Annotated in this window: 56 protein-coding genes; 41 read left to right on the top strand and 15 right to left on the bottom strand. The window is 52.0% G+C overall.

Annotation, left to right across the window (positions count from 1 at the left end; translation table 11 throughout):
• Positions 1-171 precede the first annotated feature (171 nt).
• Genes AC5JMP_RS05565 through AC5JMP_RS05550 form a run of 4 tightly spaced genes read right to left on the bottom strand, consistent with a single transcriptional unit; the run spans position 172 to position 2,704 of the window.
• On the bottom strand, positions 172-372 hold the full coding sequence (locus AC5JMP_RS05565) for a hypothetical protein (RefSeq protein ID WP_495850450.1): 201 nt from the start codon (positions 370-372) through the stop codon (positions 172-174).
• 33 nt (positions 373-405) lie between these two features.
• The gene (locus AC5JMP_RS05560; RefSeq protein WP_495850449.1) at positions 406-1,965 is read right to left on the bottom strand and encodes a hypothetical protein; all 1,560 of its coding nucleotides are present in this window, start codon (positions 1,963-1,965) and stop codon (positions 406-408) included.
• Between the two features lie 2 nt (positions 1,966-1,967).
• The gene (locus tag AC5JMP_RS05555; protein ID WP_495850448.1) at positions 1,968-2,192 is read right to left on the bottom strand and encodes a hypothetical protein; all 225 of its coding nucleotides are present in this window, start codon (positions 2,190-2,192) and stop codon (positions 1,968-1,970) included.
• The gene (locus AC5JMP_RS05550; protein WP_495850447.1) at positions 2,192-2,704 is read right to left on the bottom strand and encodes a hypothetical protein; all 513 of its coding nucleotides are present in this window, start codon (positions 2,702-2,704) and stop codon (positions 2,192-2,194) included. The genes AC5JMP_RS05555 and AC5JMP_RS05550 overlap by 1 nt, the downstream gene beginning before the upstream one ends.
• A 129-nt stretch (positions 2,705-2,833) precedes the next feature.
• Between AC5JMP_RS05550 and AC5JMP_RS05545 the strand changes: the two genes are divergently transcribed.
• The 10 genes from AC5JMP_RS05545 to AC5JMP_RS05500 all read left to right on the top strand — a co-directional run bounded on the left by AC5JMP_RS05545 (position 2,834) and on the right by AC5JMP_RS05500 (position 9,320).
• Positions 2,834-3,649, top strand: coding sequence for a hypothetical protein (locus AC5JMP_RS05545; RefSeq protein ID WP_495850446.1), 816 nt, complete (start codon positions 2,834-2,836; stop codon positions 3,647-3,649).
• Between the two features lie 95 nt (positions 3,650-3,744).
• On the top strand, positions 3,745-5,082 hold the full coding sequence (locus tag AC5JMP_RS05540) for a hypothetical protein (RefSeq protein WP_495850445.1): 1,338 nt from the start codon (positions 3,745-3,747) through the stop codon (positions 5,080-5,082).
• 4 nt (positions 5,083-5,086) lie between these two features.
• Positions 5,087-5,467 (top strand): ComEA family DNA-binding protein, encoded by a 381-nt coding sequence (locus AC5JMP_RS05535; RefSeq protein ID WP_495850444.1) that lies wholly within the window; start codon positions 5,087-5,089, stop codon positions 5,465-5,467.
• The gene (locus tag AC5JMP_RS05530) at positions 5,464-6,198 is read left to right on the top strand and encodes a lysozyme (protein WP_495850443.1); all 735 of its coding nucleotides are present in this window, start codon (positions 5,464-5,466) and stop codon (positions 6,196-6,198) included. The genes AC5JMP_RS05535 and AC5JMP_RS05530 overlap by 4 nt, the downstream gene beginning before the upstream one ends.
• Before the next feature lie 4 nt (positions 6,199-6,202).
• On the top strand, positions 6,203-6,568 hold the full coding sequence (locus AC5JMP_RS05525) for a hypothetical protein (RefSeq protein WP_495850442.1): 366 nt from the start codon (positions 6,203-6,205) through the stop codon (positions 6,566-6,568).
• Positions 6,565-6,903, top strand: a complete 339-nt coding sequence (locus AC5JMP_RS05520; RefSeq protein WP_495850441.1) for a hypothetical protein — start codon at positions 6,565-6,567, stop codon at positions 6,901-6,903. Before AC5JMP_RS05525 ends, AC5JMP_RS05520 begins: the two co-directional genes overlap by 4 nt.
• Entirely contained in the window at positions 6,900-7,448 is a 549-nt protein-coding gene (locus tag AC5JMP_RS05515) for a hypothetical protein (protein WP_495850440.1), read from the top strand. The genes AC5JMP_RS05520 and AC5JMP_RS05515 overlap by 4 nt, the downstream gene beginning before the upstream one ends.
• Positions 7,445-7,966, top strand: coding sequence for a hypothetical protein (locus tag AC5JMP_RS05510; RefSeq protein ID WP_495850439.1), 522 nt, complete (start codon positions 7,445-7,447; stop codon positions 7,964-7,966). Before AC5JMP_RS05515 ends, AC5JMP_RS05510 begins: the two co-directional genes overlap by 4 nt.
• Positions 7,966-8,871 (top strand): hypothetical protein, encoded by a 906-nt coding sequence (locus AC5JMP_RS05505; protein ID WP_495850438.1) that lies wholly within the window; start codon positions 7,966-7,968, stop codon positions 8,869-8,871. The genes AC5JMP_RS05510 and AC5JMP_RS05505 overlap by 1 nt, the downstream gene beginning before the upstream one ends.
• The gene (locus AC5JMP_RS05500) at positions 8,871-9,320 is read left to right on the top strand and encodes a hypothetical protein (protein ID WP_495850437.1); all 450 of its coding nucleotides are present in this window, start codon (positions 8,871-8,873) and stop codon (positions 9,318-9,320) included. Before AC5JMP_RS05505 ends, AC5JMP_RS05500 begins: the two co-directional genes overlap by 1 nt.
• Here AC5JMP_RS05500 and AC5JMP_RS05495 read toward each other — a convergent pair whose 3' ends face one another.
• On the bottom strand, positions 9,321-9,494 hold the full coding sequence (locus AC5JMP_RS05495; RefSeq protein ID WP_495850436.1) for a hypothetical protein: 174 nt from the start codon (positions 9,492-9,494) through the stop codon (positions 9,321-9,323).
• 279 nt (positions 9,495-9,773) lie between these two features.
• Here AC5JMP_RS05495 and AC5JMP_RS05490 point away from each other — a divergent pair, with 279 nt between their 5' ends.
• The 21 genes from AC5JMP_RS05490 to AC5JMP_RS05390 all read left to right on the top strand — a co-directional run bounded on the left by AC5JMP_RS05490 (position 9,774) and on the right by AC5JMP_RS05390 (position 30,834).
• Positions 9,774-9,941, top strand: a complete 168-nt coding sequence (locus AC5JMP_RS05490; protein WP_495850435.1) for a hypothetical protein — start codon at positions 9,774-9,776, stop codon at positions 9,939-9,941.
• Positions 9,942-10,062: 121 nt separating this feature from the next.
• Positions 10,063-10,446 (top strand): response regulator transcription factor, encoded by a 384-nt coding sequence (locus tag AC5JMP_RS05485; RefSeq protein ID WP_495850434.1) that lies wholly within the window; start codon positions 10,063-10,065, stop codon positions 10,444-10,446.
• Positions 10,447-10,561: 115 nt separating this feature from the next.
• Complete coding sequence (locus AC5JMP_RS05480) at positions 10,562-10,933, top strand: response regulator (protein WP_495850433.1); 372 nt, start codon at positions 10,562-10,564, stop codon at positions 10,931-10,933.
• A gap of 482 nt (positions 10,934-11,415) precedes the next feature.
• Entirely contained in the window at positions 11,416-14,232 is a 2,817-nt protein-coding gene (locus AC5JMP_RS05475; RefSeq protein ID WP_495850432.1) for a hypothetical protein, read from the top strand.
• Positions 14,232-14,420, top strand: a complete 189-nt coding sequence (locus AC5JMP_RS05470; RefSeq protein ID WP_495850431.1) for a hypothetical protein — start codon at positions 14,232-14,234, stop codon at positions 14,418-14,420. The genes AC5JMP_RS05475 and AC5JMP_RS05470 overlap by 1 nt, the downstream gene beginning before the upstream one ends.
• Entirely contained in the window at positions 14,417-15,076 is a 660-nt protein-coding gene (locus tag AC5JMP_RS05465; RefSeq protein WP_495850430.1) for a DUF5662 family protein, read from the top strand. Before AC5JMP_RS05470 ends, AC5JMP_RS05465 begins: the two co-directional genes overlap by 4 nt.
• A gap of 183 nt (positions 15,077-15,259) precedes the next feature.
• The gene (locus AC5JMP_RS05460; protein ID WP_495850429.1) at positions 15,260-18,832 is read left to right on the top strand and encodes a hypothetical protein; all 3,573 of its coding nucleotides are present in this window, start codon (positions 15,260-15,262) and stop codon (positions 18,830-18,832) included.
• A gap of 2 nt (positions 18,833-18,834) precedes the next feature.
• Positions 18,835-19,020, top strand: a complete 186-nt coding sequence (locus AC5JMP_RS05455; RefSeq protein ID WP_495850428.1) for a hypothetical protein — start codon at positions 18,835-18,837, stop codon at positions 19,018-19,020.
• Entirely contained in the window at positions 19,020-20,084 is a 1,065-nt protein-coding gene (locus tag AC5JMP_RS05450; RefSeq protein WP_495850427.1) for a hypothetical protein, read from the top strand. The genes AC5JMP_RS05455 and AC5JMP_RS05450 overlap by 1 nt, the downstream gene beginning before the upstream one ends.
• 121 nt (positions 20,085-20,205) lie before the next feature.
• Positions 20,206-20,577, top strand: a complete 372-nt coding sequence (locus AC5JMP_RS05445) for a hypothetical protein (RefSeq protein WP_495850426.1) — start codon at positions 20,206-20,208, stop codon at positions 20,575-20,577.
• 59 nt (positions 20,578-20,636) lie between these two features.
• Positions 20,637-21,455 carry a hypothetical protein gene (locus AC5JMP_RS05440; RefSeq protein ID WP_495850425.1) on the top strand — a complete coding sequence of 273 codons (819 nt, stop codon included), beginning with the start codon at positions 20,637-20,639 and terminating at the stop codon, positions 21,453-21,455.
• Between the two features lie 44 nt (positions 21,456-21,499).
• Complete coding sequence (locus AC5JMP_RS05435; RefSeq protein WP_495850424.1) at positions 21,500-22,249, top strand: hypothetical protein; 750 nt, start codon at positions 21,500-21,502, stop codon at positions 22,247-22,249.
• A gap of 1 nt (position 22,250) precedes the next feature.
• Positions 22,251-22,505: a hypothetical protein gene (locus AC5JMP_RS05430; RefSeq protein ID WP_495850423.1), complete on the top strand. Its 255-nt coding sequence runs from the start codon at positions 22,251-22,253 to the stop codon at positions 22,503-22,505.
• A 19-nt stretch (positions 22,506-22,524) separates the two neighbouring features.
• On the top strand, positions 22,525-23,049 hold the full coding sequence (locus AC5JMP_RS05425; RefSeq protein ID WP_495850422.1) for a hypothetical protein: 525 nt from the start codon (positions 22,525-22,527) through the stop codon (positions 23,047-23,049).
• 101 nt (positions 23,050-23,150) lie between these two features.
• Entirely contained in the window at positions 23,151-27,410 is a 4,260-nt protein-coding gene (locus tag AC5JMP_RS05420) for a tape measure protein (protein ID WP_495850421.1), read from the top strand.
• Between the two features lie 3 nt (positions 27,411-27,413).
• The gene (locus AC5JMP_RS05415) at positions 27,414-27,941 is read left to right on the top strand and encodes a hypothetical protein (RefSeq protein WP_495850420.1); all 528 of its coding nucleotides are present in this window, start codon (positions 27,414-27,416) and stop codon (positions 27,939-27,941) included.
• Between the two features lie 117 nt (positions 27,942-28,058).
• On the top strand, positions 28,059-28,358 hold the full coding sequence (locus AC5JMP_RS05410; protein WP_495850419.1) for a hypothetical protein: 300 nt from the start codon (positions 28,059-28,061) through the stop codon (positions 28,356-28,358).
• Entirely contained in the window at positions 28,355-28,702 is a 348-nt protein-coding gene (locus AC5JMP_RS05405; RefSeq protein ID WP_495850418.1) for a hypothetical protein, read from the top strand. Before AC5JMP_RS05410 ends, AC5JMP_RS05405 begins: the two co-directional genes overlap by 4 nt.
• Before the next feature lie 63 nt (positions 28,703-28,765).
• Positions 28,766-29,047 carry a hypothetical protein gene (locus AC5JMP_RS05400; RefSeq protein WP_495850417.1) on the top strand — a complete coding sequence of 94 codons (282 nt, stop codon included), beginning with the start codon at positions 28,766-28,768 and terminating at the stop codon, positions 29,045-29,047.
• Positions 29,048-29,053: 6 nt separating this feature from the next.
• Positions 29,054-29,764, top strand: a complete 711-nt coding sequence (locus AC5JMP_RS05395) for a hypothetical protein (RefSeq protein ID WP_495850416.1) — start codon at positions 29,054-29,056, stop codon at positions 29,762-29,764.
• Positions 29,765-29,967: 203 nt separating this feature from the next.
• Positions 29,968-30,834 carry a tyrosine-type recombinase/integrase gene (locus tag AC5JMP_RS05390; protein ID WP_495850415.1) on the top strand — a complete coding sequence of 289 codons (867 nt, stop codon included), beginning with the start codon at positions 29,968-29,970 and terminating at the stop codon, positions 30,832-30,834.
• Here AC5JMP_RS05390 and AC5JMP_RS05385 read toward each other — a convergent pair.
• The 5 genes from AC5JMP_RS05385 to AC5JMP_RS05365 all read right to left on the bottom strand — a co-directional run bounded on the left by AC5JMP_RS05385 (position 30,823) and on the right by AC5JMP_RS05365 (position 33,111).
• Positions 30,823-31,047, bottom strand: coding sequence for a hypothetical protein (locus AC5JMP_RS05385; RefSeq protein ID WP_495850414.1), 225 nt, complete (start codon positions 31,045-31,047; stop codon positions 30,823-30,825). The two genes, AC5JMP_RS05390 and AC5JMP_RS05385, sit on opposite strands and share 12 nt — an antisense overlap.
• Positions 31,044-31,514, bottom strand: a complete 471-nt coding sequence (locus tag AC5JMP_RS05380) for a hypothetical protein (RefSeq protein ID WP_495850413.1) — start codon at positions 31,512-31,514, stop codon at positions 31,044-31,046. The genes AC5JMP_RS05385 and AC5JMP_RS05380 overlap by 4 nt, the downstream gene beginning before the upstream one ends.
• Positions 31,507-31,932: a hypothetical protein gene (locus tag AC5JMP_RS05375; RefSeq protein ID WP_495850412.1), complete on the bottom strand. Its 426-nt coding sequence runs from the start codon at positions 31,930-31,932 to the stop codon at positions 31,507-31,509. Before AC5JMP_RS05375 ends, AC5JMP_RS05380 begins: the two co-directional genes overlap by 8 nt.
• Before the next feature lie 96 nt (positions 31,933-32,028).
• Positions 32,029-32,766, bottom strand: coding sequence for a hypothetical protein (locus tag AC5JMP_RS05370; protein ID WP_495850411.1), 738 nt, complete (start codon positions 32,764-32,766; stop codon positions 32,029-32,031).
• Between the two features lie 3 nt (positions 32,767-32,769).
• Positions 32,770-33,111: an HK97 gp10 family phage protein gene (locus AC5JMP_RS05365; protein ID WP_495850410.1), complete on the bottom strand. Its 342-nt coding sequence runs from the start codon at positions 33,109-33,111 to the stop codon at positions 32,770-32,772.
• Positions 33,112-33,380: 269 nt separating this feature from the next.
• Here AC5JMP_RS05365 and AC5JMP_RS05360 point away from each other — a divergent pair, with 269 nt between their 5' ends.
• The 6 genes from AC5JMP_RS05360 to AC5JMP_RS05335 all read left to right on the top strand — a co-directional run bounded on the left by AC5JMP_RS05360 (position 33,381) and on the right by AC5JMP_RS05335 (position 37,753).
• Positions 33,381-34,145, top strand: coding sequence for a hypothetical protein (locus AC5JMP_RS05360; protein ID WP_495850409.1), 765 nt, complete (start codon positions 33,381-33,383; stop codon positions 34,143-34,145).
• Between the two features lie 50 nt (positions 34,146-34,195).
• Entirely contained in the window at positions 34,196-34,471 is a 276-nt protein-coding gene (locus tag AC5JMP_RS05355; protein ID WP_495850408.1) for an HU family DNA-binding protein, read from the top strand.
• A gap of 111 nt (positions 34,472-34,582) precedes the next feature.
• A complete protein-coding gene (locus AC5JMP_RS05350; RefSeq protein ID WP_495850407.1) occupies positions 34,583-35,449 on the top strand; it encodes a ParB N-terminal domain-containing protein in 867 nt (288 codons plus the stop codon).
• Positions 35,442-35,618 (top strand): NblA/ycf18 family protein, encoded by a 177-nt coding sequence (locus AC5JMP_RS05345; protein WP_495850406.1) that lies wholly within the window; start codon positions 35,442-35,444, stop codon positions 35,616-35,618. The genes AC5JMP_RS05350 and AC5JMP_RS05345 overlap by 8 nt, the downstream gene beginning before the upstream one ends.
• Positions 35,611-36,528 (top strand): hypothetical protein, encoded by a 918-nt coding sequence (locus AC5JMP_RS05340; protein WP_495850405.1) that lies wholly within the window; start codon positions 35,611-35,613, stop codon positions 36,526-36,528. The genes AC5JMP_RS05345 and AC5JMP_RS05340 overlap by 8 nt, the downstream gene beginning before the upstream one ends.
• A complete protein-coding gene (locus AC5JMP_RS05335; RefSeq protein WP_495850404.1) occupies positions 36,521-37,753 on the top strand; it encodes a radical SAM protein in 1,233 nt (410 codons plus the stop codon). The genes AC5JMP_RS05340 and AC5JMP_RS05335 overlap by 8 nt, the downstream gene beginning before the upstream one ends.
• Positions 37,754-37,873: 120 nt before the next feature.
• On the opposite strand, the gene AC5JMP_RS05330 is transcribed toward AC5JMP_RS05335, so the two are convergent.
• Positions 37,874-39,199, bottom strand: a complete 1,326-nt coding sequence (locus AC5JMP_RS05330) for an AlbA family DNA-binding domain-containing protein (RefSeq protein WP_495850403.1) — start codon at positions 39,197-39,199, stop codon at positions 37,874-37,876.
• A 295-nt stretch (positions 39,200-39,494) separates the two neighbouring features.
• On the opposite strand from AC5JMP_RS05330, the gene AC5JMP_RS05325 reads away from it, so the two are divergent.
• Entirely contained in the window at positions 39,495-39,929 is a 435-nt protein-coding gene (locus AC5JMP_RS05325) for a hypothetical protein (RefSeq protein ID WP_495850402.1), read from the top strand.
• A gap of 238 nt (positions 39,930-40,167) precedes the next feature.
• On the opposite strand, the gene AC5JMP_RS05320 is transcribed toward AC5JMP_RS05325, so the two are convergent.
• The 4 genes from AC5JMP_RS05320 to AC5JMP_RS05305 form a co-directional block, all read right to left on the bottom strand.
• Positions 40,168-41,262 (bottom strand): hypothetical protein, encoded by a 1,095-nt coding sequence (locus tag AC5JMP_RS05320; RefSeq protein WP_495850401.1) that lies wholly within the window; start codon positions 41,260-41,262, stop codon positions 40,168-40,170.
• Positions 41,263-41,329: 67 nt separating this feature from the next.
• Positions 41,330-42,235 carry an ArdC family protein gene (locus AC5JMP_RS05315; RefSeq protein WP_495850400.1) on the bottom strand — a complete coding sequence of 302 codons (906 nt, stop codon included), beginning with the start codon at positions 42,233-42,235 and terminating at the stop codon, positions 41,330-41,332.
• Positions 42,236-42,316: 81 nt separating this feature from the next.
• Positions 42,317-42,805 (bottom strand): hypothetical protein, encoded by a 489-nt coding sequence (locus tag AC5JMP_RS05310; RefSeq protein WP_495850399.1) that lies wholly within the window; start codon positions 42,803-42,805, stop codon positions 42,317-42,319.
• A gap of 15 nt (positions 42,806-42,820) precedes the next feature.
• Positions 42,821-43,033 (bottom strand): hypothetical protein, encoded by a 213-nt coding sequence (locus tag AC5JMP_RS05305; protein WP_495850398.1) that lies wholly within the window; start codon positions 43,031-43,033, stop codon positions 42,821-42,823.
• Between the two features lie 143 nt (positions 43,034-43,176).
• On the opposite strand from AC5JMP_RS05305, the gene AC5JMP_RS05300 reads away from it, so the two are divergent.
• The 3 genes from AC5JMP_RS05300 to AC5JMP_RS05290 form a co-directional block, all read left to right on the top strand.
• Positions 43,177-43,413, top strand: a complete 237-nt coding sequence (locus AC5JMP_RS05300; RefSeq protein ID WP_495850397.1) for a hypothetical protein — start codon at positions 43,177-43,179, stop codon at positions 43,411-43,413.
• 133 nt (positions 43,414-43,546) lie between these two features.
• Positions 43,547-45,034: a terminase large subunit domain-containing protein gene (locus AC5JMP_RS05295; protein WP_495850396.1), complete on the top strand. Its 1,488-nt coding sequence runs from the start codon at positions 43,547-43,549 to the stop codon at positions 45,032-45,034.
• Between the two features lie 173 nt (positions 45,035-45,207).
• The coding region (locus AC5JMP_RS05290; protein ID WP_495850395.1) for a PIN-like domain-containing protein at positions 45,208-46,365 on the top strand (1,158 nt) is incomplete at its 3' end.

The raw sequence follows: 46,365 nt of genomic DNA, 5'->3' as shown, positions 1-46,365 counted from the left end.
CCCAACAAGCCATTCATCTAATAGAAAAAACCCTGTAAATCAAGGCCTTTAAGATTAGCTTAGTAAAGCTGTGACTAACTTTATGCCTAAATCTTGAGTCCAGGCGGCGGGAATCCTGCGGCATCTTGGGAGCTTTGTAGGACTGAAAAACCCGCACCTGAATTTGAAGGGCTATTTTATGCCGCCTTGTGGTTGTGCTTTACTCTCTAAAACCCAGCCCAAGCTTTCTAGAACTGACTGTTTGCCGACGACAATATTACCCGCCGCAATCTGGATCAAGACGCTGACCTCTACCTGATAAACCGTGCCTGTTCTGCCCGTTGCCTTGTTTACAAGCCGATCGCCCACCTTCCACGCGCCAAGCTTTTCCATCAAAACCTTTCGCCCAGCCTAGCGAGGATTCGGCTATTCGGGTGGCTGTCTCGGCTCTGGCTGTGGCGGCTCAAACGCTGCGGCATCCGCCTGGTCAATTTCCTCGATCGCCTTGGTCATCGCCTTAGCATCCAGCCCATAGGACTTGCCTACCCGCCGCACCAAGAATTTTGTTGTCTCACGCTTAAAGGTTGGAGAGGGGATGGTCACTGTCTGGAGTTGCTGCATGTCTGTGACCTCTTCTAGAACCCCCTCCCCAAGGAAGTCGTCGAAGCCATCTACCGTCCAGCGCACGTCCTCAGCATGGGCGATCGAGGCTACCCTCAAAATCTGTACGGCATATTCTCGAATGAGCTGCCCATAGGTTTCCAGCAAGATTTGCTCTGGTCGCCTATCTTCGCGCTTACTTGCTCCGCTTCGTGCCATGATTGCCGTGCCGTCCGCTGCACTCAGGGCAATTTGCTGGAGCTGGTCATAGATATCGCGCTTGATTTCGCCCCGATAGGTAATAGCTGTCGTGATAGTTCTGCCCGGTCGCTCGAAGGCGCTAATGGTTTGCCCCGGCTTCAAAGTCAGGTAATAGCCCTCGCCGATTTTCTGGGTTTTTAGCGGGTCATCGTCGGCATCTTCCACGCCGCTGACTACCGGGATACTGAAGTTATTGGTGTAGAGGGCATATTCCAGCGCCGCCGTCTGAGCAAAAAAGGACTTCTGGGGCTCAAAAAGCTGATCGGCAATGTGCAATCCAGGCGAAACCGTCAGCGTGACGATCGGGAACTCAAACACGCCCCGATAGTTGAAAATCGGCACATTCTCCAGCGGCTGCCCGTTCGGCATCTGCATAGGGATGATATCTACATCCTTCTCTTGCAGCTGGTCGAGATCGAATGGCTCCACAGGCGGCTTCTCGTTTTCCTTCGGTCGCCTGCGAATCGAATAGCGGCTGGCGACGATCGCCCCTTCTTCGGTGCGCTGGTAGATCGTAAAGTCATGCTCTCCAACGGGCGGCATATCCCACCGATCGCGCTTCACCACCCAACGATGCAGCTTGGCAAAGCAGAAGCCCTTTGCGTCCGACTCCCAATCCCAGAGCGACGATCGCGGGTGCAGCAACACATAGGGCTGTAGCTCGCCCGTACTGTCCTGATCTACCAGGGATAAAGCTTCCCCACTGGCAATGCGGGTGTCTATCTGAGCGATCGCTTTACCCGTCACCAGGCACTTGAACATGGACTCCCTTAAGAAGGTGCTGAAGCTGGCTCTAGCATCATCGTCACCGTCGAGTAGCGCTCCATAAGGGAGAAAGCGATCGTCCCAAAAGGGAGCTTTCGAGCCGCTAAAGCTGGCAGGCTCTGAGAAAAGCTGAGAATTGAAGCGGGTAAGGATGGGGCTGATCTTATTGGTATAGGTGGCAAGCTTGATTCGCTCCTGTACTACCGCATCGGGTCTACCGTCCGGGTTGGGCAGAATCTTCCGCTTCATCGCGTCAGTCATCGCCGCGCCCCCGGCTACCATTGCCTCAAGCAGCGCCCAGCGATCACACTGGGCGCGATGTTCAGGATGGCGATGTCTGAGGCTTTCAAGGAGATTCATGGTTAGTCCTGAGCTTGGAAGAGCTGAAGTTCGCCCTCAGATTTGATAAAGGTGTAAATATTGCCGTCCGTGCCTTTAAAGCGTCCGCCGATCGTCTTGCCTTCTTTCTGCCAGAGCGGATCGTAGACAAACTCAGCGACCTGGATACCCTCTTCTTCATAGACGGATTCAATCAGAGTCTTCAGGCTGTCTTCAAGCTTTTGCTTCAATTCGTCGGGTGTAGGCATCAAGCTGTCCTCGGCTGTAGTGATGGTTGCTGGATTTTACCCTTGAGGGATTTTGCGGCTTTCACGAGATGTGGTGTCAGCGCAGCCGAAGCCGCCATGCCGATCGCCTGTCCTCCGTGGGGAAGCACTGCATCGGCGGCAGCTCCTACGCTATGCTTTACCGCTCCAGCTATAAGATGCCCAAAAATATCGCCCATGCCTTTAGCTTCAACCGCATCAGCCGAATCATCGACCGCCTGTTCAAACTTGGCATGATGCCCTTCAATTAATTTCTTGCCCACTTCGATCGCCGTCCTGGCTCCCAGCATTGCCGCCATTGCCCCAGCTTCCCCACCGATGTGATGTCCTAATGCTCCAGCACCCGCGATCGCCCCTTTTTCGGCAACGGTTTGAGCTAGCGCCTTAGCCTGATTGCCCATAGCGGCAAAGCGCCCATCCCCGTCTCTAGGCTGGTTTGGATTGCCGCCTGAATGTTGAGCGGCAGCGTTTTTAAGAGCCTGAAGTTTTGACATAGGAGTGGCGCGGGTGCAGTACCCCCAAAGTGCCCAACGGCGATCGGTGGTTTGCAAACGACTAGCAGCCCTTGGGCACAGTAAGCCTGGAAATCCTATTTCAAGCCTGCGCTTGCAGGAAGGCGATCGATGTTTACTCCAGAGCAAGAGAAGTTTTTAAACAACCTGCTAGCCGAAAACAGCAAGCTAGTGGCGGATCAGTTCAACAATGCCCTTTCAGGATTAGCGAAGCGGCTAACGGTGGATGAGATTCCCAAAGCCATTAACGCCCAGCTCAGCCCCATCTCAGATCAGCTCAAAGGACTGAGCAAAGACGAATTAGGCGGCGTGGTCAAGGCTCAATTTGACGCGCTGTTAGAGGAATTAGCGAAGCAGGGAGAGGACAGCCCGATCGCGCCTGTTGCTAACCAAGAGAGTGGGGCGATCGCTGCCCTACAGAAGCAGCTTGACGATATGGGCAAAATGCTCGACTCCACCCGCAAGATTGCCGAAACCGAGCGCAAGACCCGCGAAAAGCTGTCTGAAGAGGCGCGGTTGCAAGGTCTAGATGACACCGTTCTCGACTCCCTACGCGGCAAGGTAAAGCCCGGAACCGAGCGGGAACTGTTGACCTTAATCAAGAGCGCCGGACTGCTGGTGGAGAACAAAGAAGCCAATCGGTTTGAGGTAGAGCTACCCGATGAGTTTGGACTTCCCACCCGGAAACCTGCCGTGGAAGCGATCGGCAATATTGTGACTCAGCGCTGGGCGCACTATCAGGATTCTCGCCCTGGTACGGGTACGGGCGCGGCTCCATCGGCGGGTCAGTCGGGCGGCGGATCAACTCAGCTCAAGCACTTCCGCAATCAGGGCAATGGTTTGACCCTAGACGATGCCACTTTAGAAGAGGCAGCATCTAGCGGCAAACTGGATGAGTTGATCAAAGAGCTTGCCTCTGCAAGTTGACGATCGACTGAGGGAACGATAGAAGCATCACGGCTTGCCCTTGCCTTAGTAGGGATGTCCAAACCGGAAAGCACACCACTTTAAAGGACATCCCTATGACTATTAATTTTGCGCCTGATGCGCTGATCACCGAGAAGCTTGTTGCCCGTCGCACTCTCACCCAGCTCAACCGCCTGAGCGTTTTTACCACTGCTGGCATGGGCGACTTTGAACCCCAAGGCACTTGGGAAGTGGGCAACACCGTTAAGTTCCGTCGCCCTCGCATTTCTGAAGCCGTTGAGTACGATCCTCGCACTGGATCAGGCTTAACCCTGACCCAACCGGGCTATATCACTGGAGAGCTGGCACTAGAGAGCCTGCTTGCTAACGGTTTTCCCGTCTACAGCTCTGACTATCGAGTTGATCAGTACATCCAAGATTTCTCTAATCAGATGTCGCTGTCGATCGGCGTGAAGTTCGACACCAATCTCTACAACAAATTCCGCACTCCCATTCATGCCTCTACGGGTGAAGTGGGCTATGCGGCGAACCCCCCGATCGCCTGTGTTGCAGCAGAAAGCAGCAGCGGTCAGCTCACCGACTTCAACCGTCAGGTTTTGGTCAATGCTGGCACGGTCCTCGACCGAGAGAACACACCTCCTACCGAGCGCTATGCACTGCTGTCCTCGACTGCTAAAGGTGCCTACATCGGTGAATCCATTCCGGTTGAAGCTGGCTATGTCGAGGCTTTAGCGGGTGGCGCTGGAATGCTGACCAACGGAATGCCTGTTGGTCAGTTCACAATGCGGCACGGCTTCATGGTGGGATCGGGCAACGTCATCGGCTCTCAAACTGCCGTAGACGACTTAGATGCAAACGCTGGCAGCTCAGCATCTGTGGCAATCTCCGCTTCGGTGGTTGATACGGCAAACGGCGGCAATCCGTTCTTTGTCAAATCTGACTACGCGACTGCTACCCCATTGGGCACGATCGTCCTCACCTTGACCACCACGGGCGCTTTGCAAAATGTCGCAGTGGGTCAAATCGCTCGGATTGGCGCGGCAAATGCCACGGCTAAAGCCTACGGCGTGATCCTGCGGGTTGACGTGGCTAACAAGAAGGTCTGGCTTGTACCTTTCTCAGTTAAGGGCTTGCAGCTCACAGCTCCTCAAATCAACACCAGCACCGACCTGTTCAGCGTTCCTGAGATTCCTTCGATCTCAATCTCACTGCACAAAGAGGCGTTGGTCTACGCCACCCGCCTAATGCGCCCTCCTTCAGAAGGTTCTGGCGCAATTTGTGTGACCCAAGTTGATCAGCAAGCTAATCTGGCCCTGCAAGTTTGGCGCGGCAGCTTCGACGTGACCCGCTTCCGTGAGTCGCTGGTTGCCACGGTGCTGATGGGTTCCAAGATCACTGATTACCGCAAGGCTGTTTTGATCCTCTCTCTCTAACCCTATGTCCTTTGTCATTCTTCACACGTCTGACGGGCAACCCTGGCAGGTGCCGCTCTCTGAAGTAGGGCGGTTCCTGGCTCTGGGCTACCGTCGCCCCGAAGTGCAACCTGTGCAGCCGCCTAATGAGCAAAGCAGCGAAACCCTTTCGTTCGAGCTGCCTTCGGTTCCTAAAGTGTCCTTGCCAACCGCGATCGTCCAGATCAACCGCGATTCCCTCGCCAAGTTGATTAAGTTGCCGCTCGTGGGCACGGCGATCGCTAAGGAAGTGATTAAAAACCGCCCCTATCAATCCATTGAAGACCTGATTGGGCGGGTGGCACTTCCGGCAGGGCAAAGCTGGGTTGCTCTAGAACACCTGATTTCTTTTGAGGCAAATCTATGAGCTATTCACTTAAAATCCTTAATCCCACCTGGTTCAAGCAGGATACCGAGCAGTCCGTTGTCTTGTCGATCGCACAGAAGGTTCTAGTGGACGCTGGACAGATTTTCCCAATCTCCAGCTTTGCCCCTTCTCAGTCTCAACACGTCAAGTTTTCTCTGGGCAAGAATGACCAGGGCAAGCAAATAGCGCTGCAAAGTAAAAACACCTGGTACGCTTACAGCCCTCACGTTCAAATGCTCAAAGATGGCAAGCCTTTCTCGGCGGCTGATGTGCCTCGCTCAGGTGCGATCGGCGCGGCGGGTCTGGAGCTAATAAAAAGCTTTGAAGGCTGTGTTCTGGACGCTTATCAAGACGTGGTAGGGGTTTGGACGATCGGCTATGGCAGCACCGGAGCGCATGTCTATCCGGGGCAATCCATTACTCAGGAGCAGGCAGAGGCGTTGCTTAAGAAGGACTTAGAGCGCTTTGAAGCGGCGATCGGCTGGATGGTAACAGCGCCAATTAACGGCAATCAGAGAGACAGCTTGATCTCATTTGCTTTTAATTTGGGCGAAGGCGCTCTACAGGGTTCAACCCTGCTGTGGCGGCTAAATCAGGGCGACTATGCAGGCGCTGCGGATCAGTTTCCCCGCTGGGCGAACGCTGGAGGAGAGCAGCTCGCGGGGTTGGTTCGTCGCCGGAAAGCAGAGCGATCGCTTTTCCTCAGCCAAAACTATACCCAATATCTGTAGCGTCATGCCCTTAAGCGATCGTCAAGAACACCTGTTGTTTGAGCTGTACGGCATTCCTTACAGCTCAAAAACGATCAGCCTGGGATCTAACGGCTTGGCTTCAATGCCTCCATTGACCGAGCTGCACCAATCCGCAAAAGATCGGCTGCAAGAGGCGATTCTAGAAATCAACATCGATCCGTTCAAAACCGAACGGGTGGGTGAAATTTTGGCAGAGTATGAGGGCATTAGCCTTGACCCCTCCACGATCGAGCGTGAGGGCTACTCGTTTCGCTTCGGGCGCAGTATTTCCAATCTCAAAGATCGCCTCTATGCCTACACCGGGATTCGGGTCGCAGGTTCCTTTTCAAATCGGATGCCTTTAGGATGACCACTATTGAAAGCCAGGTCGCAGTAATCAACTTCACGGTTTATCGTGGGGCTGATTTTGTGCTGCCACTAGACTTTCAGCAAGACAGCGGGGCACCCATTGACTTCACCGGGTCAATGGTCAGCGCCAAACTGCGGCGGCATTTTATTCAAGATGTCGCGGTGTTTGGAGTGACGATCGCCCAACCTACAACTGGGAAAGTTGTTTTATCTCTTGACCAGGCAGTGATCGACACGCTTAAACCTGCGAGCTATTCATGGGCGCTATTCATTACCGATGCGGCTGGGGTGACCCAGTTGAAGTGTCAGGGAACTGTTGAGGTTGTCCAGCCATGACATCCCCGATCGTCGTTCGTCCACAAACTACGATCGTTCAAGTTAGCTCCAATTCAGCGATTGTAAAATCGCCGATTGTAGAAACCCAAACGATTGCGGCGATCGATCAGACGACTGTTTTGAAACCTATTGTTGAAACCCAGACCGTACAGGCAGGGATTCAGGGACAGGCAGGGCGTAACGGTTCTGATAGTACAGCCACACCGATTATTTACTCCACAGCAACAGCGCTAAGCGCTCTACGAGTGCTGAGGCTAAACGAGCTAGAGCAACTGGAATACGCCAGTTGTGACGATCCGACAGAAGCCTTTAATATCGCTGGTTTTTTATCGATCGCCGTTGGCTCTGGAGTGCTGGCAACGGTTGATCAACGGGGAATCTTCAGCGATTCAAGCTGGAGTTGGACACCCAAACGACCGCTGTATTTAGGGCTAAACGGGTTCCTAACTGAAACCCCTCCACAGAGCGGCTTTCTGATCCAACTCGCCACAACGATCACCGCTCAAAAAATCACCTTTGAAATCCAAGACGCAACGCTGCTATGACTAACAAATTTTACACCTTCGATTTTGTCAGCAAAGCAAAACGGCTTGTTGCTGCGATCGCTGCCAGTACAGGCGCTACAGATGCCTCAAAAATCATCTCAACTAATTCCGCTGGCGTTTTGGATGTCTCGTTTTTGCCGCCTGGGGTTGATATCCAAGTCGAGACGATCAACACCTCTGAAGCCCTTGCTGCTGGGGATTTCATAAACATCTACGATGCAGCGGGAACAAGAACCTGTCGTAAAGCCGACGCTTCTAATAGCCGCATGGCACACGGTTACGTGCTGGCAGCGGTCAGCTCAGGGCAACCTGCCACGGTCTATAAAACGGGCAAGAATTCGGGGCTGAGCGGTCGAACGCTTGGAACACCTTACTTTCTGAGCGCTGTAACAGCAGGAACCTCAACGGCTTCACCTTCTGCTTACCCAACGGCTCAGATCTTGCAAGTGCTAGGCTATGCCGACTCTACAACTTCAATTTTGTTTGAATTCGATCAGCCTGATTATCTTGATGCCTGATGACCTACTACCCGACGCTAGTTAATGGATTGACACGGTGGCGAAAAGCGATCGCCGCTTCGTTGGGTGTAGCCGATGCTGACAAGCTGATCAAGACTAATTCCAGCGGGATTCTAGATGAAACCCTGTTGCCCATTTATCCTCTCAGCTTGATTGAGGGATTAGATCTGAGGATGGATGATAGCGGCAATCCGACCTATCTCAAGTTTGGGGCAGGTGTCGCTACTGTTTTGTCGGGCACAACCCGATACTTGGCAAGATCATCTGGCATCTTTTACAAAAATCTGGCTGCAACTTGGAGTGCAGGAAGCAACAATGGTGGTAGGTTTGTGGCGACAGCCGTTGCTGCAAACCAGACATGGCACTGCTTCATTATTCGCAATCAGACAACCAAGGCGATCGACTTTGGCTTTGATTCTTCGTTGACTGGCGCTAACGTACCGAGCGGCTGGAATGCGCGGATTATTGGCTCAATCATGACAGATGGATCGGCGGCGATCCGCGCTTTCACTCAGGTTTGGGATACGGTCTACTGGAAAGACGAAGTTCAGGATTATCGTGCCTCCCTCGGAACAACCGCGACGGCGATTACCCTAACCGTTCCTAGTGGCATGGCTCTAGAGGCGATCGTTAGACTTGCCTCTGGTTTGCCCACTTCGCCAAATACTAATGCAATTCTCTTATCTTCTTATTCCATGACCGATGTAGCTCCAACCAGATTGGGTGGTGGAGCTGCATCGGTGGAGTCTGCTTACGTGGCGGGTGGGGTTGAGTTTGAGGCTTCAGTAGTGGAAAGAATTCTCACATCTGGACAAAGCATTAGAGCCAGGGCATCCTTCGGTTCCTATATTCATTTTCCGAGAATTGCGACAATCGGCTTTGTTCATCCAAGGGGGCAAGTCTAATGGTCTGGGTACAAATTGTTGATAACGTATCGATCGGTTTTGCTAGAAACTACCCACCATCAGAGCTTGATGGATCTTATGAAGCTAACTGGATGGAGGTAGCCGAAACTGATCCTAGAGTTGAGGAAGCGCTGAATTATAGAGCGCCCGAACCGCCTCAGCCTAAATGGGACTTGTTTCGACAAACGCTCGCTCTTGATCCGGGCGTGAAGCGGGTTGTCACCACGAACAGCCTCACCATGTATCACTTCAATCAGATCACCGCTTTACTCTGGCAGGTAGGGAATAATCCGGGAGTGCTGACCGAAATTGGAACACAGTGGCATTTCATCATGGAGATTGAACCCTTGACTGAGGCAGAACGAATAACCATTAACAATGGACTCGCTCAATGTCTCATGCCGTTTCGATTATCGGGAAAAAATGAGTTTGTGTTGGAGTTAGCCTAGCTACTTGTGATCTTTCGATTTACCCATGCTCACGCCCAGGCACCGCAATAGATTCAACGTTTCTGTATAGGGGCGATTTTCTTTGATCTGCCGCTCAACCGTCTCGATCCGCTGCTGATTACGAGGACTGGCGATCGCCTGACATGGAACACGCTGAGCGACTTTATGGCTCAAGAATTGGACTATCTCAAAGCCGCTCTAGTCGGGACTGGATTCGATCCGGCGATCGTTGATTTGCCTTGATCTAGTTCAGCGTGAAAAGCTCCGATCAGTTGCTTCAGACTGCAACTACTCAAACTAAAAACGGCTGAAACTCCTGATATTTCGTCACTGTACCAGTTCGCTTAGTCTAGTGAGTTAGTCCAAGCTTTTGGGCATTTTCAGAGGACGGCGATCGTATTTGTCATCGGAGTTAATGTACCCTGAAAACTTGATCGCCTTTCCTGAATTTTTATGGATGCACCGCAAAACACATTTGAAGCGATCGGCATTGGCAGCACGGCTCAGCTCACACAGAGGCAACGGGCAGCGGCGGGGATGTTTGTGTTTATAGGTGCTGCTCCTGTCCCTTTACCTAGCCATAGAGGAAGTGATAAATTAAGGATGAGACATACAGGATGATCAAAAAAAGGATAGAGCCGCTCGCCCCCATCCTTCAAGGCTTCTTGGCTAAATAGAGAGCCTTCCCGGCTGCACGTCGTACAGAGATTTCCTAATTGAAGCTTTGTTTCTGGAGGTTCATATGTCTAGAATTCTGATTGTTGATGATTTTTTAGATAGCCTCTTATTTGTAAAAGCACTTTTAGAAAGCGAAGAATATACCGTAGATATTGCCACTAGCGGTTTTGCAGCGCTCGACCTACTTGAGGAGTTACGTCCTGATGTTGCCCTATTAGACATTTTTCTGTCCGACATGATTGGCTATACCGTCGTTGAACGCATTCGCCAAAATCCGGAGCTGTCTGAAACCCGTGTCGTGCTAGCAACTGCCTCATCTGTTCTAGATAAGTCCGAGGCAATGGCATCGGGCGCTGATGCTTTTTTGCGGAAACCATTTGACTCAGACCAGCTCTTAGCGATCATCAAAAAGCTGTGTAACCAAAAGGCTAAGGGGGTAGAGACATAGGGAAAAATCTCTTCACTCTAGCTCTGCAGCCTGCACCAATGTGATGACGTGAGAAGATACCTCAAAGTCATAGTATGTGAATAATTACCCATAAGCCATCAGTAGGTCTTTTGCTATGGAAAATTCACATCCTTGCTACATCTTGGTTGTAGATGATTTAGCAGACAATTTGGTATTGATAAAAACTCTTCTAGAGGCAGAAGGGCACAGAGTAGATGTTGCAGATAGTGGCGCTCTGGCTCTGGCAAAAATTGAAGCTTCGCCCCCAGATCTAATTTTGCTTGACCTGATGATGCCAGACATAGACGGCTTTGAAGTAACTCGGCGGCTTCGGCAAAATGACCAGTTCTCCTCTGTTCCAATCTTGATAGTTACGGCTGATCGGATTGTAGAAGAGGAACAAGGGTTGGAGATTGGAGCCAATGGCTTTATCCGTAAACCTGTTGATTTTGATGAGCTACTAAAGAAGGTTGAAGCGTTTTGTTAGGCAAGACTTCTCCTCAAGTATTACTACAGGTCAGAGTGCGATCGCCCCTCTCCTAAGAGAAACCCCTTAGAACTTGATGTTCTAAGGGGTTTAGTGTGTTGTGCTCAGACTGTCATGGGGTCGAGCTGAGATACGTTTAAAATAGTGCCACGGATCTTGAAAATGCTCACTATGCTTGCATTCTAGCCGTCAACTTCCCTAGTAGTTAATATCTTGAGTAGTTGCTTTAAAAGGCAACTACTCAAGCCTGAACCCTATATTTTCGGTTGGGGTGTGTGCCAGTTGGCTAACGAGAGATGTAGTGTTTCAGGTTTTGTAGTGAGCATACTACAGTCCAATCCTAGTCCAGTGATGTAGTACGCCTTGCACTGTGACAGTTTGCAGTTGACAGCGACGCTTGATTTGCGCTAGTCGATCGCGCCCTTAAAATCCGCAGAGGGTTGGGGATTTGGGAACTCTGAAAAAAAGAGCTTTGAACTTCCATGTGGACGATCGCTAATCCTCAGCTGACCACTTTGACCCGCCCTGGCACCGGAGCAATTTGCAGCGTGGCCCTCAATCAATCGCTGGTACTCACCGAAGTTGATTTTGATGCAGACTGGCGATCGGCTGGCGTGGTTGCCAATCATGATCCGGTTAGTGTGCTGCTGGCAGTGGATGGAGATGTGATCGAGATTGCAGCTGAGTCTGAGCTGGTGGGTGCAACTGCTGTGATTGTCGAGGGCAGGGTTTTCACGATCGCCGCTGATTTGGACAATCCCCAAGAAGGCGAGTTCACGCCCATTTTTGCCGACTCTGCTGATACCGGAAAGCTCGGCATTCAGCCTTTAAAACAAATTAGGTTGCATACGACCCAACCGATCGCGGGTAAACCTGCGGCGATCGTGGCTCAAAAGAAGCGCCCATCCATCCCAACCAACCTGGCAGCGCCTAATATTCTGGACGCGCTCAAAGGGTTACCGATCACGGGCAAGTTTAATTGGAGCCTCAGCATCGAACAGCATCCTAGCGGCAGCTTGCAGCTTGCCGTCGATCGCCCTCACGTCAACCAAGTGCGCGATCGGCTCAAGAAGGGCACCGAGCTAGAGGTTTTAGGGATTGGTTTCAGCGTTTCCAATATTCAAGAAAAGCTAGAAGTCGAAGGCTATTACACGGTTTCCGTTTCGCTCACAGGCAAGTGGGCGAAGCCCCAGTACAATGATCCGGCGTTTCTCCATACCCCTCGTCGCCGCAACTCACAGCAGCTCAACAATGAGCCACAAATTGATTCAGAGTGTGGAGTTGCGCCAAACTCTATTCCACCCTTGAGGCAGCGCCCTCGCTGGGTTTCAATCCCAGAATTAGCCTCTAGAGTCGGCGTGATGTTTCAGCCGACCCGTGGAGCAACCAATGTTGGAACGACTACCAGCCTTCGCAATCTGTCAGGCGCTTGGGTTGTTGAAGTTCCACCGGACACCCCTCGCGATGCGGCACGGGCCTGGAGCGCTGATGTTGTTCAAATTGCTAGGCTGCACGGCTCGATCTTGGATTGGAGTCATGCGGGTAAAGTAACCACTCAGGCGATCGAAGCAGGACGGCTTTGGAATTATCAGGTCGAATCGCTCAACACCACCTATCAGGGCGATACGCTTCACTCGCCTAACCATAAAGGCTATGCCGCTGAATTCAAAAATGCTCAGCTAACGGGCACATTTGTTGCTGAGAACCTGATCATCAATTCCGATAGGCGGAAGGGTTTGCCTCAAGCCAAATGGAAGCCGCGCACTCCCAAAAAGGTAACACTGCGATCGGGCGATCTGACCTATGCCTCACCTCCTAGCACGGTCAAGTTCATCCGCACGATGAGCCAGAATTTTGACGCATCGGGTGACACAAAAACGCTGCATATCACTACGACGATCGACGGTCAGCCGTTTGAGGAGATTGAGTACATCTATGGCTTCAGATTCCAGGCTGAAGATGTGTTTACATTCGATCTGATCGTTAATGCTGGGGTCTACTACACCGAACCAAAAGATTTTTGGGGCGTGGTTTCCTACAAAAAGAAGGTTTACCGCTACGACAAGAGATATGGGTTTCCGCTGGGCCATGTCACGAAAGGATGGAAATATCTACGGTTCAAGCAGGAAAGCGATGAGCTGGAGACGCTAAAGCTGTTTGACCCCAACGACCCGATCGACCAGCTCAGCCGCGATCTGTATGTGTTTGAGAAAGTCCCCATTGTGGAGCGTAGCCTAATCAATAACGTTGCCTTCCGGGACTATTATGCTGACGCTGAAGAACAGTCGGCATGGGTGCCCTACAAGCATTGCAACCCGGACGGCACAAGTGAAACTCGCTACGTGATTGATCCAACCTGGGCACCGACCTGTTTTGCGATCGGCGATCTGACCTACAGCTCATGCTTCAATGTGAAGCCCAACCCAGACCTGATACCGGGTGAGATTTATGAGTATGCTATCAACGACATCCCACCCAAACCGTTTGTGATTGCTGGAGATGAATCGATTACCAAGAAATCAATCCGGCTGCGACCTGCCCGACCTGCCGGAATCAACATCCCGCCACTGACTGCGGATCAGTCGGCTATTCTGTTCGATCGCTTCACTGAGCGCAATCTGCAGGATTCAGCCACCAACAACTACAACAACAAAGCTGTGATTGAAAGCTTTGCTGAAAACGAAGGACGACCTAGCCCAGTGAGCCGCAAACCGTCACTGCTGGAGAAAGTTGATCCATCTCAGGATCAGGCGAACAAAACCAGTACACTCAATTCGACCACGCATCAAAGCATCCGCTTCACCGTTTGCACTCCCGGCTATACCTGGAGCGATCCGGTAAATGGCAGCGTGAGCAACGGGCAAGCTCACACTCTAGACTTTGCCTTTACAGCGGTGAAAACTGACTTGAGGCTGCAAGATATGCAGCAGTCGGTTCAGCATTCGTTTGACGTGCCTTTCAATGGAGCGCTGCGACCGCTCGATCGCATTTCCCTAACCGCTCAGGGTGAAAATCATTCGGTGATCGTCACCAGCGTTTCCAATAACCTGACGATCGAAGGACGCTACGGCAAAATCCCAATCATCACCTGGGAGCCAACGCAGGTTCAGGCAGGAATCGATCGGGAAATCCCGGTAGTGCTTTATAAAACGCTGCTACCTGCCCCTCCCCAAGGTCGTCCTCAGCCTCAGCCTCCAGCAGAGCAAGACCCCAAAGCTCCTAACAACCCTTATCCGTGGGACATCACGCACCAACAGCTTTTAGGCAAAATCTCCCCTCGTTCAAGAGGTAATTTCTGATGGACTTCACCCGCCGCACCTTAGATGAACTGGTAGCCTTGCAAGAGGCAATCTATCAAGCCCAACAGACCTTGATTGAGGTACAGAACGCTGGCGCTCAGATCAGCATCACACCACCGAAGCAGAACACGATTATTCTGAGGGTAGGCGGATCAACAACGAACGGGCGATCGGTGAGGTTCCAATGATGACTGATTTAACTGACAAGCAAAAAGCTGTGAACTGGGAAACTCTAAAGCACATCGAAATGGTGATGCAGCTTTTAGCGACGATGCAGAATGAGATTGCTCGTCGGATGTTCAGTCACGATCGCTCAAAGCTTACCTCTCCAGAATTGGAGATGTTTGAGCAGTTTACAGATAAATTGGCTGGGCTAACTTACGGCAGCGAAGAATATGAAGCCTGTCGTCAAGAGATGCTGAAAACGGCTCTAGGTCATCACTATGAAAACAATAGGCACCATCCAGAGTTTTTTGTAGACGGCGTTGAAGGTATGAACCTAATCGATTTGATCGAAATGGTTTGTGATTGGAAAGCTGCTACACTTCGACACAATGATGGCAATATTTTCAAAAGCATTGAATACAATGCCAATCGGTTCGGACTCTCTCCACAGTTAGTCAAGATCATTTCCAATACCGTGCCTCTTCTACATAGTGTTTACGGCAGAAAAACGCAAAAACATCTAAATGACTACTGGCACTGTCTAGCTTGCGGGGCAGGAGACATGGAAGGAAACTTCTGTTGTATGTGTGGAGCAGGAAAGCATGATTTTGATGCCGTGCTAGAACCCTTGCCTTCGATCGATGAAATGGCTGGGATATTGAAGGAGAACAAAGGGTAATAAGCAGGTTATTACCCTTCGCCCCTCTGGGTATACTACGTTTAGTCGTTCTTCCTCCTTTGGGGTGACTAGGTTAAGTTGCAAAAAGCCTGCCGAGATTGATACCGATGGCAGGCTTTTTGCTGAGCTTCAAACGCCGATCGCCCATTGGGAACTGTAGGGACGTAGCTCAACAGCGCCCCAATGAGAATCCAGTTTGCTTCCGGCTTACCTCAACTCCCTTTTAGTTCAGACAATCTCAGCGTGATCAGCGGCTCTACAACCACCGCCCGATCGCTCTACTTTGCCATTCTGGGAGAGAACCCGGCAGGATTCAACCTGCTCAGCTCTATCATTCCGGCGACTATTGGCGTGGGTGCAGGAGTAACAATCACCATCCCCACCACAGCGCACCCGGCAGGTTCGTTTTGGCAAAACTACATCATTGCGGCATCCACCACGAACACCCCTAGCAGTCTCGTTCAACTTGCCAAAATCAGCGCGATCGACATCGATGGCAACCCCCGCACCCTGCCCTTGAGCATCACCCTGGATGAAGAGGAGATGTTTGCCTTATCCAGCACGATTGCCACTCCAGACCCACTCCCAGAATTGCCCCTCAACGGAATGCTGAGAGCGATCGCCTCTCTCAGCGGCAACGTGTTTGAGTACGATGAGAACTCATCGCTGCCTCCCAATGACCTGACGGTGATTGCGGCGATCGCGGGTAACTGGGTCTACAAACCCGGCAACTTTTCCAGCTATGTTGAGCTAACAACCGATGGCGGCGGCTGCGATCGACCCTTAGCCGACATCCCTAGCACCCTGCAACGTGCCCCCCGCTACAGCCCTTCCGGCGCGGCTGGCACGAAGCGAACGTTTTGGATCGTCAATACGGCTGAGGAGGATATTCCGGCTGGCTTGCGAGTTAAGGTCATCGTCTCAGTTGATGGTGCAGCTCAGGACTCTGAATTTGATGGGCTGTTGGCAGTGCGCTTCAAGGGTTACGCCAACACGGTTACAGGTGCATTAAGGACGCTCGACGGCGACGGCATCGAATTCCCAAACCTAAACATAGAGCGGGATTACCAAAGCGGCAAATCAGACCTTATCCTGCCTGACGACCTGGCAACCAACGAAGCTTACACGCTGGAAATCTACCCAAAATTCAGCCTGATTGCTGCACAAAATAAGGTTGCAGACGGCTCCCTCATCTCGATTGCTCTTGACCTGTTTGAAGAGGCTGGTGTTTACAGTGAGCTGGGTCAAGCGCTGGGTGACTGGCTCTACCCTACCGACGATCGCGGCTACATCGTTCCTGATGATGGGCTTGCTGCCATTGCCCTAAAGCGATCGGGCATCGTTGCCTCGACTAGCTTCCTCAAGGTGGGCGCATCCCCGCTCTATGAACTGGATATCAACACAGCCAACCAGAAAGCGGCAATCAACGGCGATGGAGCAATCTATCTAAGAGATGGCGACCTGCAACCCGCCGAAGCACTCAGAGCGATTCTAGGCACCGTTGCCGGGGACAGCTATGCCTCTGCCTGGAGTCTGCCTGTCACGGTTAGCGGCACCCAAGCGGTTCAAATTACCTGCACCTATCCGAGCAACGGCACCACTGCCACGATCCGAGCGGATTACCCCGATGCAATCGCCGGAGTTACAGGCAAGGCTAAATTCAACCCCCCGCTGGTGACTCTGTTCTTGACGGACGGCACGGAGATCCGCCGCTTTGAAGGGTTCAGCGTGGTAGATGGCGCGACACAAAACTTTTTAATAGACAATTGGAACTCTGGGGTTCTAATTGAAGATTTGCCTGATCCGGCTGCAAACTTTAGCCTGTTTCGCCCAGAGGGAGCGACCGCGATCGCCACTGCAACAGGCAATATTCCGGTAGGCGAAATTCAGGCGGCATTCTGTTTTACCTACACAGGCGAATCCCTCACCAGCATCTCTCATGCTGAAGCTGACGGCTGCATTCACGAAGCCAAGCTTACCCTGGCAGAAATGGAAGCGGCTGCCCAGAGCTGGAGTACACCCGTTGCTGAGAGTGGTATTGTCGATATCCCACAAGGGGCGATCGTCGCATGGCAAACCCGGCGCACCACCAGCGGCAAGCCGATTGTCTATAGTCCCGTGTCAACAGCAGAGCATGATGGGGTGAGCGTATGGAAACCCGCCTACAAGCTGGATTCCGACCCTGGCAGGTGGCTCGTCGATAACACTCAAAAAGTGTTGCTCACGGGCGAGAATCCCCCGACCAGCGGCGACGGCAGCGAAGGAGACATCTATCTCCAGATCGCTTCACCCGACCTGTTGATCTGGCATAAGGATACGGCTTTGGATTGGGCGCTCGTCCAAACCATCACCGCACCCACGGGCGCACCAGGGCAAGCCTATACCAACACTACGGCAGCATTCATTCAGCCAGCAGTCAACGCAACCGTCACAGTCTCGCTCGCGGCTGGGCAGTGGATCGCGACAGGTGCAACGGTATTTGTGGAATCGGCTGGATATTATCAAGTCGTTACCCCCGGCTCAACCAGCGTCGTGCTACGAAATCTAGGATACAGCGCCAATGCTGCCCCCTCAACCAACATCTTGACCAATCGTAAGATCAGCGCATCCGGCACCGCTGGGGCAACCGGATCGATCTCAGATGCCGATCGCCTCATTCTCAACCTGATCAGCACACCTCCAACCGTTGCCGTCGATCAAATGGCAGTGTTCAATCAGGGCGAAAAACTGAAGCTGCGTAAGGCTTCTGATGGGGTGATCCAGACGATCGCAGTTCTAGAAGCCCCTCAGACCTTCACCAAAGCTCAGTCAGTTCGGGCTGTCTCGCTGACACCTGGATCAACAGTGGCGATCGATGCCACGTTGGGCAATACTTTCGCTCTTAATGTCAGTCAAACAACCTTAATTAGTAATCCCACGGGCTTGATTGATGGCGGCGTTTATTATCTGCGGCTGAGGCAGTCGGGAGCGGGTAGCTATGCAATCACGTTTGAGGATGCCTGGGTATGGGAGCTAGACACCCCTCCTAATCTGGTTACGGCTGCTGATCGCCTTTGGGTGATTGAAGCCAACTCAGACGGCTCTAACCTCTACGCCAGGGCGCGAGGATGGTTCACAGCTCCACCACTGCCGATCGCTTACTGGACGTTGGATGACAGCAGCTATGCCGATTCGATCAACGGCTATGATCTCTTGGCTGAAAGTGGAGCGCTGATCGATATCGTTGATGGCGCGGCAGTGTTCACGGCTGCGACTGGAATTAACAGCATTCTCTACACATCTGAAACTGAGCTGAAATTCACAACTAATCACGCTGATGATGAGCAGTATCCACCACAGAGGGATTGGCGGCTTGAGTTCAAACTAAGCTATAGCAACGCAGGTAGCGAAGATCTGCTGATCGCTCATACTGGCGATCTGTTTGGTAACGATGATGATTGGCGGGTGTATTTAGACGCTGGCGGAATTTTGAATTTTGGAATTGTGACTACTGGAGGGGAGGGGAGCAACTTTGAATATTTAGTAAGCACAGTTGCGATCGCCCCTAATACCACGTCCAGCATTGTGCTGGCTCTAGATGCCACTCTTGGAAAAACCAGCCTAAGCATTGATGGCGTTTTAGTAGAGCTAACGCTGACTAATGTAGCCGTTGCGCCAAGCCTTGAAATCTTCAAATTAGCGTTCGGTCTAGACTACACCGCCACGGCTGGCAGTACCCTAACCCTGGACGATATCAAACTGTTCTTCCCCTCTTAACCATGAAACGCCTTATCGATCCGTTCCTCTCTCGTTTCCGCTGGTATCGCCGCGCCCGTGGCGGCGTTTGGGCGTGGGTACACAATCTGAATACAGGGAAGCGATCGGGCTGGGTTCGGCTCGCTGATCACCTTCCTCTCTTCCCCTATCCAACTCCCGGCATTCGCGAAGTGGAGCGGCATCACTAATGCGTAGCTTTGAGGAACTGGAAGCCAAGCTCAAGGAAGTCCAGGCGCATTACGAGAATCTGGCGATCGGCGTTGGGGGTGGTGCAGTAGGCTCTACGGCATCATTCACTCTAGAGCAGCCGTTGAATGGGGTGAATACCGTTCGAGCAACCTGCTTCACGCCATGCCCACCAGGGCGATCGCAGTTGTTCAAAGATGCAAACGGCTCTTGGTATGCGATCGGTTCAAACGCTGCGGTTCTGCAAAGCATTGAGATCGCCCAGAATCGAAGGCGTACGGCTCAAGAACCGACTCAGCCTATACGGTTTGCAATGTCAGTATCGGTTTATTCCGGATCGCCTTTCGATGCAGGTCAAGGCGTTGTTTCTCTGTTGGGCGCTAAAAATGATTCGTATGTAATCGTTGAGGGCAGACCTTACCTAGTGATGTCTCGAACTCAAACAAGCGTGGTTATTGATTCCGAGGGTGTTCCTGTCATAGTTGATGATCAGGGGGAGCAGGGCTTTAGTTCTCCGATTCTCTCTGCTGATAAAAACGGTACAGTATACGTCGATTATCAAACGTTCGACAGTCAGCGATCGCAGGGTGGCTATGCCCGGTATAACTATCATTTTCGGATCAATGGAGGGGTCGTTAGCGCTCTGAGCGAGTCCCCTTCATGGCGTGGTAGCTTGGTCAATGGCTTGCTATCGAGCGATCTTGAGATTGATCCTGATTCAAACGCTTGCGTGAACTATTTTCGGACAATCCTGTACTCCAATATTCAAGATCGCAACGTTTGGACTCTCTTCGGATTTGACACCGATCGCGGCAGACTTGCGGGTGAACTAGGGTTTCCTGGAGGATCAAACCGACTGAATGACAACGCAGTTTTGAACCATCTCAAAACTAATACGCTCCGCACAACAGCAACGATCTCAAGACTCCAAACAGAGGGCGATCGCTGTTTGACGGCTAGTGGTGGCACCCAAACTGAGCTGAGGAAATTTGACCTGCCAAGAATTCGATGGGATGTGCCGGAAGGAGCTAACGCAATCATCACTTTTGCGGCGATCGCTTATTAACAGAGGGCGAGCTTTGCAATCGATCGCCCTTCGGTTGGGCACACTGAAAGCAACGCCTGCCCCTGCGACTTGGGGATGTCCATTTGGAATGCTAAACATCCTTTGAGGCAGGTAAAGTTTTATGCCCACTAACATCAATTGGTCACGTCCGTTTTCTGAAGCGGCTGAAGTCAAAACCAGCGCCGTGACTCACGCCCTAACCGTTTCGGGTGGCAAGGCAATTATCGACGTGACGGCTACGGTCAACGCAGCTACCAAGATTCTTGAGCGGATCATTCTCACTCCTAAAGCCAGTAATACAGGCACAACCCACACCGTTAAGCACCTGATCTTTTCGGGCGGCTCGGATTCTGTTTATGTCAGCGCCACCAACCCAGCCGACTCAGTTGCCACCAACGCTGCAACGGCTGTAGAAACCGTGCTACCTGACACGCTCAACCTTGACAGCTTCTACACGGCTGCTGGCGTAGGACGCACCGACCCAACTCCTTAAGCCCGATCGCTCGGCTATTCACCAAGCCATTCATTAAGCTTTTTATCCAATAGAACACTATGGCTAACGCAATTCTCGGATTCCGCACAATTAACAAGTGCTTTTTGCACCGCTACGTTTTTGAAGGCTCTCCAGCCGTTCTCACGCCCAAACCCATCTCCCTACTGATTCCGCCCAGCATGGCTGAAATCGATCCAGGGATTACGATCGTTGACATCGATGGTCGCACCGCAAACGGAGCCATGCAATCAGCTCTGACCTACAAAGACAAGATCATGCCGAAGTTGAAGCTTAGCTTTGACGTGGGTGGCCCCGAACTTGAGCAGATGATCCACGGTCAGGTGGTGAAGTCTTACACCAACGTTGTCTCTGCCGTCTTGTTTGAATTTGAAGCCACGACCCAAACCTTTGCCGCACGGGAACCGGGCGAGCATGGCTATCAGGTCACAGCTCAAACCGATGGGGCAAACTCAATGGTTTACTACACCGATCCGCTGACTAAGCTATCGGTCGCTTTGACAGTCGTTGCCGCCAATCCTATCGGCAATCAGATCGTCATCGGCGAACACCTGGCGCTAACCGTTTCCCCAGAGCTGGCAGCAACAGGTTATCCGATCTCTGGTCGGGTCAATGCAGTGGTTCCTTCTGCTACGGCAATGAGCAATAAGCAAATGGGGCTTGTAGGCGTGTTCCTAACGGGCATCTACCATGACCAGACCGTGAAAACCTTCAGCGCTCGCTACTGCTCCCTCGACTTCGGCTCTCAGCTCAGTGCTGACGGTAAGCGATCGGTCAACCTCCGAATCCTGCCTGATGCCAACTGCCGATCGGGTCTGGGTTGGGATGTTGAGGATGTGCCACTGCAACTGGTTGCTTAGAAGGCGATTGGGGAATACTCTGTGTATGGTGGGTTATACGAAATGTGAATGTTTTTCCCGTTGGAGCGGCAGAGCAATCCAGCGGGATTTTTAATGCAAACGAACATGGGCGATCGGGCACTAATAAGCTGTTCGAGTTAGATTCATGCCCCATGTACGAGCGCGTTGACTTCTTAGACGGCACATTCCTAATGGTTTGCCTTCCGCTGGCACGTCATGCCCTGATTAGCGCTTATAGACAAGAGTTGCGATCGAACCTGGAAGGGATCGGCTATTGGGTACCCTCAATGGATTCAACTTTGTTCGCCACATGGGGCATTTACTACACCCAAATATCGAAGCTCATGGAACCCGCTTTTGATGCGGCTGCCATGACTCCCGATTCCCGGCACAGGTTTTTCATTTGCTCTACCCCAGTCGAGCGTAATGGGGAAATGTTTGTCGGCTTACCACAGCTCGATCTGCTGCTGGGCATGGGCTACCCTGAACCTGTCACAGTCGATCGCCCCAATCAGAATAAGGGCATCGTTCATATCACATCAGGCGATCCAGCCCGTGACCTGCTGGCAGACTTGCTGATTATGTTTAAGGATCAGGCATTGCCACTGAGCGATCGCTATTCCTTCGATTACCTCAACAAGCTTGTTCTACAAACTGCACAGCGTAAAGATCCTGAGCTACAGAAGAAGCTGCAAGCCGAAGCCGATAAAAAGCGGTTCGAGCAACTGAACGCCGGAGCCGCTGTGAGGGAACACTATCGGAGAATGAATATCGTAGTCCCAGACGATTTTTAATATGCCTCAGTTCAGAAAGAAGCCCGTTGTAGTTGAAGCAATGCAGTTTACGGAAGATTCAAAGAATCAAGTATTCAACTTTGTAAGGTGCAGTTGTCATGCTGACTTTATAGACGGAAAGCCAGTTCTAAAGATCGAGACTCTTGAAGGTAGCATGACCGCAAGTTTAGGCGACTGGGTTATCAAAGGAATAAAAAACGAGTTCTATCCATGTAAGCCCGATATCTTTGAAGCAACTTACGAGCCAGTCTCATAGACTCATCAACGCTAAAACCATGCAACCCTTTTCAGTCACGCTTCGCGATAAAACCTATACTGCCTCTGACCCCACCTCTCGCGAGATGCGGGTGCTGGCATCCGTCTTTTTTAAGGGTGAATCAGAGCGCGATCGCATTCAGTCGCTGATGGATTCGATCAGCGGTAGCAATCCGTTTGAGTTTGACCTGAACGACCCCAACGACCTGCAACGGGCAACGGTTGTACTAATCGTGCGGATGGACAGCCCAGCTGTTCAGGCAAGCCTAGCTCATGTGCTGCGATCGCTCTTTCCCGACCTGCCTGAGTCTCTGGTGAACCATCGGCTCATCTACGCGCCCAACGGCGAGCAAGAGGTTAAAACCGTTTGGAAGTTGGACGATGATGAGGCTCCCGCCCTGGTTTTAGAGGCATTGAAGCATCTTCAGGCTGAACATGACTTGCAAAATGAGCAAGATGCAAAGCTGTGGACTGAGAAGGCTGAACCTCAAGGCTTTGCCGTAGCCGCCAAACCCAAGCGCACCCGCAAGCTGAAAGCCGCATAAACAAGTTTCCTCCCTGTTGTCTGTTGGAGCTGGAGCGTTTCTCGCCTCAGCTCTTTTTTTGGGCAAACTGAATTCATAAGCCTGCCCTGGCTCAAACTGGGATGCCCGTTCGGGATGCGATCGCTTCACTCATCCCACGGGCAATCATGGCACTTAACCCGATTAAGCTTGTTGTTCAAGCCGTCAATCAAACACAGCCGATCGTCAGTGAGATCGGCAAAAATCTGGACGGGCTGAAAGCTCAGGCAGCGGCAGTTGGAGAGAGATTTGAGCTGATTCGCAAGCAGGCGGGCTTCGGCTCATTGGATAAAGAGATTTCCTTGCTGGCAAAGTCGCTAGGGAAAACCTACAAGGAGGCTGAGCAGCTCTCCAAAGGGCTGGGTCTGAGCAGTGACCAGATTCAGAAAAATATCAAGGCAATCAAGGAACTCTCAGCCCTCAAGCTTGACCCTAAGCAGATTTTTGAAAAGCTCAACAAAGAGCTGGGGACAACTGAGGAGCAATTTAATAAGCTCCATGCCGCTGCCAATGGCGACGGCGGCGGTGGAAGGAAGGGCGGCTTTGGCGGTTTAGGAGGGGCGATTAGCAGTGCCGCTGGCGCAATGGGCACGTTTGGGCTTGCCGTCCAGGGCGCTCAGGCAGCGATGGCAATCCTGTCGAAGAACTTTGATCAGGTGATTGGGCAGAATATTCGCCTCAGAGAGCAGATTCAGTCCACCGCGATTACCCTTGCCTCTAAGCAGGATGTGCTGATCAACGGCAAGATCGAAACCGATCCTAGAAAGGCGATCGATGCTCTGCGCCCGATGATCAAGGAGCAGATCGACAAGCTTGCCGTTGATGCAACCAGCCTCAGCGGGGTGACTAGCACTGATCTGATTCCCAGTTTTCAGGCGGCATTAGCGGCTAGCGGTCGGCTGAAGCTTGGTAATCAGCAGGGCGCGGGCAAGGATTCAGCCGATAATGCCCGACAGCTCACGACGCAGCTCACGGCTCAAGGGTTGATGCTAGGGCGCGATGCAGGGCAAATCACCAACGATATTTCCCAAATCACGGGCGGTAACATTGACCCTCAATACAACGCCCTTGCTAAGTTCCTCAACCTAAATAACGCCAGAGTTGCCCAACTTTCCTCAGAAGGGAAGCTGATGAAGTACATCGAAGAGCGGACTCAGGCGGCGGTTGCAGGTCAGGCACAGCTAGCAGAACAGTGGAAAGGCGCGACCTCCAATATTCAGGAGTATGTCCAGCTCATTACCCGTGATTTTGGCGGACCACTGTTAGACGTGATGCTGAAGCCGATCGTCAAACTTGAGCAATCCCTCAAAGGGCAGCTTGAGAATATGCGCACCTTTGCCAAGGGTGCAGGTGAGGCGATCGGCGGTGGCTTAATGCAGGTCTGGAGCCTGATTGACCAGGCAATTGATGGGGTGGGCGCTGTCTACAACAAAAACCTGAAGCAGATCAGCGGCTTTATCAATGATGCGGTTCAAGCGGGTTCAGGTGCATGGGAATGGCTTAAACAGGCGGCTACAGATGTCTGGGATTACCTCACTGAGCAGGTCAAGAGCCTAGCGCCCGATCTGCAATCAATGGGCGCTGAACTGCAAAAAAACTTTATGCCCGTCTGGGAATATCTAGTGCAGGTTCTGCCACCCGCACTGGAGAAGATCGGCAACTTTCTGAAGGCTGGAATCATTGGGCTGATTGCCTACATCGTTCAAGGGCTTCGCAACTTTACAACAACAGTGAAAATCATTGCCCCACTGTTGAGTGGGATAACGACCACGCTGGTAATGGCTATCGACGGTTTCAATATTTCCGTAGAGAAGGCACAGCAAACCGTCGCATCCTTTATCTCGATCGCTTCTAAAATCCCCGGCGTTAGCGCCCTCATCGGTGATCCAATCAAGGATGCCGCTGAAGCATTGGACTCTCTCAGTCGGGCAAGCACACAGCTTGATACCCAATCCCTGAAAACCCTGGATCAGGTGAATGCGGCAAAGGCTCAAGGGACTAACCTCAGTGCTGAGCAGCTTAAGAAAAACACTCAAATTGCTGAACTTGCCAAGCAGCAGATTGAAGCAATCGATCAGCAGATTGCCTCAGAGAAAGAACTTGCCGTCTTCACTCCAGAGCAGAAGGCTAAGCAGCAAGCCGATATTGCGTTTCAAGAGAACCGCAAAAAAGCGCTTGAGGAAGCGTTAAAGGGATTAAAGATTCAATCTGAAGAGGAAGCCAAGGGAACCGCTAACGTTACCACCCAAAACAGGAAGCTGGATGATAGGGGAACGATTATCAAGCAGCTTGCTGATAAGGCGAAAGCCTTTCAGGAAGCACTAGACAATCCAATTGACCAGGCAGCGGCGATCGAATCTGCTAAACAGTTGATGGCGGTGACTCAGCAGCAGATTGACGCGGGAGCCATCACCGCGCAACAGGGTGAGGATAGGCTGAAGGCGATCGCCAAAAACGCCGGACTCGACATTGAAACCCGGCAAGCTGCTGAGAAGGCGATCACCGGGATTCGTAAGGGTGAATTAGAAGTCCAGAAGCAGAACATCGCTACTCAAATCGCTGAGGTTGAAGCGAAAGTTAAATCGGGTAATTTGGGTGAGGTTGAAGGGGCAAAGCAGCTCACGGCTTTGAAGAAGAAGGAGTTAGATCTACAGCTCAAAGATGTAGACGACGCGATTAAAACTGAGCAAGACCTGATCGCTAAAGGTGGCGGCAGTAAAAAGGTTCTGGCTAAGTTGCAGAACGATCGTAAGGGCATTGTCGCTCAGCAGGTTAAACAGGAAACCGAAGGCGAGGAATCGATCCAAGCCGCAAGAATGGCTGTGCTAGAACGCGCCCAGAGGAAGGCGATCGATACAGCTAAACAGTCCGAGATTGAGCGTAACAACGCCAATCAGGAGTTGCTGAATAAGCATGAGATCCGGCAGGTTGAATTCGATCGCCGCCGCATCATTAACCAGCGCTCAACCATTGAAACCGAGCTGCAAAACGAGAAAGACAAGCTTGCCGCCCTGGAAGCCGCGCCCAAGTACGATGACCCGGCAAAGGAAGCCGAACGGCAAGCGAAGATCCGCGCCTCTAAGATTCAGCTCTCTCAACTCACCGGGCAGCTCCTACAAAACGAATACGAACAGCAGCAAGCCAACCTACGGGCACTGGCTGAAAAGCTCGATCGCGAAGTTCAAGGCTTGCAGAACCGCACCCATGAACAGACTTTAGGCTTAGAAAAACAGCAGCAGGTTTACGACGCGATCACCCGATCGATCGAGCAGCAGAAAAAGCTGATGGAGGAACAGCAGAACCTTCGCAAAGCCCAGACTGATGCCGTGCTGGGTGAGTTGAACGTTATGGAACAGATTGCCCAAACGGAATCGGAGAAACGCCGCTATGCTCGCGCTGAGGAAGCGATTAAGCTGCGAGCGCTGAAACTTCAGCATGAGGCAGAGCTAACTAACCTGAAGATCCAGCAGCAACAGACCGAGCTTGCCCGTGAGCGCGAACAGATTGAGCTGCGGATGAAGAAGCTTCAGAATGAGGCTGACATCGCCCAGAAGGAAGCTAACTTGCAAAAAGCTAAGGCTGATCCCACATCAACCCCTGAAGTCATCCGAGCGGCTGAACTCGATCTCAAGTCATCTCAACAGCAAGGCGGCTTTTTGGTGCAGCAGGAAACCCTGCTGGCGCGTCAAGCTGGATTCGATCGCCAATCCTATGCCCTTCAGGAAAACGCCCTACGCACCCGGCAGGGCAGTGAAGACCTACAGCAGCAGTATGCCTTTGCCAACACGCTTCAGGGCAGCCAGAGGGCTAACGCAATGCGGCAGCTCCGTAATCAAATTGCCGGAAACTTTGGCGCAACGGGGGATAACAGCCGTCTTGATTTCCAAGCAGGTCTAGAATCCCTGGTTAATCAGACGGCTAATGATGCCTTCGGCACCCAGAAGCGCAACTTAGGCGGCAATAGTGCGACGATCGCCCAAAGTCTGCTTAGTGAGGCGGGTTTGAGCAATCCGAAGGGTAAGGCAATTGCCTCTAGGATCGGGCAACTTCAGCAGCTCGATCTATCCGGCAGCCTGAAAAGCGAGCTGAACTACACCCCACCCCAACCGGGGGCGATCGAAGCCAGTTCGGACTCACTAGGGCAAATCCTGACGGCAGTAACAGAGATCGCCAACAAGTTTGGGGATTTAGACGCGCTGGTGCAGATCGATCAATCCAATCAAATCATCAACCAATTCCAGGGCGGCGGCTCTCCGTCTCGCTCAGATATGAACCGCGTTGACGAGCAAATGCTCAGCATTCAATACGACCTGCTTCAAAAAATACGGCAACGCCAAGGCTAAATCATGGAAGACTACGCTTTCTATAAACGGATTTTGATTGAGTGCAGCACGACTATCAAAAATCAGCATCCAGCCGTTGCCGCTGAGATGTTTGAGGTGATCGGCTCTAAGACCTACCTGCGGTTGTTGGTCGATCGCCGTAAGTACACCCCCATTGAAGACGAACTAAAAACCGACTACATTTTTACAGGCACCGGGACGATCGCACCTGTGGGAGTCTCCAAGCGTGGCTTTGATGCCGTTTGTGATTATCCTGATGCTGAAGTTCTAGGGCTAGTTCGACATCTAGCGAAGGCTTGCACCTCTGCCAATCTGCGGCAGTTTACCCCGATCGAAGTGCTGGATTTCTTGGCAGAACTTGACCCGATTCCGGCTAATCGGCGCGTCCTCAATGGCGAGTTCTACACCCGCTGGCTAGGGCGGATCATGTCGATTCAGCCGAAAGGGTTTGGGGTGGGCTTTGGATCAGCGCTCTATGGAGAGGGGTTCTCGCTGAAATTCAAGCAGGGCGATCGCTCTTTGAGCCTGTAAGTACGTACGTTCCCTGAAAGCTTTGTGTGAAGTGGCACTTAAACAGAGTAGAAATACTTGAGGGGTTCGGCATGTCGCTTTAATAGAATGAAGCCACCGCCTCACTTTCAAGCTTCTATGCATATCATCTCCGGTTCGGCTTACGCACATCCTCAGAGAGAGATTGGCATCTGCGGCGTAGCGCTGTTGGTTGCCATTCGCAGTTTACGGGTCGATCGGGCGCTGGGCATTGCGCGGCTCAATCGTGAAATTGACGGCTTATCACGCTACCCTGAACCCGAAATGCGACGGATCGCTCAACTGGCAATGTCGTTTCTTTCCCCTGCGGATCTTGCCATGCTGCGAGAGGTGCAGAGCGAGGTTGAGTTCGGCGTGCTGTCCGGCGCAGCAGACGATAACCGGGTGTTGGCGGCATGACAGATCTTCATCAGCTACCCCAAGCGATCGCCCAAATCCAGCGTCAGGCATTGGCTCAAGAGGGTGAGATCCGATACCTCAAAGCCACGCTGACCACCTTTGATCGGGAAATTGAAGGGACGATCGCCTTCGATCCTGAGCTGAAGAACGAGTCTCAGCGCAAGGCAAAGAAAGCTGAATTGCAGGCTGAAGAGGACTATCAAGCGTTATCAATTAAGCTGCAACGCGCTCAGGATGGGCTAATTGAGCTACAAATCGAATCAGAGCTGTTGAGATCTCAGCTCTCTATTTTAAAGCTGGAGATGCGTGGGGCGATCGCTCGACTGGAAGCTGAAGCCGCGTAGCCAGACGCAAACGGACTGAGGCGATCGGGCATCTTAGGGGCATCGCGCTTCATCCCCTATCCAATGAATCAGCCTACAGAATTTCCTTGTCCAGAAACCTGCCCTAATCGCAAAGCCACCGGGCTAGATCTGTTTGGCTGGCACGTTGACCCGCTAGAGCTAGTGCTACATGGCATGATCCTAATCTGCCTGGGCATCCCAGCCGCCAGGGCATCAGTAAAAGAAGACTTCGGCATAGAGCAAGGGCTGAAGTGGCTAACCGCGATCGCTGGGGCCAGCACCCTGATCCGCATGAGTCCGACCGATCGCATTGATGCTTACCTGAAGCTCAGTGGCAAGGGTTAGGCTAATGTGGAGCATCCTAACTGGCTCGATAGCCTCATCAAATGGATTAAGAAAAGTCTGGGATTCAAGTCAAGCGATCGTCCAACGGTGGAAATCCTTGACGAGTATCACGCAGACGGAATCAGCGTATTTCAAATTAAAGACGGCAGCATACCCGGATGCTGCGACCTCTGGCGAATTGATAGACACCATGAACGAATCCGATTTTTCATCTGCTGCATCAATCTCCGATCTCTACGAGCCGACCTTGCTCTCATGGGAGGCAGCAGCACTATCGCAAAGTCTGGGGGCGGGGGATTGGTTGGAAATCTCAACCAGCAGATGCAGCAGCAGAGCGCCATTGCCGCTTCACATTATTGGGTGTCCGGTTGGAGCAAGACTGTTAGCAGTGTGGATAGTAAAGGTAGACCCTATCAAACTCAACGCACTAGCGGCGTTCAGCTTGTGGCTGTTGATCTTCAAGGTGCTGCTGACCAGTTTGCAGGAGACAAGTATATCAAGCGCTTTGCTTGGAAGATTATCAAACAACTTGCCGCCAATGATTTCAGAGAACTGGAACACCACCGCACCTGGCAAGGCGCGGTAAAAGCGATCGATTGGGTGCAGTGGTTGACGGGTTTGGCTCAAAGTAAAGGCGGCATTGATCCGAACCACAATTTGCAGCCCTTGAAGCCCGATTGCAGGAAAATAGGTGATCGGCATCGGATGGGCAGCTAACGGAGCAAAACCCGGCAGGGCAAAACTCCTGAACCTGAACCCTAAAATCTAAGGTCTGACAACATCTATTTTGCGACATTCAGTTTTGAGACATTCACAAAACAAGGCATAGCCAGTTATCGGCAAAAGTTTTACGACATTGGGGCGCTGCAATCGCCCCATAGCCACCGGGCACTCTGGGAGAATCCTAACCCTTGTTTCCCGTGTCCTCACTTGCCCTTGCATCCCAAATCAGTCCAGCCGACCTTGAAGCCGATCGCCGTCTGATTGAGATGTGGCTGCACGGGCGACCGCTTTCAACCCAGCGCACCTATCGAGCCACCATCAAGCCGTTTCTGGGAGCGATCGCTACTCTCAAGACGGTGACACTAGAAGAGGCGCAAGCCTATACTTCCAGCCTTTCGGACAAGTCCAGCGCGACTCAGGCGCACGCAATCCGGGTCCTCAAGTCGCTGTTTCGCTATGCCCATGAAACGGGCTACCTGCCTTTCAACGTCGCAATCCCGCTGAAATCTCCCAAGATTAAGGACACTTTGGCAGAGCGCATCCTAGAGCCTGTAGAGGTATTGCGCCTGATTGATGCAGTCAAGCAAAGCCCACGCAACCACTTGATGCTTTACCTCACCTATGCGTCTGGCTGTCGGGTAGATGAGCTGGTGGGTTTGAAATGGCGCGATGCCAAACGGCGATCGGACGGTGGGCAAATCACGATCTTCGGCAAAGGCGGCAAAACCCGCACGGTTAACCTGCCCGCAAAGGTTTGGCGATCGCTCTCTCAGCATCAGCCTGACCCATGCAGCCTGGATGATCCGATCTTCGTTAGCCGCAAGGGTGGGCACATTACGCCGCGTCAGGTGCAGCGCATCGTCAAGCAAGCGGCTGAGAAGGCGGGGCTGTCTCCAGAGATTTCGCCTCACTGGTTGCGCCATGCCCACGCCTCTCACGCAATGGACGCGGGTTCACCCATGCATGTTGTCCAGAAAACCTTGGGGCATACCAGCCCAGCCACGACCGGGCGCTATCTGCATGTGCGTCCAACTGAATCATCTTCCAAGTATCTACCGCTTTAGCAGCATCGGATACCAGAGTCGCGATCGCCGCCCAGCGCTATAGGTATAGTAGACCTTGCCATCAGCTCGGAGCAGGTTGAGATGGCGTAGCAAAATAGTCCTGGTGATACCCATTTCTTTATGCAGCGCCGGGATATTGCTTCCCGGTTTGCTGATAACAGCATCTAGAATTTGCCGCGATCGCTCTGACGTGGCACAGCCTCTAGGTTTCATCGATGCCCAAGTACAGGATCTCTAAACACCAGCAGCTTGATCCGGCAAGGACAGACCACATCGACAATCCAGATATGGGACTGCTGACCTTGGGGCTGCTGAAGCGGGGCGCGAGGGTTGCCCGTGCTAATATTGCCGCTGCGTTCGATCCCAGAAAAGATGCTGCGACGGTTGATATGCCGACCGACTTGAGGCAGCAAGCTATCTAAATTCATGCCCATGCCGATCGCCCATTGGCAAGCTTGCCAGTAGTCGGAGAAGCCGCCGCTGGCAAAGAAAGTGCAGTTCAAGTACAGCTCTGATGGCATCTCGCCGCTGCTCAAATCTTGAGGGGTAAGGATGGCATAGCGCTCACCGCTGAGCGGGTCAGTGCTGCGGAAAGGGGTGGGCAGGTCAAGCGATCGCACCAAGTGAGCATGAACCTCTAAAGCAATCTGGTGAGCAGCTTCGGCGTATTTGCTAGACATAGGGGAATGGCGGCGGGATAGTGACGGGTGGAATGGGCGGAAACTCAACAGTGATGGCTTGGGCAATGCGGAAGTCGAGCGTTCCGAAGGTGTCCGCGTCTTTGATGCTTTGGCCCTCTAGTTCGCAGTCCAGCTTATTGATGCCATCAGGCGCGATCGCCCAACCTCCCTCGGTCGCTGAATAGAGATCGAGCCAGCGACGATTCACCTGGCAAGAGTAACGATGGGCGCTGACCTCTTCGCCTGACTTGAGGTTCCGAGGTGTCACGCCCAAATCCACAGCACTATTGATTTGCACCTCGATCCAATCCTGCCCAATTGGGCGGAAGTAGAGCCGGGTCTGAAGGAATCCGAGGCGGCGATCGATCCGAGAGAGGCGATCGTCTACCTTGCGAAGCCGCTGATTCACGTTGGGCATAAGAAAGGGGCTGAACAGCCCCCAGGAACCATCAGCCCTAATATGCCCAATAAAAAACCCGCGCAGTCGGCGGGCTTCGGGTGGGTGGTGAACGATTTATGCTGCGGGCTTCTTAGCAGCAGTTTTTGTGGCTGGCTTCCGAGCCGTCTTGGTTGCCATTCTCTTAGCGACTGGCTTTGCGGCTGGAGCTTCTGCACCATTGACCTCTGGGGTAACTTCTGCGATCGCCTCAGTTGTCCCCATCCCAGCGATCGCCATTTCCAGCTTTTGCCGCATCAAATTTAGAGAATCTTTGATGGCAGACTCAGGCAAAACGAACCGCCCCTGGCTATAGCGCCATGCGGATTGGGGTACCGCTTCCAAGATCAAAGAGCCGATCGCATCGTCTGATTGCTGCGTCACTTTCTGAACCTGCCTTAGCACCTCTTCAAAGGTTCCTTGTGTCGATCGCCCACTCTTTGCTGCGCTAGGTGCCTTAGTCTCTGTCTTGGTTTCTGTGCGCTCCAGGGTTGCCGTTGCCATAAGATCTTCTCCAATCGCATTTAGATCCGATTCTAGGTCAATATTCGGCAGAACGCATAAGAGTGAAGACTCCCACACTTTTTCATCGCAGAACCAGATCGAAATTTGGGATGTGCCCGTAATGCAGTAGACCTGCTCTTCTAAAGCACTGTCACCCAGCAAGAGATCGACCTCCGCCTGATAATTGCAGTAGATCTTCAGTTCATCATCCATAAACAAAAGGGTGGTGAACTTTGTTGCCTGCACTTGTTGGCGAAGGCGCTCAAGCTTCATCTGGCAAAGGATAGCGATGTCTTCCGAGGTGAGTTCCATACTTTAAAGTTGGTTGAGTGCTTGGGTGATTTGAGCTTCGATAACGGCTTCCAGCTTGCTGCTGTCTTCGGCGGCTGGATTGACCAAAGGATTGCCTTGCAGAGAGCGATTGCGATCGGGTCTGGCATTCGGCGCGGCTAGAGGGTAGTGATTGATGCGGTAGTCTACGGGGCTAGCAACAGTCACTTCAAGGCTGTCGGGGGTTGCCCGTTGGACGATCGCGTAGGACTCTCGCAAGCGACCCGATTGCACTTGAACGTGTTCGCGGATGTCGGTCAAGGCGATTTCAGCGACTTGGTTCAAGCCTTGCGCGATCGCCCCATTAATCTGCTGTTCTAAGTCCATTCGCCTTGCCTCTAACCATTGCCCCTAGACTGCCCAGAGGCTAGTGGTTTTGCTCGATTGGGCAATCTGAAGTACAGACGGCTGCCCAGTCGTCAAAACGCACCCTAAGCCAGCTACAGCGCCAAAGTTGGCGGCTTTGCTGCATACCTCCACAAAAGTTCAGTAGAGCTACTTAAGAACGACTCAAGGCATGGAACACCCCGCACGATCGCCCTCTCGCCTGACTCCAGGCGGCTTCAGACCAGACCCCTCAGTAGAGCTACTCAGTTGTGCCTAGAAAGTTTGAGCCAGAGAAACACTGTGGAGCGATCGGCAAGAACGGTCAGCCTTGCACCCGCCCCAAAGGATCGGCAACCGATCATCCCGGTGAGGGCTGTTGCTACCTGCATGGGGACGCGGCGATCGTGCCTGTTGATGTGCCTGTGGAAGCGATCGCTGAGGTGGTCGTTCCCATCGCTGTCCGCCATCCCAACAAAGCCAGACCCGCCAATCAGAACGCGGTCAAGCATGGGCTATATGCCAGAGTATTGACGGGCGCGGCGGCAGTGCGGTTTGAGGCAGTGCAGCAACATGATCCGGCTTCCATCCTGCGAGAAAGTTTCTGCATGGTCCATGCCCGTGCCCTAGGGCTACTGGAAGGAGAGGGCAAGTTCGATCGCCAAGCTCAGACCGTTCTGGAAGCTTGCACCGTGCTAGTTGAGGCAGGGGAGCTGTCCGAAGATTTTGTCAAAGAGCTGGAGCTGCGGCTCTTGAATCTGGACATTGAGCGCCTTGCCCGTATCCTCAACAGCACGGTCAACCTGGCAAATGCGGCGGTATTTCATGAGCGCATGGGCAATTTGCAGCGGCAATACGATCGCCTGATGGGATACCTGCAAGATTCGGTGAGATTGGGCGATCGCTCTATTAAGGAGCTGGCACTGCAAGCGATTCAGGAGCTGAAGCTTGAGGCAGGATTGCCGCTGGAGGAGCTAAATATGGCTTTACAGGCAATTCAGGAGGTTAAATCGGGTGAGGATGAGGAAGAAGCTTGAACTTCCGTACTACAATTGCGCTTAGCGTAGAGTTTAGGGGACTTCTGGCTATGAATAAGGCGGAACTCGTGACGGCGATCGCCACCAAGACGGAATTTAGCAAGAAAGATATTGATTTGGTGCTATCAGCGGCGATCGAGGCGATTCAGGGCGCTGTTGCGGCTGGAGATAAGGTGACATTGGTAGGGTTTGGGAGCTTTGAACCGCGTGAGAGGGCGGCTCGTGAGGGGCGGAACCCTAAGACCGGAGAGGCGATGCAGATTCCAGCGAATACGGTTCCGGCATTTTCGGCAGGCAAGCAGTTTAAAGATCTGGTGGCAAGATAGATTTTCCTTCCAAATAGATGTCAGATAGCGCTTCTCAGGTCAGGGGCGCTTTTTTGCACGTCGCAAAACGGAGATGGGCACTGTAGGGATGTTGAAACCGATCGCCCCTCTATGCCCCGTATTCAAACCGACTGGCTACCCACAGAACAATTAATGACCGCCTTTCACCCGCTGAACCCGATTCAGCATGAGGTCGAGGGCGATGTAAAGGATTTGGCGCTCTCGCTGTTGGAGGGCGGCTGGGTTGAGCCGATTACCCTAAATCAGCGCAATGGGCGGCTGGTAGGCGGACATGGGCGAGTCGAGGCGGCGAACTGGCTCTTGCAGCAGTCTGAATCGTGGTTCGAGCATCGCTGGCAGCTATGGACGGCACATCACGAGGGCGGCGTAAGCGATGAAGAGCGTTTCACCGCAGAGTATTGGCAGAAGGCGCTAGTGCTAATGGTGGATCTGAGTGAGGCAGAGCATGAGGCAATGCTGATCCGCCTGAACGACACCGAGAGCCAAGGCAAGGACGACCCGGAGAAGTTGAAAGCGCTGCTAGGACAGCTCCCCGGCAGGTTAAAGCAGCTAGCCGGGTATAGAGAGGCGATAAGTGCTTCACACCCACAAGTGACCGCCCCAGAACCCCAGACCACCGAAGACTTTCAGGACAAGCAGCGGTTTGAAGCAGCAGGAGCGATCGATTATCGCGTCGCCGATGCACCGGAGCCAGACACGGCAGAGTATGCCAGTGGGGACGTGACAGAGTATGACGATCCGGATCAGGCGGGTGAATGGATTGAGGACGAAGAAGAGGATGAGCCTATTGAGCCGAAAGCGCCGCCGCCTGTGAGGGCTTTGTCGGTATCGCTGACCTGGGCACAGTGGAAGCTTTGGAATACCTGGAAGCGTGAGAACGATATCTCCAAGGATACCGATGCGTTTGTTAAGGGGCATGATGCCTATCAAGTTGTGGAGGAACCCGCCGATGCCTGAACTGAGCTTAGAACAGTGCTTTGCGCTAGCGCACTTAGAGAAGGAATGCGAGCAAATGACGCTCGATCAAATCCGCGATCGCCTGATTCAGACCTACGAGCGCACTTTGCGAATGGAAGCACAGTATCGCGCTGCGCTTAAGAAACAGTGGGGGATTGGCGATGCCTAAGAAACCGGAGATCCTTTATAAGACCGTCACTGAGCTGATGGCGCGGCATCACGAGGATAATCCTCGCGTCCACGGTTGGGATGCTGATTTGCCCAAATTGGTCAGGAGTCTCCTATTCTCAGGCTGGTGTGAGTTGCCCTCCTACAACGAGAATAACGATCGCCTCATCGGGGGGCATGGGCGCGTCATGGCGGCTGAGTGGATGATTCAGCAAACGAAGGCTTGGTATGAAGAGCAATGGCAATCCTATCTAGCCGTCAATCCTAGGGGCAGCAAGAAGGATAGAGAGCGGTTTGACGCGGGGTACTGGCTAAAGGTGCCTGTGCGGGTGAATCGTCTGGATGACTCGCTGCACAAGGCAATGATGGTGCGGCTCAACAACCCAACCAGCCGGGGACGCACTAAGGAAGATATGAGGACGCTGCTCCTGTCGCGGCTGACTCCAGCGGCTCAAGACATTGCCATTCCCGACCCGGAACGCCGATCGCGGCTATTGGGGGCGATCGCCACTAAACGGGCTGAGGGTGCAGATGCTGAGGTGATCGAGCAGCAGGAACAGGCTGAAGGGATGGCGCGGGTGCAAGAGTCGCTAGCGGGTTTCGTGCCGCAAGAACCCAGTGATGCACCGCCCTCAGCTTTTGCGCCTGTGGCAAATCCCCAGACCTCTGCGGATTTGGATGCAGCCATTGATCCGGAGCCAGTCATTGAAGAAGGCGGGGCGCATTACAACGAAGATCCGGAGCCGGGGAAGAAGAAAGCGATCGCTTACCCACTGGCGATCGTGCTGTCGAATCGGCGCTGGCAAGAGTTTGAGGCTTATAAGGCGGCGATCGGGGTAGTCAGTGACCAGGTGGCGTTCCTCAAGGGCCATGTCGTATTTAATCAGAAAGAGGAAGAAGGCGATGAGTGAGAGTCTGAGTGTGTTTTGGGGTGGGCTGTTCAACAATGCCTGCATCCCTCTAGAGATGAGCTTGAATTGGTGCAGTATGGGCTGCTCTTACTGCTTTGCCAATCTGAACAGCCCTGATCGCACGGGCAACATGAGTCAGATCATGGGGCTGATTAGCCAGTTTCAAGAGAAGAACACTTACGCGGCGGCGCTGCTGCGATCGGGTTATCCCGTTACCCTTTCCAATCATGTCGATCCGTTTGCCGACAGCAATTCCCGTCAGGCGCTCGTCATTCTGGAAACGATGACCGAACTGGGCTTGCGCTACTCAATTCAAACCAAGTGCGGTAAATCGGGCTATGACTTTCTGAAGTTTGCATCGCCAACGGTGTTCTATATCTCGATCGCCACCATGGATGAAGAGGTGCTGCGGCGTGTCGAACCCGGTGCGCCATCAGCTAAAGAGCGGTTCAAGTTTATTGAGGCGGCGCGAGCTGCGGGGCATCGGGTTTGTGTAGGCATTAACCCGGTGGTGCCGGAATGGATTGGCGATCCGAATCCCCTATGCAAAACGCTGGCTAGTATTGGCGTAGAGAGCGCCTGGGTGCAGCCGCTGCACTTGAGCTGTCATCATGTGGACAACATGAGCGATCGCGAGAGAGCGGCAATGGGTGAAACCGTTCTGAAGCGAGGGCGCAGGTTCCGCAAAGACCTGGAGATGAAAGAGGCTTGCACCCGCACCCGTGACGCAGCGGTTGAGCATGGGCTAGAGGTTTATGACGCGCAGCAGCGAGAGCGATCGGATTACTTCAGACCCTACAAAGAGACGTATCCCAAGACTTTCCCGCTGGTTCAGGACTTTGTAAACCACTGTTATGACAAGGGATTAGCTCCGAATGATCCCATCTACTTTGAAGATTGGCGAGACTTTATGCTGCCTCAGCTTCCGGCTGGTGTGCATCCGCTAAGGAACCACTTGGGAGCGGTGCAGTATCAGCAGTTTTGGCGGAGCGATCGCAACGATGAGATCCCGCGCTACATGACCTATGAGACGTTTTTGGAGATTACCTGGAATAACCATGACATCGTGTTTCATCCCTGCCATGTGGGCTGCTTCACGCTAGCAGGGGGCGCTAAGAATGAAGAGGGCAAGTATCCGCTGCATCTAGACGATAACGGGCGCTATATCCTGCTGTTCCGTCCAGACGGCTGCTATGAGCGTGCTGCTGAGTGGGAGATGTGGTGATTCTTCTCGTTGGCTGACTCACTAGACGCATAGCAATTGAGCGATCGCTGTGCTGCATCCCCCTTTAAAGACTCTGATGCACTAACCACTTTGCGCTTTTGCATCCTGGTTGCCCTCTAGCTAGTCTTTCAATCCAGCGGCATCTGTAATCACTGTTCCAATAGAATTCGCAAAGAACTCAGGCGGCAGACCGCAAGCAAGACCAAAATTCAAGCACAAATGCAACCAAAGAGTATCTTCAGTACCAATAAATAGTCCCTTTTCCTCGTCCTTAGGAAATCGTACATAATCCCTCATAAGCACAGGTAAGCCTAGCTGTTGAACGTGTTCTCCCCACGAGTCGAAGTCGTAGAACGGTACATGCCTCCACACACCATTAAGTTCTAATGCCACCTGAAAGTCAGTCAGGCTTGTTGTCTCACCAAGCCACTCCAGATAGTAATTCGCCAAAAAAGCAATCGTCAGCCAGATTGTGCCGACATTAAAGAATTTGAGGCTTGTATGGTGTCTACCACCTTTTATTTCAAGTCGATCAAGAATTTGCTGACGCACTATGGGTGAGCGAATTTTTGAAAAATCTTGCAGTTCAATTTGAGATAATGGGATAAAGATTTTTGCCCTACCGAGCGAGTCAAGCTCCATGGTGAGCGAGTGAAATGCTTCGTTCTGAATATTTGTGAGTCGGAGTACCACAGAGCTAGGAGTTGGATGGGCCGCATTAAACGCTATGTTTCCTGATATTGTTGTCGCCTCAGGATTACTAAATAATGGAATCTGAATTGCTTTTTCGCTGGCTTTGAGTAAACCTTCAATTACCGATTTAGAACGTACATCAGGATGGTCAGTTAAGCCTAAGGGATATGGAGAAATATAGATTTTCAACCAACCATCCTCCTCAGCATTGCTGAAAGTGCGATCATCTTTTGAAAATCGTGCAAATTGTTTTGAAACTTCTTTTCCTCGTTCAACAAGCTGATCCACGGCATAACGACTCGATTCTGGTATGGGGTCAGAAGAATCATGAGTACGTCGATATAATCGTCCATCTCTTGTAATGAACGGAGTCTCCTGTTTATCAGGAATATGTACGACAAGCACTAAATTTCCGGTATCGAGCGTAATGACCTGTGGAAAAAAGACAGGCACCGGATCAATATGGTGCTTAACCAAATCGCGAACGACTGAGATTGGATCATGACAGGATGCAGGGTCAAAGCCGGAGACTACTGCTGCAACATTATGCTCATCAGTCTTGATCCCTACGATGTACCAACCACCATAAGTATTTGCAAGGGATGCCAAACTTCGACCTATCTTTGTTGAGTTCGGCATCTCCCCTTTGTACTCGACGTAATAGCCTTCCGCTACTTGCCGTGTAATTAAGGTCTGAAGATCCTCAGGCTGAAGTGGTTCTCCAACTGCTTTGTCAAAAGGGTTATAGCTCATGTAATAAAGTGTCTAAAGGGCACTGAGAAATCTGTCGTCAAACATAAAGACGTTAAATATCGCAAGATTTGCAACTGCTCTAAATCGATCGCCCTCCTATTCACTGCATTTTGACCTTAATGATAGACGAGGAGACTTTGTATGTCCGCTCTATGCCTTGCGTAGCTAGGGCAGCTAAGGAACTTTGGGGGGATTGCTCTTGAGGTTTTGGGCATCATAGACCTAGCAACCCAAATGAGACTCCTAATGTCGAGTGGTTCGCTGCAATATCTCGACTAAATTCTAGGAGTCCAAAATGGAAGATTTGATTTGTATTCAGCAGAGCAACGGCGCTCAGGCTAGCAGCGTTGATGTCACCGCTAAAGAGCGGGTTTTGGCAAACGGCGCACGCGCTTACCAAGCAGTTGACAATGCTACGGGCGGCAACAGCGATCGCGGCAGAAACTCTGGCTTTTCTTCCTTCAGCCGGACTGCCAATCGAATCACTGGAAGCGCTGCAAAATCGCAGGAATCAGCGGCTAAGAGCCTCCTGACTCGCGCTCAGCGTCAGATGCAGAGCGCAACAGGCGCTGCGAAAGATAAGGCTAGCAAGTTCTTGGCGAAAGCTAAAGCTAAAGCGGCAGACACCTTTACTGCACCCGTCAGCGCAGCGCGATTGGTTAATTCCAAGTCCAAGAAGTCTCAGGCGGGTAAGCGCACGACCTCCAGCCGGGTCAAGCAAGCCGCGTAGTTTAACTTCTCTCCTCACACACCAAGCCTCGATCGCGGTTATCCTGATCGGGGTTCTTTTTGCCCCTAAACGGGTAAGGTTCGGTTGACTTGGGGTAGTACCTAAAACTCTGTAAGGACGGTTTAGAGGGGGTTTTAGAGGGGTGTAGAGAGATGGAAAATAGGGAGATTAGAGGTAAAGAAAACCCCGATCCTGAGTACCAGAATCGGGGTTGTACACCACAACTTGAAGAGGCAGCTTAGCCTTCAACTTCCTCCACTTCAGCCTCACGTTCGATGTCCACCACAATCCGATCGCTCTCAAAGCATTTGCGGAAGGCGGCAGAGTGAGAGGGATTATTGGGAGTCCAAAACTCATGCAGTAGACCGCTCTTGAGGGCGATCGGTTCAGAGAACATCATAGGACGTTCCAGGATCACCCCCCAGACATCACCATTGCCAGCGGCGGCAGAGATCTCGGCAAGGCTGACCGGATAGCCGTGAACCTCTGCCTGGTAGTCTTCTTCCCAAGTTGCCGGGGTGTACTTTTTCACTTCCTTGATGAAGGCATAGCCCAGGATGCTGTTCATAGGTGCATCGGTGCGATCGATCTCCAGATCTCGCAATCCTTTCATCATCTGATCTTCCAGTTCTCCAGAAACTTCGGTGGCATGGATGATTAGATAGCGCCCTTCAAACTCGCTGACATCTTGGGAGTAAGGAATCATGCTAGTGATGGCACAAACCGCCTCAAACGCCTGATCCGGACGCAGGGATACTGCGACGGCGCTCTTGATTTCATCCAGACTAATTACGTGATTGGGCATAGGTGTTTTGACCTCTCCTGCTAATTGCTTGAGCAGCTGCACCGTTGCCTCACTGCTTTCAGGCTCTAGCGTACCCACTTCAGGATGAACCCTGATAGGACGGGTGAAAGGAACGATCGCGTCTTTCGGTTCTGGCGCAGGGGCAACCACGGGCGATCGTCGTTCATCCGGCATCACGGGGTACCGCTCAACACCAGGTGCACTAAACGTATAGCGGAATGTGTCGCTCGTGAACTCAATGCCAGTAGCGATCGCGTTGATCCAGACCTGCTCACAAGTCCTAGCGACTGCCCTTAGCCATTTCTTAACTAGGTAGAAGGGACACAACACTTCAAACGTTGTAGGCTCAGGAGGAAGGACGATCCGCTTCCATCTGCCATCCAGGTTGTAAGCGGCGATCGTCGTTTGTTTACCGTCGCAGATGATACGGACGCAGCTCATTGCCTCGTCGTGTATGCGGAGCTTGGATTCGGAAGGGACGATCGAGTTGAGCTGCTTGAAGGCGGCGTAGAGCGCTTTGGCTTGCATGATGGGGAAGGTTGGTAGGGATTATGTTGATACGCGCCCCTAGTGCATCTAGGGGCGCGTATTTAGGCTATGCAGCTTCGGCTTGCTCGATTAGCCCTGCATTGGTCATCAGGAAGGTTGAAGCTTTTTGAGCGGCTGAAGCGGCTTTAAAGAACGCTTTGTTATCACCCTTTAAAGCTTGTAGCCAGTTGTCTAGGTAGCTAGCATGGTTCTCAATCTCAGACTCAATCCCCAACTCATTGCAGACAAACGCCGCGCCTAGTTCAGCGATCAGCTCTTCAAAAGCGTAGGACTGAGAGCCAAACCGACCGGAGAGATCGCGATCGCAGCGGCTGCTATGACCTGTCCAGTGAGTTAGCTCATGGATCAGGGTTGCGTAATAGGTAGCGGCGCTGGTGAAGTCTTCAAACTTTGGCATGGCGATCGCATCGCTAGAAGGGCTGTAGCAAGCCACATCACCCAAGTGTTTGACCGTGGCTTTCTGGGTTTGGATAAAGGATTCTGCATCCATCCGACGAGAATCTGGATTAGAACCGGATACAGATTTGAGGTGTTCTGACACCTTGCGATCGGCTTCAGAATCATCTAGACAGGCAATGTTGAAGACCTGTAGCCACTTAGCAGTGCCGAAGAATTCCTTTTCGGTAGAACCATCCTCTAGCTTGGTTTCTTTGCAGACGGTACCGCCCCAACGAAGCCAGGTGGACTTAGACCCTTTACGAACCTTCCAGCCCATCTCAGAAGCTTGTGAGAAGCCGATAAAGTAGGGTTGCTCATAGTCATAGGTCATCATGTCGATCGCGCAGAGTAGCGGGTTAATGCCCCGATAGGTATGACCTGAGATCAGATTGCCGTAGGGAACAGAGTGCCAGGGCTTCACCCAAGGTTTAACGCCTTGCTCCATCAACTGAACGATCTTGTCGGTAACGATCTGAAACTTGTCGGCAGCTTGCTTTTTGGTTTGTGCTTTCATGGTGGTTAATGCTTGTCGTGATTGGTGAGCAGGGAGGCGATCGCCGAAGCCGTTGGAAGTTGCGGCGATCGCTGTAGAAATCTATCTCATGCCTTGAATGAACAGGGTTGTAGCGATCGCCCGAAGTTCTGAGGGATCGTCTATTAGCCCTTGCATCTGCTGCTGGGCTGTCTCATAGCAGAATCGGAAGAACTTAGCGGACTGCTCAACATCGGCGGCGATCCGCTTCTTCGCCTGGTTAAGGGTCAAGGCTTCTTTGCCAGTAGCGGGAGCCTGGACAACTTCGGGAGCTGCTTCATAGGCGGCAAGCTTGAAGCCTTTACCGTCGTTGATGACCTGGACTTCCTGACCTTTCTTGAGTTGGGAAATCTCGCTGTCTGGATTACCCCAGAGCTTGATTTCTTCCCCACCGTTAGTGGGAGTAAGAACGACATTGACGCGATCGCCGTACTGACCTGGAAAGACTTTACCTGCGGGGAACTTGACCTTAGCGGTGGTGAGTGTGAGTGCCATTGTGATGAGGGTTGTGAAGGGTGGTAGGAAGCGATCGGGATGCCAGTTAACCGCCACTGGCAGGATGAAGCCTTACTCGATTCCGGTAAGCTCGATTACTTCGCTGACCCAAATATTGAAGTGAACTGAATCCTCATAGAGGTGAGAACCTAGAGCAAACATCGCCCCCATCTCTTGCCACTTAACCCGGTAGTGAAATCCTTTGGTGGTTCGATCGAAGCCTACGATCGTTCCTAGCCAGCCTTGTTGGGTAAGAATCTTGGTGCCGTTAGAGATAGGTTTCATTTGATTAACTCCGGTAGTGGTTTGCTTGTTTCTCTATATCCCTAATATATCCCGGATAGATATGGGAGTAATCCGTGATTATACCGATATTTATCCGGGATGTTTATGGGTTACAATCGGGAAAACAAAACGAGCTTTACGCCATGTCAGATCCTGAATATCCACCAGGCAAGCATCCTGCCTCGCTGCAAAACCTAGCTAAGACCTCTAGACCCGGTAGAAGCCAGAGCTATGGCGAAGCCAAGAAAACCCGCGAAGTGAGCATCACCGAAACGGGCTGGGAGGGAGTTAAAACACTTGCCCACGAGCTGAACTGCAAGAGCGTCAGTGAGTTAATTGAGCGGCTGGGCAGACGGGAGCTGCACATCACTGAAGAGTGACGCGATCGACCTTCTGACGCGGGGAACTGTAGAGCTGTCGCGCTCCATAGCCGCCCATGCTTGAAACCATCGTGATCTCGCTCTACATCCTCTCGGTTTGCGTCCTAGCCGATCGCTTCACTAGGAGCGCTTAGTGGGACATTGGGCGGCGCTGCTGCAGGATGAAATTGACTTGCGGCGGCAGGTAGAGGCAGAAGCTGACGTAGGCTGTACGCTGTTTGAGAAGTTCTCGCCTAGACCGGGTGGGCAAAGTCGGTTCTTTGAGTTCGCGCCGATCGCCAGCACCGAGCCGATGGATACGCGCTGGCTCGGCTTGATTGGGGGCATCGGATCAGGTAAGAGCCATTGCGGGGCAGCCTGGTTCTGTTCTCGGATGCTGCTTGATCCAGATAGCCGGGGGCTGGTCACAGCCAATAGTTATGGGCAGCTTGCGAGATCTAGTCTGATGACGCTGGCTGAGATTTGTAGAGACTTCGACATTCCGCTAGAGCCTTGGGTAAGTGGCTCTGTGGAAGATACGGCGTTAGCGATCGCCAATCGTCAGCGCTGTTACATTGGCGAGGATCGGGCGTTTGTCTATGTCCTGTCGCTCAATGCGTTTATGGGCAGAGTGCAATCAGCACGGGGTTTACAGGTGAGAACCTCGTGGATTGATGAGGGAGCTTATGCAGGTGAAAAATCGTTTCAGACGCTGGATGGAAGATTAGGGCGTGGACCCGGATTTCTCAAAGGGCAAGGGCTGATCACCTCATCGCCCAACGGCTTTAATTGGATTTACGATCGCTTCGCTGACCCCAACAGAGCTGCTGAACTCAAGGTTCTGTATGTGATGTTTTCTTGCTCAACCCGTGACAATGTGGAGTCGCTGGGCGAAGACTATGTGCAGTCGCTCGAAGCCAACTACACCGATGAGCTTGCCGCTCAGGAGCTTGAGGGTGCGTTCATTAACACCACTACTGGACGGGCTTACAAATACTTCGATCGCGCCAAACATGCGATGCAGGGTGAGGATGCTGAGATCCTGTTCTATGACCCAAATCTTGACCTGCACGTTAGCTTTGACTTCAACTACAGCCCTGCAACTTGCACCTTGGCCCAGGTTCGAGGGAATGAGGTGCATTTCTTCAAAGAGTTTTTCGTGATGGATTCAGACACTTGGGAGATCACGTCGATGGTAACGGAGGCGATCGCTCAAGGCAAACATCAAGCAGAAATCTATATCTATGGCGATGCGTCAGGTTCGGCGCGAACGGCGGTGAGTCGCCAAAGCAATTGGGACATTGTGTTCAACGGCTTTAAAGACATTGGCTACCACCTGGGCTTAGGTGGCAGGCTGCATCGGCGATTCGCTAAGGCGAACCCGCCCGTGAAGAACCGAATCAATAGCTGCAACTGCCTGTTCAAGGCTAATCGCGTGTATGTGGATTTGGAGCAGTGCCCAGAGCTAACGAAGGATTGGGAAGTGGTGGGCATCATTGAGGGGGAGCTGGACAAAACAGACCCGCTGCGAAGTCACTTGTCGGACGCAGCGGGTTATTTGATGCATACGCTCTTTCCCTACAAGAATGTGGCGATCGAGCTGCGGGGGAATCATGGGGCTGTTAAAGGGATTGCAGGTTAGGGCGCGGTGCGCCACTCGATCGCATCTAGATAGGGAATGCCAGCGGCTTCGGCGGCTTGGCGATCGCTTCCTGTCTAGGCTTCTCAGCACTCCGTTCTCCATTGCATCAAACTCACATGAAGAATCTGACGATTCGATATACTTTGTGAGAACCAACTACAAGTTGAAGGTGCATGAGAGACTTATTTTCCTGGAGACTTCGTCTATCTGAAGCTGAGGTTTCAAAGCTGTGGGAGAGCGCCATTTTTGTCTTTGATACAAACTTTCTCCTAGATTTATATCGGTTATCGCGCAAAACTACTAACGATCTTTTAACGATATTAGAGCGTATTCAAGACAGAATTTGGATACCTTATCAAGTGGCTGACGAGTTCTTTAGAAATCGAGAAGCCACTATTGACTCAGAAGCAAGGTCTTTTGAAAAAGCATTATCAGAACTGGAAAGCTGGAAACTTCAACAACAAAAATTTGGTAATCTTAGAGACAAACTCAGCAGCGCAGGAAGGACAATAGCTGCTGAATTAGTGTACTTCCTGAATGGACAAGAGAATTATCTTGACGAGCAAAAGCGTTATCTTGATGCAGTTGATGAGTTAGTAGAAGCCTCTCGAGAAAAAATTAAACAGATTGAGAGCGCTCATTTTCCGCTCAATGCAGATGAAGATCTTATTTTAGATAAGATCCTCTTGCTATTTGACTCGAAAGTAGGAAAAGCCTTTGATGACAAGGCTTTACAATCCTTATACAAGGAAGCCGACGAAAGATACGACCAATTAATACCTCCTGGCTATTGCGATGTCACAGACAAGAAGGGTAATGAAAAATACGGGGACTTTATTCTTTGGAAGGAATTACTAAACTTTGCAAAACAGGAATCCCGGCCAATTATTCTTGTGACCAGTGAAAAGAAAGAAGACTGGTGGATTAAACAACAAGATGGAAAAATTAAATCTCCACGTTTAGAATTGCGTCGCGAGTTCCAAGAATATGTGAACCAGCCATTTTGGATGTATCGAACTGGGCATTTTCTTAAAGAGGCTAAGGAGAAGCTTGAGATTGAGATTGATCCAAAATCGATCGAAGAAACGGATGCAATTGCCGATATTGAGTTAGTTGACGAAAAAAGGCGTGACACTTTAAGGCAAGTAGCTGAGCATATAGTGTTAAAGCAGCTAGGAGGCCCTAGTGCTGCCATTGAACAGATACTTGAGAGAACAAGGTTGCCGAACGCTGAAATGTTAGAGCAGCTAGGAGGCGCTAGTGCTGCCATCGAACGGATGCTTGAGAGAACAAGGTTGCCGAACGCTGAAATGTTAGAGCAGCTAGGAGGC

This window comes from Drouetiella sp., assembly GCF_059504425.1.
This window is presented reverse-complemented; position numbering and strand designations above follow the sequence as displayed.

Bases quoted from the DNA above. Each gene is read 5' to 3' on its own strand.
- AC5JMP_RS05505 (WP_495850438.1), top strand. From the start codon at position 7,966: ATGACCTACTACCCGACGCTAGTTAATGGATTGACACGGTGGCGAAAA.
- AC5JMP_RS05450 (WP_495850427.1), top strand. From the start codon at position 19,020: ATGCGTAGCTTTGAGGAACTGGAAGCCAAGCTCAAGGAAGTCCAGGCG.
- AC5JMP_RS05440 (WP_495850425.1), top strand. From the start codon at position 20,637: ATGGCTAACGCAATTCTCGGATTCCGCACAATTAACAAGTGCTTTTTG.
- AC5JMP_RS05480 (WP_495850433.1), top strand. From the start codon at position 10,562: ATGGAAAATTCACATCCTTGCTACATCTTGGTTGTAGATGATTTAGCA.
- AC5JMP_RS05510 (WP_495850439.1), top strand. From the start codon at position 7,445: ATGACTAACAAATTTTACACCTTCGATTTTGTCAGCAAAGCAAAACGG.
- AC5JMP_RS05535 (WP_495850444.1), top strand. From the start codon at position 5,087: ATGTCCTTTGTCATTCTTCACACGTCTGACGGGCAACCCTGGCAGGTG.
- AC5JMP_RS05330 (WP_495850403.1), bottom strand. From the start codon at position 39,199: ATGAGCTATAACCCTTTTGACAAAGCAGTTGGAGAACCACTTCAGCCT.
- AC5JMP_RS05565 (WP_495850450.1), bottom strand. From the start codon at position 372: ATGGAAAAGCTTGGCGCGTGGAAGGTGGGCGATCGGCTTGTAAACAAG.
- AC5JMP_RS05470 (WP_495850431.1), top strand. From the start codon at position 14,232: ATGGACTTCACCCGCCGCACCTTAGATGAACTGGTAGCCTTGCAAGAG.
- AC5JMP_RS05460 (WP_495850429.1), top strand. From the start codon at position 15,260: ATGAGAATCCAGTTTGCTTCCGGCTTACCTCAACTCCCTTTTAGTTCA.
- AC5JMP_RS05350 (WP_495850407.1), top strand. From the start codon at position 34,583: ATGCCCCGTATTCAAACCGACTGGCTACCCACAGAACAATTAATGACC.
- AC5JMP_RS05420 (WP_495850421.1), top strand. From the start codon at position 23,151: ATGCCCGTTCGGGATGCGATCGCTTCACTCATCCCACGGGCAATCATG.
- AC5JMP_RS05335 (WP_495850404.1), top strand. From the start codon at position 36,521: ATGAGTGAGAGTCTGAGTGTGTTTTGGGGTGGGCTGTTCAACAATGCC.
- AC5JMP_RS05550 (WP_495850447.1), bottom strand. From the start codon at position 2,704: ATGTCAAAACTTCAGGCTCTTAAAAACGCTGCCGCTCAACATTCAGGC.
- AC5JMP_RS05525 (WP_495850442.1), top strand. From the start codon at position 6,203: ATGCCCTTAAGCGATCGTCAAGAACACCTGTTGTTTGAGCTGTACGGC.
- AC5JMP_RS05405 (WP_495850418.1), top strand. From the start codon at position 28,355: ATGACAGATCTTCATCAGCTACCCCAAGCGATCGCCCAAATCCAGCGT.
- AC5JMP_RS05355 (WP_495850408.1), top strand. From the start codon at position 34,196: ATGAATAAGGCGGAACTCGTGACGGCGATCGCCACCAAGACGGAATTT.
- AC5JMP_RS05455 (WP_495850428.1), top strand. From the start codon at position 18,835: ATGAAACGCCTTATCGATCCGTTCCTCTCTCGTTTCCGCTGGTATCGC.
- AC5JMP_RS05475 (WP_495850432.1), top strand. From the start codon at position 11,416: ATGTGGACGATCGCTAATCCTCAGCTGACCACTTTGACCCGCCCTGGC.
- AC5JMP_RS05490 (WP_495850435.1), top strand. From the start codon at position 9,774: ATGGATGCACCGCAAAACACATTTGAAGCGATCGGCATTGGCAGCACG.
- AC5JMP_RS05540 (WP_495850445.1), top strand. From the start codon at position 3,745: ATGACTATTAATTTTGCGCCTGATGCGCTGATCACCGAGAAGCTTGTT.
- AC5JMP_RS05320 (WP_495850401.1), bottom strand. From the start codon at position 41,262: ATGCAAGCCAAAGCGCTCTACGCCGCCTTCAAGCAGCTCAACTCGATC.
- AC5JMP_RS05530 (WP_495850443.1), top strand. From the start codon at position 5,464: ATGAGCTATTCACTTAAAATCCTTAATCCCACCTGGTTCAAGCAGGAT.
- AC5JMP_RS05520 (WP_495850441.1), top strand. From the start codon at position 6,565: ATGACCACTATTGAAAGCCAGGTCGCAGTAATCAACTTCACGGTTTAT.
- AC5JMP_RS05500 (WP_495850437.1), top strand. From the start codon at position 8,871: ATGGTCTGGGTACAAATTGTTGATAACGTATCGATCGGTTTTGCTAGA.
- AC5JMP_RS05445 (WP_495850426.1), top strand. From the start codon at position 20,206: ATGCCCACTAACATCAATTGGTCACGTCCGTTTTCTGAAGCGGCTGAA.
- AC5JMP_RS05325 (WP_495850402.1), top strand. From the start codon at position 39,495: ATGGAAGATTTGATTTGTATTCAGCAGAGCAACGGCGCTCAGGCTAGC.
- AC5JMP_RS05410 (WP_495850419.1), top strand. From the start codon at position 28,059: ATGCATATCATCTCCGGTTCGGCTTACGCACATCCTCAGAGAGAGATT.
- AC5JMP_RS05400 (WP_495850417.1), top strand. From the start codon at position 28,766: ATGAATCAGCCTACAGAATTTCCTTGTCCAGAAACCTGCCCTAATCGC.
- AC5JMP_RS05415 (WP_495850420.1), top strand. From the start codon at position 27,414: ATGGAAGACTACGCTTTCTATAAACGGATTTTGATTGAGTGCAGCACG.
- AC5JMP_RS05375 (WP_495850412.1), bottom strand. From the start codon at position 31,932: ATGCCCAACGTGAATCAGCGGCTTCGCAAGGTAGACGATCGCCTCTCT.
- AC5JMP_RS05300 (WP_495850397.1), top strand. From the start codon at position 43,177: ATGTCAGATCCTGAATATCCACCAGGCAAGCATCCTGCCTCGCTGCAA.
- AC5JMP_RS05305 (WP_495850398.1), bottom strand. From the start codon at position 43,033: ATGAAACCTATCTCTAACGGCACCAAGATTCTTACCCAACAAGGCTGG.
- AC5JMP_RS05385 (WP_495850414.1), bottom strand. From the start codon at position 31,047: ATGAAACCTAGAGGCTGTGCCACGTCAGAGCGATCGCGGCAAATTCTA.
- AC5JMP_RS05365 (WP_495850410.1), bottom strand. From the start codon at position 33,111: ATGGACTTAGAACAGCAGATTAATGGGGCGATCGCGCAAGGCTTGAAC.
- AC5JMP_RS05515 (WP_495850440.1), top strand. From the start codon at position 6,900: ATGACATCCCCGATCGTCGTTCGTCCACAAACTACGATCGTTCAAGTT.
- AC5JMP_RS05315 (WP_495850400.1), bottom strand. From the start codon at position 42,235: ATGAAAGCACAAACCAAAAAGCAAGCTGCCGACAAGTTTCAGATCGTT.
- AC5JMP_RS05345 (WP_495850406.1), top strand. From the start codon at position 35,442: ATGCCTGAACTGAGCTTAGAACAGTGCTTTGCGCTAGCGCACTTAGAG.
- AC5JMP_RS05560 (WP_495850449.1), bottom strand. From the start codon at position 1,965: ATGAATCTCCTTGAAAGCCTCAGACATCGCCATCCTGAACATCGCGCC.
- AC5JMP_RS05340 (WP_495850405.1), top strand. From the start codon at position 35,611: ATGCCTAAGAAACCGGAGATCCTTTATAAGACCGTCACTGAGCTGATG.
- AC5JMP_RS05425 (WP_495850422.1), top strand. From the start codon at position 22,525: ATGCAACCCTTTTCAGTCACGCTTCGCGATAAAACCTATACTGCCTCT.
- AC5JMP_RS05380 (WP_495850413.1), bottom strand. From the start codon at position 31,514: ATGTCTAGCAAATACGCCGAAGCTGCTCACCAGATTGCTTTAGAGGTT.
- AC5JMP_RS05370 (WP_495850411.1), bottom strand. From the start codon at position 32,766: ATGGAACTCACCTCGGAAGACATCGCTATCCTTTGCCAGATGAAGCTT.
- AC5JMP_RS05545 (WP_495850446.1), top strand. From the start codon at position 2,834: ATGTTTACTCCAGAGCAAGAGAAGTTTTTAAACAACCTGCTAGCCGAA.
- AC5JMP_RS05555 (WP_495850448.1), bottom strand. From the start codon at position 2,192: ATGCCTACACCCGACGAATTGAAGCAAAAGCTTGAAGACAGCCTGAAG.
- AC5JMP_RS05485 (WP_495850434.1), top strand. From the start codon at position 10,063: ATGTCTAGAATTCTGATTGTTGATGATTTTTTAGATAGCCTCTTATTT.
- AC5JMP_RS05465 (WP_495850430.1), top strand. From the start codon at position 14,417: ATGATGACTGATTTAACTGACAAGCAAAAAGCTGTGAACTGGGAAACT.
- AC5JMP_RS05430 (WP_495850423.1), top strand. From the start codon at position 22,251: ATGCCTCAGTTCAGAAAGAAGCCCGTTGTAGTTGAAGCAATGCAGTTT.